The sequence below is a fragment of the Streptomyces sp. NPDC045470 genome (assembly GCF_040646595.1).
GTDB lineage: Bacteria > Actinomycetota > Actinomycetes > Streptomycetales > Streptomycetaceae > Streptomyces.
On record NZ_JBEZAN010000004.1, the window covers coordinates 522,307 to 579,347 of the forward strand.

Consider the following 57,041-nt stretch of genomic DNA (forward strand, 5'->3'; position numbering starts at 1 on the left):
GCCCGCGACGAATTCCTGTCCCAATACCGGGACCTGCTCCGCAAGTCCTACCCGCCCGGCCCGCACGGCACGGTCTTCCCGTTCCGCCGGATCTTCGTCGTGGCCCACAAGGAACACTGACCCCGGATGAGGTGAACCCGTGATCACCGGCCTCGACCACGTCCAGCTCGCCGCACCACCCGGCAGCGAAACCGTCCTGCGCGCGTTCTACGGCGGCATCCTGGGCCTCCGGGAAATCCCCAAGCCGCCGTCGCTCGCCGCGCGCGGAGGCTGCTGGTTCGAGGCCGGCCCCACCACCCAGCTCCACCTGGGCATCGACCCCGACTTCAGGCCCGCCCGCAAAGCCCACCCGGCCCTCCGCGTCACCGGCATCCGCGCCCACGCGACCCGCCTCACCCACCACGACATCACAGTGACCTGGGACGACACCCTCCCGGGCCATCACCGCTTCTACGCACACGACCCCGTGGGCAACCGGCTGGAATTCCTGGAATGAGGCAGGGGCCTACGGAATCGGATCCTTGTGGCCGAGCGTCCCCGGGAAATGCTTCATGAATTCCCCATCCCCCGGAACGAACAGAGTTCCCCACGACCCGTCGGAAAACCCGAACTGCATCTCGTTCTTCGGCTCGTGCCGCCGGGTCCACACCAGAGCGTCGTGCGGAAAAGAGGCCCCCAGCTCGACAGCCTCACCCAGTCCACCTAGGACGCGCCGGTACTGTACGTAGACAAAACGCATACACACATCGGTGACGGCCACGACGGCAGCCACCCCGGTCTTGGACTGCGGCTGGCCGGCGATCAGGAACTGCCCGGCCAGACTGTCCCAGCCACCGAAGAACGAGTCCTTGTTCTTCTGGCGCTCGCCCCGCAGCGAAGGCCCCTCGACGGAGACGCCGCGCTGCTGAGCAGGCACATCAGTGGTGAACACGCGAAAAACCCGGGAAATGAAGCGAGTCCAGCCGTCCCCGTCCTTCTCCTGCCCTACCAGCACCTTGGGCCGCCGCGAGTCCGGAGCGCTGCTGCTCCCGCCCCGACCGCGGCTGAACGCCAACGAACGCGAGACCTCGAAGCCCGTCAGCAGCTTCTCGCCCGGCGGCAGAGCGGAAAAAACCTTCTGTTCGAGCTCGGGTGTCATGACGGGCAACTCCTCATACGATCTGTCCAGCGGTCTTCCGGAAGAAGACGAGGGTTCATGGGATGGGCACGAGGTGGCTGAGAGTCCCGGGAAAAACCTGGAGGAAATCTTCTTCCGGCGCGGCCATGACCGTGCCCCAGGACCCGTCGGTGAACCCGAACTGCATGTCCAAGTGCGTGTTCCTGCGGCGCGTCCACGTCAGGGAGTCAGGCGAGAAGGACGCCCCCAGCTCGACCGTGTCGCCGAGGCGGCCGGTCAGACGCCGACGGGGTATGTACTCGAAGCGCAGCCGCTTGTCGGTGAGGACCACGGTAGTGACCAGCCCCGCACGGGAGCGAGGCTGTGCCGCCGCCAGCCACTGCCCGGCCAGACTGTCCCGGCCACCGAAGAACGAGGCGTTCTTCCGCTGCCGCTTCGGACGTTTGGCGGGATCCTCGGTGCCCTCCCGGGCCGACGGCGACCCCACATCGTTGATGACCCCCTTGAAGGAGGCCGAGATGCCGGCAACCCACAGAGCGCCCTCCCCGGCCAGCGCCCGCGGCCGACGCTCGGCCGGCGCGTCGGAACTCACCGAGTCCTGGCCGGTGGTCGCCCGCATGACGCTGAACCCGCCCACGAACCGCTCGTCCTGAGGCAGAGCCGCAACGATCTTTTGCTCCAAGTCTGGCCGCATGGGTCAGTTCTCCTTACGGGGCAGCGCATGCGTACCACCGGAGCGATAGGGAGTTCGTCAAGGAATGGGAAGTTCTTTTCGGTGAGCGTACCGGGGAAGAAACGGCGGAAATATTCTTCGTCCGGACCCGAGGCCACGCCCCACGACCCGTCGGTGAAACCGTACATGTAATCAAGGAACTGCTTGTCGCCCAGACGGGTCCACGCGAGGGCGGAGCGGTCGAAGGACGCACCCAGCTCCATGACACCGGCGCTCCCCGCCCGAGCGCGGAGCCTGCGCGTACACGAACTGGAACGTCCGCTCGGTGAGTGCCGCGTACGTCAGCACTCCCGCCTCGGAACGGGGCTGCGCCGCCGCCAGCCACCGGACCGCCGGACTGTCCCAGCCGCCGAAGGACGTCGCCTTCCGCTTCTGCCGCTCCCGGCGCAGGGCGGGACCGTTGTCGGTGCGGGTGGTGGACGAGGGCGGCAGGTCGTCGAGGCCGGGACGCAGCAGCAGCGACCCGAATTTCCCCCCGGTCTCCGCGGACGGGTGCCGCACCCGACAACACCACGGGCCGTTTCGCCTGCGGCGCATCGCACCCCTCCTTCCCTGACGGACAGTTCATCGACCGGCCGACACGGAGTGTGCCGACACATATCTCCCCGCGGGGAGTGCGGCGGCGAAATTCTGCTCCAGGTCAGGGCGCAAGGTGACGGAACTCCACTTCAGCCGGAAACGGAATCCGATGCTATCGAGGTGTGTTCGCGCGGCGAAGACACCTCGACGGTCGGCCGGATTTCGGCGAATGTTCCGCGGAAGGGGAGACCGGGAGGTTTGGGGAGTGCAGGAGGGTTGTCGCTCTATGGGGTGTTTTGGGGTGCGCGGGCAGGAGGCACCTGCGGGCCGGGGCCGGAGCGGTCCGGGGTCAGGCCCGCCGATGGCCTATCAGGCGGGGCTTCGGTTCCAGGCCGTCCAGGCCGTGCCAGGCGAGGTTCACCAGGTGGGCGGCCACCTCGGACTTCTTCGGTTTGCGGACGTCGAGCCACCACTGGCCGGTCAGGGCGACCATGCCGACCAGGGCCTGGGCGTACAGGGGGGCCAGTTTCGGGTCGAAGCCGCGGGCCTTGAATTCCAGGCCGAGGATGTCTTCCACCTGGGTGGCGATGTCGCTGATCAGGGAGGCGAAGGTGCCGGTGGACTGGGCCACGGGGGAGTCGCGGACCAGGATGCGGAAGCCGTCGGTGTAGGTCTCGATGTAGTCGAGGAGGGCGAAGGCGGCCTGTTCGAGGAGTTCGCGGGGGTGGCCGGCGGTCAGGGCGCCGGTGACCATGTCCAGCAGCTGGCGCATCTCGCGGTCCACCACGACGGCGTACAACCCCTCCTTGCCGCCGAAGTGCTCGTAGACGACCGGCTTGGAGACGCCGGCCTTCGCCGCGATCTCCTCGACCGAGGTGCCCTCGAAGCCGCGTTCGGCGAAGAGGGCGCGACCGATGTCGAGCAGCTGCTCACGGCGTTGGGCGCCCGTCATCCGCACCCTGCGGGTGCGCCGGGTCCCCGCGCCGGAGGGGGCCTTGCCCTGGTTGTCGTTCACGCTGCTGCCGTCGATCGCCACCCGTCAATCATGCCTTCCCCGGCTGTCACCGCCCGGTACCCCCGGGCGCGGCGGCGTCCGCGCGCTTCGCGTCGAGGCGGGAGGCGTTCGGCCAGCGCACGTCGTACGCCCAGCCGGCCTTCTCGAACCAGCGGATGAGGCGGGCGCTGGAGTCGAGCTGCCCCTTCATGACGCCGTGCCGGGCGCACGTCGGGTCGGCGTGGTGCAGGTTGTGCCAGGACTCGCCGCAGGAGAGCACCGCCAGCCACCAGACGTTGCCGGAGCGGTCGCGGGACTTGAACGGGCGCTTGCCGACCGCGTGGCAGATCGAGTTGATCGACCAGGTGACGTGGTGGAGCAGACCGACGCGGACCAGGGAGCCCCAGAAGAACGCGGTGGCCGCGCCCTGCCAGGACATCGTGACCAGGCCGCCGACCAGGGGCGGGACGAGGAGGGAGACGACGGTCCACAGGACGAACTGGCGGGAGATCCGGCGGATCGCGGGGTCCTTGATCAGGTCCGGCGCGTACTTGTGCTGCGGCGTCTGCTCCTCGTCGAACATCCAGCCGATGTGGGCCCACCACAGGCCCTTCATGAGCGCCGGCACCGTCTCGCCGAACCGCCAGGGGGAGTGCGGGTCGCCCTCCGCGTCGGAGAACTTGTGATGCTTGCGGTGGTCGGCCACCCAGCGCACCAGCGGCCCCTCGACCGCCAGCGACCCCATGACCGCCAGGGCGATCCGCAGCGGGCGTTTGGCCTTGAAGGCGCCGTGCGTGAAGTAGCGGTGGAAGCCGATGGTGATGCCGTGGCAGCCGATGAAGTACATCGCCGCCAGCAGCGCCAGGTCGAGCCAGGTCACACCCCAGCCCCAGGCCAGCGGCACCGCGGCCACCAGCGCCACGAAGGGCAGGGTGATGAACAGCAGCAGGGTGATCTGTTCGACCGAGCGCTTGCTGTCGTCGCCGAGTGTCGCGGACGGCAGCGGCGTTTCGGCGGGTTTCGGTGACTCTTCGATGACTTCGGGGCCAGCGGTCATGTGGTGTCCCTCGTAGGGGGCTCGGGGGCACGGTTACGGCTACGGGACCGTAACCTACGGTTTCGTAAGTATGGCAGTGCCCTCGGTACGGGCAAGGGTCCGACAGGTCGGTAACGGGTGACCGAATTGCGGCAAAAACATCAGGCAATCAGGTGAGAGAACCGTGCAAGTTCCGTCACATATGAACAACGTCCAGGTGTGAGCGCCACCCCGAACAGGTAGGTGCCCACAGAACGGACAGGGTGATCCGCCGACGCCGCGGAGACCTATCCTGGGGAACGTCGGACAGCGCGGTCCGCGAACCGCCCCCAGCACCGCCGGGCCCACCCCCGGCAGCCGCTGGGGAGCACCCCTGCCAGCGCCCGGACGTGCTCAGATCACGAAGATCACTGCAAGGAGCCGCACCTGTGAGCAGTGCCGACCCCACCCCCGCCGCGAACGACGAGCGCACCGGCGCCACCGACACCCCGGCCGCCGCCGACGCCGCACGCGACAACGGGCCCCTGCGCGCCGACATCCGCCGCCTCGGCGACCTCCTCGGCGAGACCCTCGTCCGCCAGGAAGGCCAGGACCTCCTCGACCTCGTCGAACAGGTCCGCGCCCTGACCCGCACCGACGGCGAGGCCGCCGCCCGGCTCCTCGGCGAGACCGACCTGGCCACCGCCGCCAAGCTCGTCCGCGCCTTCTCCACCTACTTTCACCTCGCCAACGTCACCGAGCAGGTCCACCGCGGCCGCGAACTGCGCGCCCGGCGCGCCGCCGAAGGCGGCATCCTCGCCCGCACCGCCGACATGCTCAAGGACGCCGACCCCGAGCACCTGCGCGCCACCGCCGCCAACCTCGGCGTACGGCCCGTCTTCACCGCCCACCCCACCGAAGCCGCCCGCCGCTCGGTCCTCACCAAGCTCCGCAAGGTCGCCGAACTCCTCGACCGTACGGACACCACCGAACGCCGCCGCGCCGACCTGCGCCTCGCCGAGAACATCGACCTCATCTGGCAGACCGACGAGCTGCGCGTCGCCCGCCCCGAGCCGACCGACGAGGCCCGCAACGCCATCTACTACCTCGACGAGCTGGGCCGCGGCGCCGTCGGCGACGTCCTCGAAGACCTCGCCGCCGAACTGGAACGGGCCGGCGCCCAGCTCCCGCCCGGCACCCGCCCCCTCACCTTCGGCACCTGGATCGGCGGCGACCGCGACGGCAACCCCAACGTCACCCCCCAGGTCACCTGGGACGTCCTGATCCTCCAGCACGAACACGGCATCACCGACGCCCTCGAACACATCGACGAGCTGCGCGGCGCCCTGTCCAACTCCATCCGCAACTGCGGCGCCACCGACGAACTCCTCGCCTCCCTCCAGCAGGACCTCGACGCCCTCCCCGAGATCAGCCCCCGCTACAAGCGGCTGAACGCCGAGGAGCCCTACCGCCTCAAGGCCACCTGCATCCGCCAGAAGCTCGTCAACACCCGCGAACGCCTCGCCAACGACACCCCCCACGTCCCCGGCCGCGACTACCTCGGCACCACCGGCCTCATCGAGGACCTCACCCTCATCCAGACCTCCCTGCGCGAGCACCGCGGCGGCCTCGTCGCCGACGGCCGCCTGGAACGCACGATCCGTACGATCGCGGCCTTCGGCCTCCAGCTCGCCACCATGGACGTCCGCGAACACGCCGACGCCCACCACCACGCCCTCGGCCAGCTCTTCGACCGCCTCGGCGAGGAATCCTGGCGCTACACCGACATGCCGCGCGACTACCGCCGCAAGCTCCTCGCCAAGGAACTGCGCTCGCGCCGCCCCCTCGCCCCCAGCCCCGCCCCCCTCGACGAGGCCGGCGCCAAGACCCTCGGCGTCTTCCGCACCGTCCTCAAGGCCAAGGAGACCTTCGGCCCCGAGGTCGTCGAGTCCTACATCATCTCCATGTGCCAGGGCTCCGACGACGTCTTCGCCGCCACCGTCCTGGCCCGCGAGGCCGGCCTCATCGACCTGCACGCCGGCTGGGCCAAGATCGGCATCGTGCCGCTCCTGGAGACCACCGACGAACTGAAGATCGCCGACCAGCTCCTCGACGAGATGCTCGCCGACCCCTCCTACCGGCGCCTGGTCGCCCTGCGCGGCGACGTCCAGGAGGTCATGCTCGGCTACTCCGACTCCTCCAAGTTCGGCGGCATCACCACCAGCCAGTGGGAGATCCACCGCGCCCAGCGCCTGCTGCGCGACGTCGCCCACCGGCACGGCGTACGCCTGCGCCTCTTCCACGGCCGCGGCGGCACCGTCGGCCGCGGCGGCGGCCCCTCCCACGACGCGATCCTCGCCCAGCCCTACGGCACTCTCGAAGGCGAGATCAAGGTCACCGAACAGGGCGAGGTCATCTCCGACAAGTACCTGGTCCCCTCCCTCGCCCGGGAGAACCTGGAACTGACCGTCGCCGCCACCCTCCAGGCCTCCGCGCTGCACACCGCGCCCCGCCAGTCCGACGAGGCGCTGGCCCGCTGGGACGCCGCCATGGAGACCGTCTCCGACGCCGCCCACGGCGCGTACCGGCGGCTCGTCGAGGACCCCGACCTGCCCGCGTACTTCTTCGCGTCCACCCCCGTCGACCAGCTCGCCGAACTGCACCTCGGCTCCCGGCCCTCCCGCCGGCCCGACTCCGGCGCCGGACTCGACGGCCTGCGCGCCATCCCCTGGGTCTTCGGCTGGACCCAGTCCCGGCAGATCGTCCCCGGCTGGTTCGGCGTCGGTACGGGCCTCAAGGCCGCCCGCGAAGCCGGACTCGACGTCGTCCTCGACGAGATGCACGAGCACTGGCACTTCTTCCGCAACTTCCTGTCCAACGTCGAGATGACCCTGGCCAAGACCGACCTGCGGATCGCCCGGCACTACGTCGACACCCTCGTCCCCGACGAGCTCAAGCACGTCTTCGACACGATCAAGGCCGAACACGAACTGACCGTGCAGGAAGTCCTGCGCGTCACGGGCGAGAGCGAACTGCTCGAATCCAACCCGGTGCTCAAGCAGACGTTCCACATCCGGGACGCCTACCTGGACCCGATCTCCTACCTCCAGGTCACCCTGCTGCACCGCCAGCGGGCCGCCGCGGAACGCGGCGAGGAAGCCGACCCGGTACTGGCGCGGGCGCTCCTGCTCACCGTCAACGGGGTGGCGGCGGGACTTCGCAACACCGGATGAGCCGGACGGCCGACCGGTAGGACACACACCGTTGGCCGGGGCCCGTGCCCCGGCCAACAGTCGTGCGCGGATACGAACCCCCGCCTACAACGCCGCGAACGTCGCCCCCAGCAACACCGTCCCCATCAGCCCCATCACCCAGGCCGTACGCCGCAGCTTCATGCCGCCCGCCACCACCAGAGCCGCCAGCAGCAGCGACCCCGCGAACGGCACCCACGCATGCAGAACGCCGCCCGCCCCGATGCGCACAGCCCGGTCCGTACCCGGCTTCACCGTCACCTCGACCTGCTCACCCCGGTCCGGAGCGGCCGCGGCGGCCATCGACACCTGCGTCCGGCGCCGACTGCCCTCCAAAGGCAGATACGGGCCCGTGCACCGGTCCTCATGGCAGGCCGTCACCGTCATCGTCCCCCGCTCCCGCGCCTCCACGAGCATCGCGTACCGCGCCGTGTTCCACGACGTCCAGACACCCGCCACCAGCAGCAACAGCGCCAGCGCGCCCATCAGCCCCATACGGGCGACGAGCAGCAGCCCATAGGCACTCTCCCCCATCCGGCGGGTACGGCTGCGTTTGACGGGGCGGCTGCGCTTCTTGCTGCTCGGGCGGCTCTTGGGCATGGCGGCGATCCTTGGCCATATGACTGCGCGCGGTCAACCTGGGACGCCGGCCCGTTCAGGAGTTGTACGTACTCTGCGCCCGCTCCAGACCGTCCAGCACCAGCCCCTCCACCGCGTCCGCGGCCCGGTCCACGAAGTAGTCCAGCTCCTTGCGCTCGGCACCGGAGAAGTCCTTCAGCACAAAATCCGCCACCTGCATACGCCCCGGAGGACGGCCGATACCGAACCGCACCCGGTGATAATCCGGCCCCAGCGACTTCGTGATCGACTTCAGACCGTTGTGCCCGTTGTCACCACCGCCCAGCTTCAGCCGCAGCGCCCCGAAGTCGATGTCCAGCTCGTCGTGCACCGCGATGATGTTCGCCACCGGAACCTTGTAGAAGTCCCGCAGCGCCGTCACCGGACCACCCGACAGATTCATGTACGTCATCGGCTTGGCCACCACCACCCGCCGGCCACCCGGCCCCGGCGGACCGATCCGGCCCTCCACGACCTGCGCCCGCGCCTTGTGCGCCTTGAAACGCCCCCGCATCCGCTCCGCGAGCAGATCCGCCACCATGAACCCCACGTTGTGGCGATTGGCCGCGTACTCCGGGCCCGGGTTGCCCAGCCCCGCGATCAGCCAAGGGCCCTCGGCGTCCGTCGTCATCCTCATGTCTCCTTGCAGCGACCCACCCTGAAACGGCTCAACCGCCGCCCCGCACCGAGAGGGCGGGGCAGCGGTTGACAGTAACGCGCGTTACGGAAGCGATCAGCCCTCGGCGGACTCGTCGCCCTCGCCCGCCGCCGGCGCCTCGGCCTGCGCCGCGACGACCTGGAGCACCACGGTCTCCTCGTCGATCGCCAGCGTCGAACCGGTCGGCAGGGTGATGTCCTTGGCGTGCACCGAGTCACCGGCGTCCAGACCCGCCACGGAGACGGTCACCGACTCCGGGATGTGGGTGGCCTCGGCCTCCAGCGGCAGCGTGTTCAGCAGGTGCTCCAGCAGGTTCGCACCCGGCGCCAGGTCACCCTCGGTGTGGATCGGGATCTCGACGGTGACCTTCTCGCCCTTGCGCACGGCCAGGAAGTCCACGTGGACCAGGAAGCCACGGATGGCCTCACGCTGCACGGCCTTGGGGATGACCAGCATGTTCTCGCCGTCCATCTCCAGACGGATCAGCGCGTTCGGGGTCTTCAGGGCCATCATCAGCGCGTGGTTGTGGATGGCGATGTGCTTCGGCTCGTCACCGTGGCCGTAGACCACGGCGGGGACCATGTCCGCACGGCGGGAACGGCGGGCGGCACCCTTACCGAAGTCGGTACGGATCTTGGCGTCGAGCTTGACCTCAGCCATGGCGGCACTCCTCGTAGTCGGCGCGGTCGACGGACGACCGGACGGATCTGTGGGGCGTCACCCGGCCCACGACAGACCTGCTACGAAGAGCGCGTCGATAACGGACCGCCGCACCACAGAAAAGTGCGGCCTCCCTCGCCGAGCAACTCCATGAGTCTACCCGGCGGGGAGGCCGCCCCCAAAGTCGATCTCCGCGCGCCCCTACGGGCTACGGAATCCGGCTCACTGCTCCTCGAAGAGGCTGGTCACCGAGCCGTCCTCGAACACCTCACGGATCGCCCGCGCGATCGTCGGCGCCATCGACAGCACCGTGATCTTGTCCAGCTCCAGCTCGGACGGGGTGGGCAGGGTGTTGGTGAAGACGAACTCGCTGACCTTGGAGTTCTTCAGCCGGTCCGCCGCCGGACCGGACAGGATGCCGTGCGTGGCCGTCACGATGACGTCCGCGGCACCGTTGGCGAACAGCGCCTCCGCTGCGGCGCAGATCGTGCCACCGGTGTCGATCATGTCGTCGACCAGGACGCAGACCCGGTCCTTCACGTCACCGACGACCTCGTGGACGGTGACCTGGTTCGCCACGTCCTTGTCCCGGCGCTTGTGCACGATCGCCAGCGGCGCGTCCAGCCGGTCGCACCAGCGGTCCGCGACCCGCACCCGGCCCGCGTCCGGCGAGACCACCGTCAGCTTCTCGCGGTCCACCTTGGCGCCCACGTAGTCCGCGAGGACCGGCAGCGCGAACAGGTGGTCCACCGGGCCGTCGAAGAAGCCCTGGATCTGGTCGGTGTGCAGATCGACCGTGACGATCCGGTCGGCGCCCGCGCACTTCAGCAGATCCGCGATCAGCCGGGCCGAGATCGGCTCGCGGCCACGGTGCTTCTTGTCCTGACGGGCGTACCCGTACGACGGGATGACCACGGTGATGCTCCGGGCCGAGGCCCGCTTCAGCGCATCAATCATGATCAACTGTTCCATGATCCACTTGTTGATGGGAGCCGTGTGGCTCTGCATCAAGAAGCAGTCCGCACCACGCGCCGACTCCTGGTAACGGACGTAGATCTCGCCGTTGGCGAAGTCGAACGCCTTGGTCGGGACCAGCCCGACACCCAGCTGGTGGGCGACCTCCTCAGCCAGCTCGGGGTGGGCGCGGCCGGAGAAGAGCATCAGCTTCTTCTCGCCGGTCGTCTTGATCCCGGTCACAGCAAATCTCCTCGAATCCTGTTTGCGTGCACTAATCACGGTACGCCCCGCACGGCGCACCCGAGCACGATCACTGCTCGCCGTCGGACTCCTGGCCAGCAGCAGACGCAGCCTGCGCGGCGGCGCTTCCGGGACGCTTACGAGCGACCCAACCCTCGATATTCCGCTGCTGGCCACGCGCGACCGCCAGCGAACCCGGGGGCACATCCTTGGTGATGACCGAGCCGGCAGCCGTGTAAGCGCCGTCCCCGACCGTGACAGGAGCCACAAACATGTTGTCCGAACCGGTCCGGCAGTGCGACCCGATCGTCGTGTGGTGCTTCGCCTCACCGTCGTAGTTCACGAACACGCTCGCCGCACCGATGTTGGTGAACTCACCGATCGTCGCGTCACCCACGTACGACAGGTGCGGCACCTTCGTGCCCTCACCCACCGAAGCGTTCTTCATCTCCACGTACGCACCGGCCTTCGACTTCGGCCCCAGATCCGTACCCGGGCGCAGATACGCGTACGGACCCACACTCGCCCCCGGACCGACCTTCGCCCCGTCCGCGACCGTGAACGACACCTTCGCGCCCTCACCCACCGACGTGTCCGTCAGCCGCGCGTCCGGACCCACCTCCGCGTGCGCCGCCACATGCGTACCGCCCAGCAGCTGCGTACCCGGATGCACCGTCGCGTCCGCCTCGAACGTCACCGACACGTCCACCCACGTCGTCGCCGGATCCACCACCGTCACACCCGCCAGCATCGCCCGCGTCAGCAGCCGCTCGTTCAGCAGGCGCCGCGCCTCCGCGAGCTGCACCCGGTTGTTGATGCCCAGGATCTCCCGGTGGTCGTCCGCCACCGCCGCACCGACCCGGTGCCCGGCCTCGCGCAGGATCCCCAGCACGTCCGTGAGGTACTCCTCGCCCTGGCTGTTGTCCGTACGCACCTTGCCCAGCGCGTCCGTCAGCAGCTGCGCGTCGAACGCGAACACTCCGGAGTTGATCTCCCGGATGGCGCGCTGCGCGTCCGTGGCGTCCTTGTGCTCGACGATCTCGGTCACCGCGCCGGTGTTCTCGTCCCGCACGATCCGGCCGTACCCGGTCGAGTCCGGCACCTCCGCCGACAGCACCGTGACGGCGTTGCCGTCCGCCGCGTGCGTGTCACCGAGCTTCTTCAGGGTCTCGCCGGTCAGCAGCGGAGTGTCGCCGCACACGACGATCACCGTGCCGTCGAGGGTGACCCCGCCGTTGCCCAGTTCCTCCAGGCCCATGCGGACGGCGTGACCGGTGCCGTTCTGCTCGTGCTGGACGGCGGTGCGCACATCCGGGTCGATCTCGGCGAGATGCCCGCCGACCTGCTCACGGGCGTGACCCACGACCACCACGAGGTGCTCGGGGTCCAGCTCACGGGAGGCGGCGACGACGTGCCCCACGAGGGAGCGGCCGCAGATCGCGTGCAGAACCTTGGGGGTCGACGACTTCATGCGGGTGCCCTCACCCGCTGCGAGAACGACGACGGCGGCCGGGCGGTTGGCGCTCACGGGGATGCCCTTCGGCTTCTTCGGGTGGTGGACACCCGAAGGATACCGGTGCGGTTTGCGGCCGAAACGCGGGCGGGTCCCGACCGGAGGTCGGGACCCGAACTTGGCTCCCCCGTCAGGACTCGAACCCGAACAGATGGCACCAAAAGCCACAGTGCTGCCAATTACACCACGGGGGATTATTGCGGTCTAAACCGGACATTGCGTCAGGCTGTCGACCGGACTCCCAACACTATGCCGTACCACCAGCCTTCAATGCGACGGTACAGCTCTGTGCCTTGCAGAACACGGACGACCAGACAGCCGTGGTAGTCCTCGCCGACATTCTTGCGGACGGTCTTCGGGTTGTGCTTCTTCAGCGTCGTCTTGCCGAAGGCCGCGACGTCGACTCCCACCAGTTCCGCCCAGTAGCGCTCGGACGCGGCCACGTCGGCGGATTCGTGGATCAGTACCCGGAACCGCAGTCGGTCGGCTCCTACGGCCAGCAGGTTCAGCCAGGCCAGGTAGACCTGGATCATGCCCGGGTCGCTGTTGATGAAAGTGACCGATTCGTCCGTGCGGTGCGGTTTGCTCTTCGAGCCCTCCGCCCAGTACAGGCCGACGCCGACGAGGAAGAGTTCCCGCTCGCTTAGGGGGCCGACGTCGCGGGTCGCCTCCTCCTTCGTCCGCGTGCGCGCTTCGGCCACTGCCCTGCGGTGCGGCTCCCAGCGGGCTTCTCGCATCCGGTGCATGCGTTCCGGTGAAGCCACCGGCTTGGGGAGGTCGCGGACCCAGAGCGAGACGGAGCTCTTGGAGACGCCGAGTTCGGCAACGATCTCGTCATACGTCATCCCCTCCCCCCGCAGCTCCCGCGCCCTGGCCCGCAGACCGTCCTTCGCGTTCGGGCGGCGGGTCCAGTCGGGAGGTGGTTCGCCTTCGAGGAGGCGGTTGAGGATGTCGTTGTTGTGGAGGTGTAAGCGGTCGCGGATCTGGCGGCGGCTCAGGCCGTCGCGGCGGAGGGTGACCGCCTGGTCGCGCAGGGACTCGAAGTCCGCTCGTGTGTGGTGGTGCATGGGCTCAGCTTCAGGCCGGGCGCTGGACAAACGAGTCGAAAATGTGGGCGATTCAACAGTTCGAGGGAAAACAGGAAAGTACTGGTCCGTAACGGTGCACTCGCGTGCAGAGCGCTCGACGGAAATTCGCGTGCGGGCGCCCGTAGGCTGGTCGGTATGACCGCAACGGGGGCAATCGAAGCAACGGGTGCGAGGGACGCGCCCGCCGGACCGTGGTGGTGGCCGCGGCGGCGGAGCGTGGTGCTCGATGTGTCGCTGGCTGCCGTGTCGACCGTCGAGACCGTGCTGGAAGGGCTGGACTTCGCGGGCGACACGGGGCTGCCGACGTGGGCCGGGCTGCTGCTCGGGCTGGTCGTGGGTCCGGTGCTGCTGCTGCGGCGCCGCTGGCCGGTGGCCGTGGTGCTGGTCTCGGTGGCGGTGACGCCGGCGCAGATGGGCGCGCTGCTGGGCATGGTCGGCCTGTATTCGCTGGCGGTCTCGGACGCGCCGCGGCGGGTGATCGGGCTGCTGGCGGGGATGGCGGTGGCGGGGACGCTGGTCTCCGGTTTCTTCACCATCCGGCAGGACGTGGGGGGCGAGCCGGATTTCAATCCGCCGACGTGGTTCGTGCTGGTGATGGCGGCGGCGGTGGCGCTGGTGGTGACGGCTCCGCCGGTGTTGTGGGGGTTGTACGTCGGTGCGCGGCGCCGGCTGGTGGAGAGTCTGCGGGAGCGGGCGGACGGGCTGGAGCGGGAGTTGTCGCTGCTGGCGGACCGGGCCGAGGAGCGGGCGGAGTGGGCGCGTAACGAGGAGCGGACCCGGATCGCGCGGGAGATGCACGACGTGGTGGCGCACCGGGTGAGTCTGATGGTGGTGCATGCGGCGGCGTTGCAGGCGGTGGCGTTGAAGGATCCGGAGAAGGCGTCGCGGAATGCGGCGCTGGTGGGGGACATGGGGCGGCAGGCGTTGACGGAGCTGCGGGAGATGCTGGGGGTGCTGCGGACGGCGGAGGGGGCGTCGGGCCGTCCGTCGGCGCCGGTGTCGAACGAGCCGGAGCGGCTGGTGGCGGTGGCGTCGAAGGCGAAGACGCAGGCGGCGGGGGAGGCCGCTGGTGCTGGTGGGGCCGGTGGCTCGTGGTCGGAGGGGTCGGGCCGGGTGGCGGAGGCCGGGGCGGGGTCCGGTGGTGGTGCGGTGCGCGGTGGTGCGACGGTGGTGACGGCGGAGCCGGAGGGGGAGGGGCCTTCGCTGGCGGAGCTGGGGGATCTGGTGGGGCAGTCGCGGGCTGCCGGGATGGCGGTGGAGCTGTCGGTGGACGGTGCGGCGGGGGAGGCCGGTTATCCGTCGGGGGTGGAGCAGACGGTGTACCGGGTGGTGCAGGAGGCGTTGACGAATGTGCACAAGCACGCTCCGGGTGCGGAGGCCCGGGTGCGGTTGGCGCATCGTGAGGGGGAGGTGGCGGTGCAGGTGGAGAACGGTCCGTCGGAGCGGGGTGCGGCGGGTGTGGGGTTGCCGAGTGGGGGGAACGGCCTGGTCGGTATGCGGGAGCGGGTGACCGGGCTGGGTGGGGTGTTCGTGTCGGGGCCGACGGAGGCGGGTGGTTTCCGGGTGTCGGCGGTGTTGCCGGGGCGGTAGGGGGCGCGAGGGGGCGGTTTCGGGGGGTGCGGGTCTGCGGGGGCCGGCGCAGGGCCCTGTTGAGCAAGGGCCGGGGGCGCGGCCCTGTTCGGCGGGTGTCGGGGTGCGGCCCCGTGAGGCGGGGGGCCGGGGGTGCGGCCCCGTGAGGCGGGGGCGCGGCCCTGTTCGGCGGGGGCCGGGGGTGCGGCCCCGTTCAGCTCTCTCGTGCCGTGGCCTGGCTCAGCCGGGTGGGGCGGATGCCGAGGACGAGGGTGTTGAGGGCCTGGTCGATGTGGGGGCCGAGGTACCAGTCGCCGGTGTGGTCGAGGCTGTAGACGCGGCCTTCGGTGTCGATGGCGAGGACGGCCTGCCCGCCGGCTTCCTGGCCGAGGGGGGCGACATCGGTCTCCAGGGCGCGGCCGAGGTCGCCGAGGGTGCGGGCGAGGTGGAGGCCGTGGAGGGGGTCGAGGGTGAAGGGGGTGGGGGCGATGTGGCGTCCGGGGCCGGTGGGGGTGATGTCGAGACCGCCGAATTCGGCCCACGCCTCGACGGCGGCGGGGAAGACGGTGTGGCGGTGTCCGGCGGGGGAGGTGTGGGCGCGCAGGGCGTCGGCCCAGTGTTCGGCCTGCTGGATGTCCCAGCGTCCGGTGCGCCAGCCGGCGTCCTGGAGGGCGGCGTCGACGGCGACCGGGAAGCGGGTGGCCGAGGTGCGGTCGTAGGAGTCGTAGACCGGGGCGACGGGCGCGGCGGAGGCCGGGGTGGTGGTGTCCGCGGACGGTGCGGTGGGGGGCATGGTGCGGGTCAGCTCCCTGCGTGCGTACCGATGGGCATGACGCCGAAGAAGGCGAGGAGGGCGTCGCAGGAGCGACAGGGGGGAGCGTAACTGCCGTGCAGGGGGTCGCCGTCCTCGCGGATGTGCCGGGCGGTGATTTTGGAGTGTTTCAGGGAGCGGCGGGCCTCGCCGTTGGTGAGGGGTTTGCGGGAGGCGCGTTTGCCGCGGTTGGCCTCGACGGCGGTGAGGTGGCGGCTGAGCAGGACGGCTTCGGGGCAGCGGCCGGTGAAGCGTTCGCGCTGGGCGGTGGCGAGGGTGTCGAGGAAGTCCTGGACGAGGTGGTGGAGCACGGGGGGTTGTTCGGCTTTGCTCGCGGTGCAGGTGAGGGTGCGTCCGCGGACGGAGAGGGCGGCGCCGACGGTGGGGAGGATGCCGTCGCGGCGGTGGCGGAGGGCAGGCGGACGGTCGTCGTCGGCGGTGCCGCTCCAGCCGACGCGGGGGTCTCCCGCGGTGGCGGTGTTGTGGTGTGCCGTGGTGCGCATGGTCAGTGCTTTTCCCTCCCCGAATCCCCGGGACGCCGGAGGCCCCCCGCAAGGGTAGGGGGAGGGTCAGCCTGCCAAATGTGGTGGGTGTTGGGGAAGTCGGGTGTGCTGTCGGTGATGTCACGGTTGTGTCCCGGGGCGGGGCCGGGTTCCGGGGTGTTCCGGTGGTGTTCCGGCCGGGGGCGGCGGGTGGTTGCGCGGTGGGGGCGTGCGGTGAAGTGGCGGTGTGCCGCCGTTGGTTGGGACGGGGGTGGGGGAGGCCGGTCGACGTGCGCGGGAGGGTGGGTTGCGGTACGGCATAGGCTGTGCCCAGTAGCCGGATTCAGCCAGGGAGCACCGCCATGACGTCAGGTCGGCACGGGCTGGGGGCACCTCCCGGCCCTCAGGCCGCGGGCCACGCCGCGCCACCGAACACGGCCTACGCCGGGCAGGTCGTGCATTTCCCGGATCCGGTGCGTGCGGCGCGGTATCCGCGGGGGGTGCCGGTGGACGGTGCCGGGTTCCCGGATTTCTCGTCGTACGCGCGGGCGGCCGCGGAGATCGCGGAGCCGCCGGAGGGTTTCGGCGTGGACGAGTTGCGGCTGACGGACTATGTGTCGGCGAACGTGGCGTTGCATGCGCGGGGGCACGAGCTGTGGGAGGACGTGCCGCCGGTGGCGACGCCGCACGGCTGGACGTGGCATCACGTGGCGGGGACGCGGCGGATGGAGCTGGTGCCGGTCGAGGTGAAGGCGCTGTTGCGGCATCACGGCGGGCTGGCGACGGCGGCGGTGGACCACGGGAAGCGGGGGACGCGGCCGTTGCAGGACACGCGGCCGGTGCATTTCGGGCTGCCGCACCGGGAGCTGTCGGTGACGGAGGAGCAGGTGCGGCAGGCGGAGGAGGCGCTGGGGTACCGGCTGCCGGGTGCCTATCGTGCGTTCCTGAAGGCGGCGGGCGGGTGTGCGCCGGTGGGTGTGGGGCTGTACGCGGATCTGGGGCTGCTGGTGGACCAGCCGTTCTTCACGGTGCGGGACGAGGCCGCGATGAACGACCTGGTGTACGTCAACAAGTGTCTGCGCGATCACTTCACCAAGGACTACCTGGGTGTGGGGTTCGTGCAGGGCGGGGTGATAGCGGTGCAGGTGCGGGGTGCGGCGCCGGGTTCGGTGTGGTTCTGCGCGTACGACGACGCGCGGGACCGGGACGGGTGGCCGGTGCAGGAGCGGGTGGAGCAGCTTCTGCTGCCGTGCGGGGCGGATTTCGACGATTTCCTGCAGGAGCTGGCGGGGAGTCCGCCGGAGCTGGAGACGGTGGCGGGTCTGATGGTGGACGGCGGCTTCGCGCGTGTCGTCCCGGTGGAGGGGTGAGGCGCGGTGGTGACGTTCGCGCAGGCGCAGGAGCGTGCGGAGCGCTGGGTCAACGAGGACGTGTCGGGTCCGTTCCAGCGTGAGGTGCGGGTACGGGAGTTCGATCTGGGGTTCGTGGCCTGGGCGGAGGACCGTGCGGGCGGTCCGACGACGGAGGGTGGCCGGGCCCGGCTGGTGATCGCGCGGGACAGCGGGGAGACGACGCTGTGGCCGGGGCTGCCGGTGGGTGAGGTGATCCGGCGGTACGAGGAGGAGTACGGCGCGGTGGCGGACGCCGCGGTGGTGGAGGCGCCGCCGCAGCGGATCGATCTGGAGGCGACGTCGTTCCTGCTGACGCCGCCGGAGTGGTTGCAGGAGGCGGCGGACCGGCGGACGTCGGGTGCGGGGCTGGTGCTGCCCGTGGACGGGCCGGCGGCGCCGGAGCCGGTGCGGGACGCGGTGCCTGTGGCGGATGCGGGCGGGGGTGCGGGTGCGCGGTCGGCGGGGGCCGGGGCGCCGCCCGTACCGGCGGACGCACCTTCCGTACCGGATCAGGCTGCTTCCGTACCGGTGCCGGGCCAGGCCGTTTCCGTACGGGACGAGCCGGCCGTCGTGACGCCGTGGGCGGGGACGGACGTCCGGGCGGACGAGGACACCGACGACCGTTCGGTGGGGCTGCCCGCGACGGTCTTCGCGCCGCCGCTCGCCGGTTTCGACGACGAGGACACGCCGCCGGCGGGCGCGGGGGCCGAGGCCAGGACGGAACTGATCGCGGGCGGCAGCCAGTTGCCGCGGACGATGATGGCGCCGGCGGTCGAGGAGGCGGGGGCCGGCGGGCCGGTGGCGCCGCCGATGCCGTCGTCGCCTCCGCCGGGGCCGCCCGCCGGGGCCGTGCCGTACGGCGGTCCGGTGCCGCCCGCGGACACGGATGCGGCGGGGCCGGACGGGACCGGGCCGGACGCGGCGGGGCTGGCGGAGTTGCCGCCGCCGTCCGGGCCGCCGATCGCCGATGTGCCGCCGCCCCCTGCGTACGCGGGCTCCGGTGCCGCCGAAGGGCCGGGGGCGCCGCCCGCGCCGCCCGGTGCGGGTGTGCACGCGGCCGCGATGACGCCGGCGGACGGTTCTGCGCTGCCGGGGAACGCGGGCGGTCCGCCGCCTCCCGGTGTGCCGGGTGCGGGCGGTGCGGACCGTACGGGTCCGGGCGCGCCGGACGGTGGCGCGGACGGGTCGGCGCCGTCCGCTGCCGCTCCGGCGGGCGGGTACGTCCCGACGCAGCTCGTGTCGCAGCTCGACGCCGATCAGGTGGATCTGAGTGCGGTGGACGGTCCGGAGGCGGCCGGGCCGGAAGGGGAGCAGGGGCCGCCCGCTCCGCCGTCGGCCGGTGCCGGTGCCGGTGCCGGTGCCGGTGGTGGGGTGCACGCGGCCGCGACGATGCTGGCCGGTGGCGCCGCGCTGCCGTCCGGCGCGGCCGGGCCGGGTGGTCCGGGCGGCGTCGGTGGCCCCGCCGGTCCCGGTGTGCCACCGCCCCCGGCGCCTCCTGGCGTGCCGCCGGGTCCGCCCGGTGGCCCGAAAGCTTCCGGTGCGCCCGGTACATCCGGTACGTCCGGTGCATCCGGTGACCAGGCTGCGTCCGGTGCCGCGGGCGGCCCGCCTCCGCCGCCGTCCGCGCCGCCCTCGGCCGTTCCCGGCGGTTCGGCCGGTGCCGGCGGCGGTGTGCACGCCGCGGCGACGATGCTGGCCGACGGCGCGGGTGGCCCGGGTGGCCCGGGGATGCCGCCGCCCGGCGTTCCGGGCCCGCCGGCGCCCGCTCCCGCCGCCCCCCACCCGGTGGCATCCGCCCCGGCCGCGCCGACGCCCGGTATGCCGCCGTCCGCCGCACCGCAGTCCGCCGCGCCGCCCGCTTCCGGCTCGTACGGTTATCCGCAGGCGCCGCCGTCCGGGCAGCCGACCGTCGGCCCCGGCTACATGGCCGTCCTGAGCTACCGCGCTCCGGACGGTTCTGAGCAGAAGATCGTGCGGCGTTCCGCGCCGGGCACCCCGCATCCGGAGTGGCAGCTGCTGCACGAGCTGCGGGGCATGAACGTCCCCCCGCAGCAGGTGCTGGAACTGCACACGGAGCTGGAGTCGTGCGACGTGCCGGGCGGGTACTGCGCGCGGATGGTGCGGGAGACCTGGCCGCAGGTGCGGATCAGCCACACCGCGGCGTACGGGACGGAGCACGCCTCGCGGCAGCAGGGGGTGCGCCACCTCGTGGAGCACCAGGGCGAGTTGCACCAGGTGGCGGACGGTCCGGCGCGGCCCGCGCCGGTGCGGGCGCCGTTGCCGCACCCGTCCCAGGTGCAGGTGGTGCCGCCGGTGCCGCCGCAGGTGTTCGGGCAGGAGCTGGAGCAGTCGTTCGGTCCGCAGGGGATCTTCCGTTTCGATCAGCGGGCGGTGTCCCGGCACGGGGTGCCGGAGGTGGTGGCACAGACGCTGGTGTGGGCCGGACTGCCGGTGGACTTCGGGCCGTTCTTCTGGGCGCAGGCGCAGCCGGGCCGTCCGGTGCCGACGCTGGCGGAGCTGGCGGCGGAGCGCGGGGTGCGGCCGGCGGCCGACGCGGGGTCGTACCTGGTCATGGGGAACGACTTCGGCCGTCAGCTGTGTGTGCAGTACGGGACGGCGCACATCGTGGCGGTGCCGCTGGACGGTGGTGCGCAGGGGCCGGGCGGGCAGCCGGCGGTGCCGCAGTTCGTGAACAGCGGGCTGCCGGAGTTCGTGCGCTGCCTGGCGATGCTGGGCCGGATGTGGCGGCTGCGGTACGGGCTGACGCCGGAACAGGCGGGGCGCTGGACGGTGGACTTCCAGGCGCAGCTGGTGGCGCTGGACGCGCCGGCGCTGGGGTCACCGGAGACGTGGTGGTCGGTGCTGCTCGAACAGATGTGGGACGGGCTGCTGTAGGGCGCGGCTGCGTGGGGCGGGTGACACGCCGGTTGCCGGTGGGCCGCCCGTGCCGCCTCCGGCGGCGCTCGACCTGCGGGACGCGCGGCTCACCATGATCCTTCGTATATGGGTCAGCCGTCGTGGTCGCCGCAGCCTCCGTCGCCGGAGGGTACGTCGACGCTGTACCGGTCCGGGCGCGGGGGCCGCTGGGGCCGCCGTCCGGGCGGGCGGCGGCGGATGTCCTGGCCGAAGCGGATCGCGCTGGTGCTGCTGGTTCTGGTGGTGCTGGCGGTGGCGGGCGGGGTGGCGCTGTACGTCTGGGCGGGTGACCAGGTGCGCCGTACCGACGCCGTCGCCGACTACTCCGGCAGGCCGTCGCCGGGCAAGGGCACGAACTGGCTGCTGGTCGGTTCGGACAGTCGCGATAGCCTGACGCCCGAGCAGCGCGAGCGGCTGCACGTCGGCAACGACCAGGGGCTGAACACCGACACGATCATGGTGCTGCACCACGGGGACAGTGGCCCCTATCTGGTGAGCCTGCCGCGGGACAGCTATGTGGCGGTGCCGGGGCACGGCCGGAACAAGGTGAACGTGGCGTTCGCCGAGGGCGGGCCGAAGCTGCTGACGCGCACCGTGGAGCAGGCGACGGGGCTGCGGATCGAACGCTACGCCGAGGTGGATTTCCTCGGCTTCGTGAAGGTGGTGGACGCGCTCGGCGGGGTACGGATGTGCCTGGACAAACCGCTCAAGGATGAGAAGTCGGGTGCCGACTTCCGGGCGGGTTGCCAGGAAATGGACGGAGTGCGGGCACTTGCGTACGTACGGGCGCGGTATACGGATCCGGAAGGCGACCTGGGCCGGGTCAGGCGGCAGCGGCAGCTGATCGGCGCGCTCGGCGACAAGATGCTCGGTGCCGGGGTGCTGCTCAACCCGTTCGCGCTGGTCCCGGCACTGGACGCGACGCTGTCGGCACTGACGGTGGACCGGGCGGCGGGCGTACCGGACCTGGCGCGCCTGGGCTGGTCGATGAAGAAGATCGCGGACGGGGCGGATGCGGCGACCACCGTTCCGGTGGCGAACCCCGGGGTGAACCTGGGCGGTCTCGGTGATGTGGTGGAGTGGGACGAGCAGGGAGCGCGGCGGCTCTTCCAGGCTCTCCGCGAAGATGTCCCGATTCCGACTTCTGGCAACAATTGACGCATCCTTGGACGATGGAAAGGGGCGGAGTGTCGCGTAACGGTCGCTTCGAATCGATCCAGAAAGATGTGCGCGCGAGTGCGCCGCACGTCGGAGAGGGGCTTGAGGGATGAGTGCATCGGTTTCGCCTCACGGGTTCGAGATCGTACGAGGACGTGGCTACCGTCCCGAGGATGTCGACCGCCGGGTGGAAGGGCTCTCGGTCGACCGTGATTCCTGCTGGGAGCGCGCGGCACGGCTGACGGTCCTCGCCAACGAGATGACGGCCGAGCTGGCGGAGCTGCAGGAGTACGTCCGGCAGCTGCCGCCGCAGACGTACGAGTCGCTGGGCGACCAGGCGCGGCTGATCCTGACGACGGCGGAGTCCGAGGCGGCGCGGCTGCGCAAGGACGCCGAGGAGGCGGCCGAGCGGGCGCGCGAGGAGGCCGAGGCGTACGCGCGGCAGATCCAGGAGGCCGCGGACCGGGCCGCGCAGCAGCTGCGGGACGAGACCGAGGACCAGGCGCGCCGCACGGTCGAGGCGGCGTGGGCCGAGGCGGACGGCATCGAGGCCGCGGCCGTCAAGGACGCCGGGCAGTGGCGGACCGCCGCCCAGGACGCGCTGCACGAGATGGAGCAGCGCACCACCGGGATGCTGCGCGAGCAGGAGCAGGAGCAGACCGAGGAGTGGGAGGCGGCCGGCCGCGACCTGGCCGCGCAGGAGGCCGACCTCGAACTGCGGGTGGCGGAGCTGGAGGAGCTGGGCCGGGCCAAGGTCGCCGAGGCGGAGCGCCTCCTCGCGGAGGCCGAGGAGGCGGCGCGGCACCGCGACGAGGACGCCGAGGCGCGCGCCGCCGACCTGCTGGCGCAGGCCAGGGTCGAGGTCGAGCGGATCGAGCGGGCCACCGACCGGATACTGCGGGAGCACACGGAGCGGCGCGAGAAGGTGCGTGAGCACATGACGCACGTCCGCAACACGCTGGCCGCCCTGACGGGCAAGGCTCCCGAGGAGGACGAGCCGGCGGGCGGCACGGGGGCCGAGGGCGCCGGGGACGTCGCGGACGCGGGGGCCACGACGAACACGCGGGGCGGCACGGTGCTGCTGGAGAAGGCCGGTGGCGCGGGGGAGGCCGAGGACGCTGGAGTGTCCGAGGGGATCGAAAGCACCGGTGAGGCTGACGGGTCCGACGGGGCCGGTCGGGTACGGGAGGCCACGGTGTCCGGTACCGGTGCGACCGCGGCCGGGGAGCCCGCCGACACGCGGGCGCCGGTGGACCCCGACAACGAGGACACCCTGGAGACGAAGCTGCCGCGGCTGCCGGAAGGGCACCAGTGATACGGGCCGTGAACCCTGCGGGGAGGACGGCAGGCGCCGAGGGGCGCACGCCGCTTCCCCGCCGGGCGCCGTAGCGCTGTCAGTCAGCCGCTGGCGGAGTCGGCGACCGGCTGCTTGAGGGGCGGCTGCTCTATGGCCGTACCGGGTGTGCCATCCGTCCCGCCTGTACTGCCTGCCCCGGGTGTACCGCCCGCCCCGGCAGTCCCACCCGTACCGCCTGTAGTGGCCCCGCCCCCGACGCCGCTCCCGGGCTCGTCCTCGGACGTGTCCTCCGGCCCGCCGCCCGCCTCTCCGTGGACCGGGAAGCGGCGTGGCGCGAGGAACAGCAGGATCAGGAAGGCGAGAGCGGCGGCGGCCGCGGCACCGAGGTAGACGTGCTCGACGGTGGCGTCCACGGCGCGCCGCAGGTAGTCGGCGGCCCGGTCGGTGAGGGCGCCGGCGCTGGCCAGTGCGTGCGAGACGGAGTCCAGGTCGTCCGGCAGTCCCGGCCGGATGTCCGTGGGCGCGGTGGCCAGCCGGCCGTTGAGGGTGGCGTTGGCGACGGCGCCGAAGAGGGCGGCGCCGACGCACTGGCCGACCTGGCGGCAGAAGAGGATCGAGGCGGTCGCGGTACCGCGCTCCTCGAAGCCGACCGAGGACTGCACCCCGATGATCAGCGGCAACTGGAAGATCCCGAGGACGGCGCCGAGCGCGAACATCAGCAGCGCGGGCTGCCAGGCGGCGCCGGGGTAGGGGAGCAGCGGGAAGGTGAGCAGTACGAGGGTGGCGGCACCGATGCCGATCATGGAGCAGGTGCGGATGCCGACGCGGTTGTAGACGTGGCTGCTCAGGGCGGCGGACACCGGCCAGCTCAGGGTCATGGTGGAGAGCACGAAACCGGCCGCGATCGGGCCCAGGCCCAGTACGGCCTGGGCGTAGGTGGGCAGGAAGACGGTCGGCGCGACCATGAGCAGGCCGACCGCGCCGAGCGCGAGGTTGACGGCCGAGATCGTCCGGCGGCGCCAGACCCAGCCCGGGATGATCGGTTCGGCGGCGCGGCGTTCGATGAGGACGGTGGCGGCGCCGCAGAGCGCGCTGCCCGCGAAGAACAGCAGCGAGGGGGCGGAGAGCCAGGGCCAGGCGACACCGCCCTGGACGAGGGCGGTCAGCAGCAGGCCGCCGCAGGCGAAGATCGCGAGTGCGCCGGGCCAGTCGATACGGGGGCGCCCGGTACGGTCCCGTGCGGGCAGCGATTCACGGAAGTGCCGTACGACGAGCCAGAGCGCGAGGACCCCCACCGGCAGGTTGACCAGGAAGATCCAGCGCCAGTCGGCGTACGCGGCGAGCAGGCCGCCGAGGGCGGGGCCGGCGACCGAGGAGGTCGCCCAGACGGTGGACAGCTTGGCCTGGATCTTGGGCCGTTCCTTCATCGGGTAGAGGTCGGCGGCGACGGTCTGGACGGTGCCCTGGAGGGCACCGCCGCCGAGCCCTTGGAGGACGCGGAAGGCGATGAGGGAGGCCATGTTCCAGGCGGCCGCGCACAGCAGCGACCCGACGAGGAAGACGATCACGCCGGTGATCAGGATGGGCTTGCGGCCGAAGGTGTCGGAGAGCTTGCCGTAGACGGGCAGGGTGACGGTGACGGCGAGCAGGTATCCGGAGAAGAGCCAGGAGAACACGGCGAAGCCGCCGAGGTCGCCGACGATCTGCGGGACGGCGGTCGCGATGATCGTCGAGTCGAGCGCGGCGAGCGCCATGCAGAGCATCAGGGCGGCCACGACCCGGCCGCGCCCCGCGGGGGTGCCGGGTATCGGAGGTACGGGGGCCTCCGCCCCGGCCCCCGCGCCTCTCCGGGCCCCTGCGCCCCCGCCGGCCTCCGCCCCGGCCCCCGCGCCTCTCCGGGCCCCTGCGCCCCCGCCGGCCTCCGCGCCCCGGCCGGTGCTGCTCCCTGCCCCCGCCGCCCCTGCTCCCGCCGTCCCTTCCGCTGCCGTCCGGCCGCTCGTGCGGTGACCGCTCCCGCTGTGCTGGCTCACATGCCCCCCTCGGCTTTTGCGTGTACGTGACACCCTTCCATGGAGACGCCGCGACCGGAACGGGACTTCGCGCCCGGGTGGGGCGGGTCGCCGGGGCGAGTGGAACGCGGGTGTCAGCAGGGAGTCGTACTCTTGGGGAAACCCGGCCCGTCGCACGTGCCGGGCTGCTCGCGTTGTTCGCCTCACCGGGACGGAAAAGCCATTCTCATGAGCCTGACTGGTCTGCTCGACGCCGTCGCCCAGGACCCGGCGCTCGCCGAAGCCGTGCGGGCCGCGGCGGACGGCAACCGTCCCCAGGTGGACCTGGTCGGCCCGCCCGCCGCCCGCCCGTTCTCCATCGCCGCCCTCGCGCGCCGCAGCTCCCGTACGGTCCTCGCGGTGACCGCCACCGGCCGGGAGGCCGAGGACCTGGCCGCCGCGCTGCGCTCGCTGATGCCGGCCGGCGAGGAGAACGCGGTGGTGGAGTACCCGTCCTGGGAGACGCTGCCGCACGAACGGCTCTCGCCGCGCTCGGACACCGTCGGCCGGCGCCTCGCGGTGCTGCGCCGCCTCGCCCACCCCAGCCAGGACGACCCCACCGCGGGCCCGGTCCAGGTGGTCGTCGCGCCCGTACGCTCCGTGCTCCAGCCGCAGGTCAAGGGCCTGGGCGACCTGGAGCCCGTGGCGCTGCGGACGGGGCAGACGGCGGACCTGGAAGAGGTCGTGGACGGGCTGGCGGCCGCCGCGTACGCGCGGGTCGAACTGGTCGAGAAGCGCGGCGAGTTCGCGGTGCGCGGCGGCATCCTGGACGTGTTCCCGCCGACCGAGGAACACCCGCTGCGGATCGAGTTCTGGGGCGACGACGTCGAGGAGATCCGCTACTTCAAGGTCGCCGACCAGCGGTCCCTGGAGGTGGCGGAGCACGGCCTGTGGGCGCCGCCGTGCCGTGAGCTGCTGCTGACCGCCCAGGTGCGGGCGCGCGCGGCGGACCTTGCCGAGCAGCACCCGGAGCTGGGCGAGCTGCTGGGCAAGATCGCCGAGGGGATCGCCGTCGAGGGCATGGAGTCGCTGGCCCCGGTGCTGGTGGACGACATGGAGCTGCTGCTGGACGTGCTGCCCGAGGGCAGCATGACGGTGGTGTGCGACCCGGAGCGGGTGCGGACGCGCGCGGCCGACCTGGTGGCCACCTCCCAGGAGTTCCTCCAGGCGTCGTGGGCGGCCAGTGCGGGAGGCGGCGAGGCGCCGATCGACGTGGGCGCGGCCTCCCTCTGGGGCATCGCGGACGTCCGGGACCGGGCCCGCGAGCTGGGCATGATGTGGTGGACGGTCAGCCCGTTCGCCGCCGACGAGGAGCTGGACGAGGACACCCTCAAGCTGGGGATGCACGCCCCGGAGACGTACCGCGGCGACACCCAGCGGGCGCTGGCCGACACCAAGCGCTGGATCGCGGACGGCTGGCGGTCGGTGTTCATCACCGAGGGGCACGGCCCGGCCGCCCGTACGGTCGAGGTGCTGGGCGACGAGAACATCGCGGCCCGTCTCGACCCGGAGCTGGGCGAGCTGTCCCCGTCGGTCGTGCACGTCTCGTGCGGCTGCCTCGACAACGGCTTCATCGACCCGGGCCTGAAGCTGGCGGTGCTGACCGAGACGGACCTGACCGGCCAGAAGTCGGCGAGCAAGGAGCTGGGCCGGATGCCGGCCCGCCGCCGTAAGACCATCGACCCGCTGACCCTCCAGGCGGGCGACTTCATCGTCCACGAGCAGCACGGCGTCGGCCGCTACATCGAGATGGTGCAGCGCACGGTCCAGGGCGCCACTCGCGAGTACCTGCTGGTGGAGTACGCGCCGGCCAAGCGCGGCCAGCCCGGCGACCGCCTGTACATCCCCACCGATCAGCTTGAGCAGGTCACCAAGTACGTGGGCGGTGAGGCGCCGACGCTGCACCGCCTCGGCGGCGCCGACTGGACGAAGACCAAGGCGCGCGCCAAGAAGGCCGTCAAGGAGATCGCCGCCGACCTGATCAAGCTGTACTCCGCGCGGATGGCGGCGCCCGGCCACACCTTCGGCCCGGACACGCCCTGGCAGCGGGAGCTGGAGGACGCGTTCCCGTACGCGGAGACGCCCGACCAGCTCACGACGATCGCCGAGGTCAAGGAGGACATGCAGAAGTCCGTCCCGATGGACCGGCTGATCTGCGGCGACGTCGGGTACGGCAAGACCGAGATCGCGGTGCGGGCGGCGTTCAAGGCCATCCAGGACGGCAAGCAGGTCGCGGTCCTGGTGCCGACGACGCTGCTGGTGCAGCAGCACTTCGGTACGTTCACCGAGCGGTACGGCCAGTTCCCGGTCGTCGTGCGGGCGCTGAGCCGCTTCCAGAGCGACACCGAGGCCAAGGCCACCCTCGAAGGGCTCAAGGACGGTTCGGTCGACCTGGTCATCGGCACCCACCGGCTGTTCTCCTCCGAGACCACATTCAAGGACCTGGGCCTGGTCATCGTGGACGAGGAGCAGCGGTTCGGCGTCGAGCACAAGGAGCAGTTGAAGAAGCTGCGCGCCAACGTGGACGTGCTGACGATGTCCGCCACGCCCATTCCCCGTACGCTCGAAATGGCGGTGACCGGCATCCGCGAGATGTCCACGATCACCACCCCGCCGGAGGAGCGGCACCCGGTCCTGACGTTCGTCGGGCCGTACGAGGACCGGCAGATCGGCGCGGCCATCCGGCGTGAACTGCTGCGCGAGGGCCAGGTCTTCTACATCCACAACCGCGTCGAGTCCATCGACCGGGCCGCGGCCCGGCTCCGCGAGATCGTGCCCGAGGCCCGCATCCAGACCGCGCACGGACAGATGGGCGAGGCCCAGCTCGAACAGGTCGTGGTCGACTTCTGGGAGAAGAAGTTCGACGTGCTGGTGTCCACGACGATCGTCGAGTCCGGCATCGACATCTCCAACGCCAACACCCTGATCGTGGAACGCGGCGACAACTTCGGCCTGTCCCAGCTGCACCAGCTCCGCGGGCGCGTCGGCCGTGGCCGGGAGCGCGGTTACGCGTACTTCCTCTACCCGCCCGAGAAGCCCCTGACGGAGACCGCGCACGAACGCCTGGCCACCATCGCCCAGCACACGGAGATGGGCGCCGGCATGTACGTCGCCATGAAGGACCTGGAGATCCGCGGCGCGGGCAACCTCCTCGGCGGCGAGCAGTCCGGGCACATCGCGGGCGTCGGCTTCGACCTGTACGTACGGATGGTCGGCGAGGCCGTCGCCGACTACCGGGCGTCCCTGGAGGGCGGCGTGGAGGAGGAGCCGCCGCTGGAGGTCAAGATCGAGCTGCCGGTGGACGCGCACGTCCCGCACGACTACGCGCCCGGCGAGCGGCTGCGCCTCCAGGCGTACCGGGCGATCGCCGCCGCGTCCTCGGAGGAGGACATCGCGGCCGTCCGCGAGGAGCTGACCGACCGCTACGGCAAGCTGCCCGAGCCGGTCGAGAACCTCCTCCTGGTCGCCGGCCTGCGGATGCTCGCCCGTTCCTGCGGGGTCACGGACATCACGCTCCAGGGCTCCAACGTGCGCTTCGGCCCGGTCGAACTGCGCGAGTCCCAGGAACTGCGCCTCAAGCGCCTCTACCCGCGTACGGTCCTCAAGCCCGCCACCCGCCAGGCACTGGTGCCACGCCCGTCCACCGGCAAGATCGGCGGAAAGCCGCTGGTCGGGCGGGACCTGCTGGCATGGGTCGGAGAGTTCCTGACGTCGATCCTGGGGTCCTGACGGCTCTGCCCGGCCGGGCGGGGTGACCGGCCGGGGTGCCCGGCCGGGCGCGCACTGCCGTCTTCCGGAGGAGCCGGAGCGGAACTGCCCGGGGCGGTTCCGCTGTCACGGTGATTGATTACGATGCCGTGGCAGACCGCACGAGACACGGGGGAGAGCGTTGGGCAGCAAGTTCCAGGTCGAGACGCATGAGCTCGACCAGCTTCTACGGCAGTTGAGCACCGGGCGTGAGGACATGGAGAAGGCGCTCAACGCCCTGGAGCACGTGGGGCCGAAAAGCACGGGCAGTGTGGCTCTCGACCACGCCTGCGACGAATTCCACGACAGCTGGGACGACGCGATCAAGAAGATCGCGAAGGGCACCCAGCAGATCGAGGAGAAGCTGAAGGCCACCAAGAACAACTACGAGGAGACGGAAAAGGCCATCCGGGACGCCATGACCAAGGGCGCGGCCCCGCCGATGCCGGGCCGGCCGGCACCGCCCAATGTGGGCGGGTACCCGGCCGGCCCGCGGCCGTCGGCACCGTCCCCGTCCCCGTCGGCCGCCCCCGGGGCGGGTGCCCGATGAGCGACGACAAGGAATTCCCCGGCCTCGGCTTCAACCCGGCCCCGGGCAAGGTCGAGAGCGTCGAGGACCTCAGCAACAAGATCAACCGTGCGTCCGGCGGCCTGGAGAGCGCCCACAAGACGCTGATGGGCATCGCCAAGGGCGGCAAGACGTGGGAGGGCCTGGCGGCGAACGCCTTCACCCAGCACGTCGGCGACCTGCCGAAATCCCTCTCCGACAGCGTCGACGCGCTGAAGCAGGCGTCCACCCAGCTCGGCGGCTGGCGCGGCAAGCTGTCCGGCTACCAGAACACGGCCCGCCAGTACGAGGCGCAGGCCAAGGCGGCCAAGGAACGCATCAAGACGCAGGAGGCGGCCCACGACCGGGCGACCAACGACTACAACCAGGCCGCCTCGGCCCCGGCCTTCCGGCTCGCCGGCCAGTACTACACCGACCAGGCGGCGCTCAACGAGGCACAGAGCAAGCTGGACGCCGCCCAGGCCCGCCTGAAGACCGCCGGCCAGGAGCTCGACAGCGTCGGCAAGCGCCTCGACGCGGCCAAGGACGAGCTCGACGACATCATCAAGAAGGCCAAGGAACTCCTCGAACACCACCAGTCCGACGCGCGGGACGTCGCCGACCGGCTGCGCAAGGCCAACAAGAACGCCCCGGACATCAGCCTCTTCGAGCGCCTCGGCGACGCCTTCAAGCGCATGGGCCACGCCATCAAGGAATGGTGCGTCAAACACGCCGACCTGCTGAAGACGATCGGCGACTGGCTCGGCAACATCGCCGGCGTCCTGGGCGTCCTCTCCCTCCTCACCATGTGGTGCCCGCCCCTGTCCGGCGCCCTCGCCCTGGCGGGCGGCGCGCTGTCCCTGGGCTCACTGGCGGCCCACGCCGGGGCCAAGCTGGGCGGGGCCAAGGTGAGTTGGACGGATCTGGGCATGGACGCGCTCGGGGTGGTGCCGTTCGGCAAGTTCGCCAAGGTGGGGGCGATGGGGAAGGTCAAGGTGCGGGTGGGGACCAACTCGGTGACCGACGCGGCAACGGGACTGTCCCGAGAGGTGCAGAGTGTGGACAAGGTGGCCCAGGTGAACCACTTGGAGGGTCTGGTCCAGCGGGGCGTGGCCTCCAGCGACGACCTTGCGGCGGGGCGGCGCATCGGCCGCTACCAACCGCCGTCAGGGCGGGTTTTCGAGGCCAACGGGTTCGGCAACCGTATGAAGCTGGCCTGGGAGAGTCACGTCAGCAGCACCATGGGGGCAGGCATCAAGGAACAGGGCTGGGCGAGGACGCTGGAGAAGATCCCCGGTGTCAAGGACCTCGATTCCTTCAAGGCGGCGGTCCGGGCGGACGGCACACTCGACCCCATGTCCTGGTGGTCCAAAGGCCCGCTCGTCGGGCAGGGTGCCGTCGGCGCCGGGGTGGGTATGTACCAGACCGCGAACGAAGGATGAGCGTGAACCACCGACAGGAAACCGGCGGCGGGCCCGCCTATCTGTCCCGGACCTGGCTCCTCGTCTGGTTCGTGCTGCAGTGGCCGGTGCTGCCCTGCGCTCTGGCGCTCCTGGTGGCCTGGTACGTCTGCTTGTTCCTCGCGAACGCGGTCGTCGAGACCGAGCCCCGTCTCAGTTACATCGTCCCGCTCTACCTCGGCCCCCGGCGGCTCGCCCGCGAATGGAACCGGAACCCGGGCCGTTGGGAAGACCACTTCCGGGCGCTCCTGCCCGAGCTGCGCAAGGAAGTGCCGAAAATCAAGACACCGCTGGGCCGGCGGGTCGAGTATCCGTTTTCGGGCAGCTTGAAGTACCAGATCAGACACATTCCTGCGGAGCACGGTGAGCACGCCGACATCGCGTTCACGGTCCCCCCGCACCACTACCGCGGATGCGGTCCGGAGGCCGCCCGGCGCATCGCGCGGGCGGACGGCTGGCGGATCCTCGCGCCCGGGACCTCTACGGGGAACGGCCTGGCCCCGGAAGAGCGCCACGGCCTCGTCCTGGCCATCCCGGCCCCGCGCATCGACCCGGCCCCACCCCCCACCACCCCCTCCGGAAAGCCATGAAGAACTCCACCCAGCTCCAGATCGAGATACCGGACGGGTTCCACACCCTCGGCCTCGAAGGCGACGACGCCTACCGTGCGGACTGCATCCGGGAGATGGCGGACCTCGTCTGGTCCGAGGGGACCGATCTCCAGCGCGACACCATGGCGGCCGTGTACGACGAGATGGCCGAGTCCTTCGCCGACGACGGGGCGTTCTACGCCGGTGTCTGCTTCGTGGGCATGGACGACGACCGCGTCAGTACGGCGTCGGTGGTCGCCCGGCTCGACGACGCGGACGCGACCGACGCCGACCTCGTCGCCACCGGTCTGGCGGAGGCGCTGTCCCACACCACGACGGAAGTCAGTGTGACGCGGGTGCCCGCCGGGCCGTGCGTGGTGTCCTTCCACGGCTCGGAATGGGTGCCGGCCGAGGGCGCTGAGCCGCTCGGCATCGCCCGCGTGGACGCGCAGATCCCCGTACCGAGCCGCGCCCAGTTGCTGACGCTCTCCCTCAGCACCCCGTCGCTGACCGATCTGCCGGTGTACGTCAACATGCTGCGTCTCATCGCGGAGACCGTGACGGTCGTGGACGCCGAGTCCCCGTCCGACGGGTCCGGCTCCGGCGCCGAGGTGGTCACCGGACAGCACAACGTCGCGGACGAGATGCGCTCCACCTTCGGCTGAGGCGCGGCGCGACCGTCTGACGCCATGGCGGGCCTGCCGGTCTTTGTGCCGTCTTCCGCCCGATTCAGGCACCTTGACGGTGACCGGTAGGAGATATCGCTCTATGGTCGGGCTGCCCCGCGCGTCGCACGGGGCCACCCGACCGCAGAGAACTGGATGTTCCCACCGTGATAAGACCCCGCCGCGCTGCCCTGTCCGCCGCCTCCCTGATCACCGCGGCCCTGATCGCCCTCTCCGGATGCACACCGGACGGCGGAGCGGACAAGGACGGCGCGGCGAGCCCGTCCGCGACAGCCTCCGCCTCGGCGTCCGCCACGCCTTCGCCGTCCGCGTCGCCGACCGAGAGCCCGAGCCCCAGCGCCACGCCGTCGGCCGCCGCGCCCACGCCCACACCCGAGGCGGCCGAACCGCCCGCGCCGGCGCGCAAGACGCACCGGACCGGCGGAGGTTCGGACTCCGGTTCCGGTGGGACCGGCTCCGGCTCCGGCGGTTCGTCCTCCGGCGGCTCCGGATCGGGTTCCGGCTCCGGTTCCGGCGGTTCCGGGAGCGACGCGTCCGGCGACGTGATCCTCGCGCCGTCCGGCAACCACTACCGCCGCGGCCAGTTCTGCAAGAAGGCCCACCTCGGCCTGACGACGAAGGACGCCCACGGCGCGACGCTGAGCTGCGAGATGCAGAGCGGTCGCCCGCACTGGCAGTGAGCGGTGCCGGCCGGGCGCCCGCACCGACGGTGAGCCCCCGCCGCCCGGCCGCCCTCACACCACGTACGCGGCTATCCGCCGTGCGCACGTAAGGGCATCGGTGACGCCGGTGTCCACTTCGACGTCGTAGCTGACGCCCCGGTGGACCAGTTCGGCCTGCGACGCCGCCATGCCGGTGATCCGGTCGCCGCGCGCGGCCTCGCGGGCGGCGGCCGTCTCCGGGGCGCAGCGCACGCCGACCCACAGCACCGACAGGCCCTTCAGCGTGCGGCGCCAGCGTTCCTGGCCTTCGGCGCCGCCGAGGAAGACCTCGTCCAGGAGGACGCCGGTTCCCGTGCGGGCGACGGCGGCGACGCCTTCCTGCCAGTCGTTCTGGAGGGCGCGGAAGACCGGGCCGACGGTGATGCTGCCGTCGGGGGCGAGGCCGAGGCCCGGTGCGCTGTCGGACGCCTCCGGTACGACGAGCGAGGGTGGCAGGGCCTCGATGAAGGAGTCGACGCCGAACGTCAGCCAGGGCCGGGGCAGGACCTCCTGGAGCTGCCGGATCAGGGTGGACGTGCCGGAGCTGGAGCCGCCGTTCAGGACGACGACGTCGGTGCGGGTGCGGGACGGGCCGGTGGTCATCGGGCCACCGTACGGAGTCAGAGCCGGCCTGTCCGCTGGATTACCGTGACGTCACCGGCCACCCCGAGGATGCCGTACACGGCCTTGGGGTGGCGCTTGCGGGCGTCCTCCAGGGCCTGTTCGGGCTTGCGGCCGTCATTCAGCTCCACGGCGACGTAGTCGGGGTCGATGCCGCGGGTGTCCCCTATCCAGAAGACCCGGGTGCGGTCGGTCAGGCGGGAGATGGGCCGTATGTCGGCCTCGACGGTGGCGCCGTCGGGGATACGTTCCAGCAGGTGCTCGGCGGCCGTCACGGACGGCGGTTTGCGGTAGGTGCCGGCCTCGGTGAGGCGGGCGAGGGGGAGGGTGGTGGTCAGGGCCAGCGCGGCGGCCAGTGCGGCGGCCGGCAGGTGGTGGGCGTAGGCGCGGAGCCAGGGGCGCGCGGAGGCCAGCGTGCGCGGCAGGGCGTCGGCCAGGGCGAGGAAGACCACCGGCATCAGGACGGCGTTGTAGTGCCAGTCGATGCCCCAGTAGTGCGGTTCGTGGGAGAGGAACCGCCAGCCGAGGGTGGGCAGCGCGGCCAGCAGCAGGGGGGAGCGCAGGGCGAGCAGGCCGGTGGTGGGCAGGAGGAGCCAGAGCAGGGTGCGTACGGCGGTGTCCGCCGGGATGCGGGGGGCCGGGCCGCCGGCGCCGCTGAGCTTGGTCCAGTAGTCGTACGAGCCGGACCCGTTGAAGCCGGGGATGATCACGCCGAGGGTGACGGCGGTGGCCGCGAGGCCGAAGGCGACGAGTCCGACGGCGAGCGGCACGGCGCGCCGCGCGCGGACGAGGATCAGCGCGCCGATGACGGCGGCGGTCACCCCCAGGTCCTCCTTGACCAGGACGAGCGGTGCCGCCCAGCACACCGCCGCGGTCCAGCGGCCGCGCAGCACCGCTTCCAGCGCGAAGGCGATCAGCGGTACGGCGAAGGCGACCTCGTGGAAGTCGAAGTCGGCGGCCTTCTGCAGGCCCCAGGACAGTCCGTACGCGACGCCGACGGCCAGGCCGCGGCCCTGCCCCAGGACGCGGACGGCGATCCGGGTCACCGGCACGGCCGAGAGCGCGAAGAGGAACGCCTGCGCGAACAGCAGTGTCTGGGGGCCGGGGAAGAGCCGGTAGAGCGGGGCGAGCAGGGCCAGGACGGGGCTGAAGTGGTCGCCGAGGATGTTGGTGCCGGAGCCCTTGAGGTCGGCGACGGGGGCCCGCAGGTGCGCGTAGGCCCGTACGGCCTGCTCGAATATGCCGAGGTCCCAGGAGGATGTCGCCATCGAGCGGAAGCGCAGGACGGAGACCGTGGCGAACAGGACGAAGAAGGCCGCGGCGGTCCAGTAGGGGAGCAGGCGCGGGCCGAGCAGGGTGGCGGTCCGGGCGCGGAGGCGGCCGGGGGCCGGTGCGCGGCCGCTTCCGGTGACGGGCACGGGCGTCGTCCTGCCGCTGGTCGCGGTTGCTGCGGCCGTGTCCATGGGCGTCCTTACTCTCAACTTCCGAAAAGATATCCGAGGCCGCTGAACCGGCCGGTATTTGTCGCCTGTTTTGAGATGGGATGTCCCTCTTGCACCGGATACGGACCGCATCGTCGCTCCGCACCAGGACCCTGCCCGGCACCCGCCGCGGCGGCGCCGTCGCCGCGGCCGGACTGGCCGCGCTGCTCGCCCTCACCGGCTGCACACCCGGCGGCGGCAAAGGGGGCGGTACGGGAGAAGACGGCGGCCCGGCGTCGTCCGTTCCCGCCGCGGGCGGCACCGCGCTGCACGCCGTCGGCACGCTCACCGTCAAGGGCCGCGCCCCCAAGACCGGTTACGCCCGCGCCCGCTTCGGCACCGCCTGGGCCGACACGGACGGCAACCACTGCGGGACCCGCGACGACATCCTCAAGCGGGACCTGACGGAGGTGCGGTTCACCGACGGGCACTGCAAGGTCGCCTCCGGGACGCTGAAGAAGGACCCGTACACCGGCCGGGCGGTCCAGTACGAGCGCGGGCGCAGCAAGGTGGACATAGACCACCTCGTGGCGCTGTCGGACGCGTGGCAGAAGGGCGCGCAGCAGTGGCCGGGCCGCAAGCGCGTCGCGCTCGCCAACGACCCGCTGAACCTGATCGCCGCCGACTCCTCCGCCAACCGGCAGAAGGGCGACGGGGACGCGGCGACGTGGCTGCCCGCCAACAAGGCGTACCGCTGCGACTACGTGGCGCACCAGGTGGCGGTGAAGAAGAAGTACGGACTGTGGGTGACGCAGGGGGAGAAGGACGCGATGACCCGGGTGCTCGGCGGGTGCCCGAAGCTGAAGCTGCCGGCGGGCGGCGGGCCGACGGAGGCCCCGGAGCGGTTCGCCGCCAAGTAGGGACGGCGTGGGCGGTGTGCGGCAGGCCGCCGGCCCGGTTCCGCGTGCTGCGGTTCCGGGCCGGCGGCCTGTGTGGTGTGCGGGGCCCGCACCCGGGGCGTCGGGTGCGGGCCGAACGGCGCCGGGCCGTCAGAGGGTGAGCTGCCAGTGGGTGGCCTTGTGGTCGAAGCCGGGGCGGACCTCGACGTCCAGGGTCTTCGCGCCGGCCGGCACGTCGAAGGCGTAGTCGGCGGTGGCGGTCTTGCCGGCCGTCAGGGTGCCGCTGAAGCCGGAGTCGGTCTTGCCGTCGTAGATCCGCTCGGCGGTCTTGCCGTCCTTGCCGGCCCGCGCCTCGACGGTCACCAGGTCGCCGGTGACGTCCTTGGTGCCCTTGTTCTCCAGGCGCACGGTGACCTTGTAGGACTTGTTGCCCTGCTTGTGGCCGAGGGCGAACTCGTCGGCGGTGTAGGAGGCCGGCTTGGAGACGGTGACGTTCAGCCCGGTGCCGTAGACGGCGGTGGCGCCGCCCTTGTACTCCTTCGCGGACGCGCCGCCGTCCTTCGGCTTGGCCTCCGAGCCGTCGAGCGCCTTGTTGACCTCCTTCACCGCCTGGTCGACCGCGGTCACGGTGATCACCAGGCCGGCCACCGACGCGATCAGCGCGAGGACGCCGAAGATCGTGCCGGTCAGGGCCACGCCCTTGTTGGTGGCCTGCCTGCGCTTGACCCTGCCGAGTCCCACCAGGCCGAAGATCAGGGCCAGTACGCCGAGGATGCCGGCCAGCCAGAAGAGCAGCGGGATCAGGCCGCTCAGGGTGCCGATGATGCCGAGGGTGAGGGCGGCAATGCCCAGCCCGTTGCGGGCGGCCTGCTGCGGCGGCATGCCCGTCGGGGCCTGCGGCGCGTGCGGGTGGTGCATCTGGTGCGACATGGAGATACGGCCCCTTCCGGGCGCTGGAGCGGGAGATCGGCGGTTCAGGGCACCGGGGTGCGCCACGAGCCGGAGTGAGCCGGTTCCGCCGTGTGAACCGGTGGTGCGGTGGGTCAATAACAGCACTACCTGTGAACCGAGTCAACACGGTTAACGAGGTGGGGTCAATTCACGCCGTGAAGAGGGTGGGGTCGTATTCGTGGGTATGCTCGGCGTCACAGGCAGGTCAGGCGCGAGCGGACGGGAGCCGGCAAGGTGGCGGAGACAGCGGCGACGGACAGCGGACCGACCGACGGCGCGCCCCCCGGGCCCGTGACCGAGGTGACCGCCGCCGGCATCGCCCGGCTGGCCGGTGTCGGCCGCGCCGCGGTCAGCAACTGGCGCCGTCGGCACACCGGCTTCCCCCGGCCCGTCGGCGGTACGGAGACCAGCCCCACCTTCGCCCTCGCCGACGTCGAGCACTGGCTGCGCGCCCAGGGCAAACTCGCCGAGGTGCCGCTGCGCGAACGGGTCTGGCAGCAGCTCGTCTCCCACCCGGCCGGCGCCGCCACCGCCCTGCGGCACGCCGGCGCCGTCCTGCTCTTCGTCCGCGACCGGCCCGCCGCCTGGCGCCGGCTGAACGCGGCCGCCGACGACACCGAGCTGGCCGGCCTGCTGCCCGCCCCCCTCGCCTCGGTCCTCGCCGCCCACCTGGGTCGCCACCACCCCGTGCACGGCCTGACCCGGGACGCCCTCCTGCCGTCCGCCGCCCTCGTGCGGGCCACCGCGGAACTCGCCACCGGCGAGGACGGCGCCGTACCCGCCTTCGAGTTCCTGCTGGGCCGTCACCTGGACGCCAACCCCCGGCAGTACACCCTCACCCCGCCCGGCCCCGCCGCCCTGATGGCCGCGCTGGCCGGACCGGCCCGGACCGTCCTGGACCCGGCGAGCGGCACCGGCAGCCTCCTGGACGCGGCCGCGGACGCCGCCGAGGACACCGCGGAGCTGTACGGGCAGGAGGCCGACCCGGACCTGGCCGCGCTCACCGCGCTGCGCCTGGCGCTGCACGCCCCCGCCGCCCAGGTGCGTGTGCACGCCGCCGACACCCTGCGCGCCGACGCCTTCCCGGAGCTGGCCGCCGACGCCGTCCTCGCCCACCCGCCCTTCAACGAACGCAACTGGGGCCATGACGAACTGGCCTACGACCCACGCTGGGAGTACGGCTTCCCGGCCCGTACGGAGTCCGAACTGGCCTGGGTGCAGCACGCGCTGGCCCGGCTGCGCGAGGGCGGCACCGCCGTCCTGCTGATGCCGCCCGCCGCCGCGTCCCGCCGCTCCGGCCGCCGTATCCGCGCCGACCTGCTGCGCCGCGGCGCCCTGCGCGCCGTGATCGCGCTGCCCGCCGGGGCGGCGCCGCCGTACGGCATCCCGCTGCACCTGTGGGTCCTGCGCAGGCCGGGCGCCGCCGCCCAGCCCTCGCCGCACCTGCTCGTCGTCGACACCGCGGCCCTCACCGCGGGCGGCGCTCCCGGCCGGGACAAGCCCGACTGGCAGGCCGTACGGACCACCGCGCTGGAGGCGTGGGAAGCGTTCGACCGGGACGGCGAGGTCGAGGAACAGCCCGGCGTCCGGCGCTCGCTGGCCGCCATCGACCTGATCGGCGACGACGTGGACCTGGCCCCGGCCCGCCACCTGCCGCCCCCCTCGGCCGCCGGCGGCCTCGCCGAACTGGCCACCGTCCGGCAGCGGCTGGCCGCCACCCTGTCCCGTACGGCCGAACTGACCCCGGAAGCGGCGGGCGGCCCCGAGTCCGCGCCCGCCCGCTGGCCGCTGACCACCGTCGGGGAACTCGCCCGCGCCGGCGCCCTCGTGCTGCGCGCCGGCGGCCCCGGCACCGCGACCGCGGACGCCGCGCCCGCCGTCCTCACCGAGCACGACGTGATCGGCGGCACGGCGCCCAGCGGCGTGCTGCCCGAGGGCGGCGCCGCACCGGCCGAGGAGCCCGTCCTCGTGGCGGCCGGGGACGTCGTGGTGCCCGTCCTGGGCGGCGGTGCCGTCGCCCGTGTCGTCGACGAGGCCACCGCGGGCGCCGCCCTCGGCCGCAACCTCTTCCTCCTGCGGCCCGACCCGGCCGCCCTCGACCCGTGGTTCCTCGCCGGTTTCCTGCGCGGCACCGCCAACACCCGGCAGGCCAGCAGCTACGCGTCCACCGCCACCCGTCTGGACGTCCGCCGCCTCCAGCTCCCCCGGCTGCCGCTGGCCGACCAGCTCCGCTACGGACGGCGCTTTCGCGAACTGGCCGATTTCGAGGAGGCCCTGCGCCTCGCCGCCCGCCTGGGCGAACAGCTCGTCCAGGGGCTCCACGACGGCCTGACGGACGGTTCGGTGACGCCCGGCTGATTCCCTACAACCCCGGCGGCCCCAGCGGAGTCGTATATACGCTCGATCTCACGCATCCGAGCATGTCCCGGCACCGCACACCACCGCCCCACGCCGGGCCTCGATCCGTCAGGAGCAGTCATGCACGGCCCCGTCCCGGCAGCACCGCCGCACCGTCCCGCGTCGCACAGGACGGTCGTCCTGCTGCGGGTGGTCTTCGTGGCGCTGGCCGTGCTCAGCCTCGGCTTCCTGGCCTGGGTGACGCTGCTGCGCGCCGCGCTCGTGCAGCGGCGGCCGCTGGGCTGGTGGGTGTTCGGCGCGGACCTGGCCCTCGTCTTCGCCGCGATCGCGTTGGCCGGCGGCCATGACGAGAACTCCTGGCAGTCGAACGCCGGCGCGGCGCTGATCCTCCTCCAGATGACCGGGGCCGTCGTGTACTACCTCGTCGTCGACGGGCGCGCGCAGCGCGTCACGGCCGACTGGCCGGCGCACGGGGCCCGGGGGACGGCTCCGGCGTACGGCTACCCCGGCTCGGCCCCCGGACCGGCCCCCGCGCCGGGGTACGGCTGTCCCGGTGCGGACGGTGCGGGGTACGGCTACCCCGGGCCGGACGGCGCGGCGTACGGCTACCCCGGACCGCCCCAGGTCCAGGCCCAGGCTCCCGCCCCGGCCCCCATGCCGCCCGCCCCGAACCCGTACACCGGAACGCAGCAGCCGCCCCACCAGCAGCCTCACCCGCACCCCCAGCCCCAGCGCATCGACCGCGTGCGCGCCGAACTGGACGAGCTGAGCGACTACCTCCGCAAGGAGGAGGGCCGTTGAACGGACGTGTCGTCGCCGAGCGCTACGAGCTCTCCGCACTGCTCGGCCAAGGCGGCATGGGCCAGGTCTGGATCGCCTACGACCGCCGCCTCGACCGCCGCGTCGGTGTCAAACTGCTGCGCCCCGACCGGGTGTCCGGCACCCCCGACGCGGAGGAGATGCGCCGCCGCTTCGTCCGCGAGTGCCGCGTCACCGCGCAGGTCGACCACCCCGGCCTGGTCACCGTCCACGACGCGGGCAGCGACGGCGACGACCTCTACCTCGTCATGCAGTACGTCGAGGGCGCCGACCTCGCCGACCACCTGGCCGAGCACGAGCCGTACCCCTGGCCGTGGGCGGTCAGCGTCGCGGCGCAGCTGTGTGCCGTGCTGGCGTCCGTGCACGCCGTGCCGATCATCCACCGCGACCTGAAACCGCGGAACGTGATGGTCAAGCCGGACGGCACGCTGACCGTCCTCGACCTCGGCATCGCCGCCGCCCTGGACACCGACACCACCCGCCTGACCAGCACCGGCTCACCCATCGGCAGCCCCGCCTACATGGCGCCCGAGCAGGCGATGGGCGGCGCGGTCGGTCCGTACACGGATCTGTACGCGCTCGGTGTGCTGCTGCACGAGCTGCTCAGCGGCGAGGTGCCGTTCGCCGGTTCCACGGCGCTGGGCGTGCTGCACCGCCACCTCTACGAGCCGCCCGTGCCGGTGCGCCGCCTCCGGCCGGACGTGCCCGAACAACTGGAGGCGCTGGTCCTGCGGCTGCTCGGCAAGGACCCGCAGGAGCGCCCCGCCGACGCGCAGGAGGTCTACCAGGCACTGGTGCCGCTGCTGCCCACCGCGGCGCAGGGCCGGGCCGGTACGGGCACGGGCGCGCCGATGGATCCGACCCGCCCGTTCCTGCACCCGCACGCGCCGTGGCCCGCCCGCGCGGCGACACCTCCGGCCCCGCAGCCGGTGGTGGCCGCGCCCGCCGTGGCCGCGCCCGCCGTACCGCAGCAGACGGCCGCGGCACCCGCCGCCCACGCCCCGCCGCCCCCGTACCCGCCCGTGGGCGCCGACCCGCGGATGTCCCTGGGAAACGGGGGCTTCCGGGCCCCGGGAACCACCGACCCCCGGACCTCCGGCACCGGCGGCCCCGATGTCGCCGCGGCCGTGGACGAGGTCAAACGCCTCCTGGACCAGGGCCGTATCACCCACGCCGTGGACATCCTCGGTGGCATCCTCCCGGCCGCCGCCGCCCGGCACGGCGCCCACTCGCCGGTCGTACGGACCCTGCGCAAGCAGTACGCGGCCACCCTCATGGACGACGGCCAGTACCGCCGGGCCCTGCCGGAACTGCGCGCACTGGCCGAGGAATTCGGCCGCGACACCGGCCCGGGATCGGCCCGGCAGGCGCTCCAGTTCCACTACGAGGCCGCGCAGTGCCTGGAGCAACTGGGCGAGGTCACCCAGGCACTGGGCGAGTACCGGGCCCTGCTGCCGCACTTCGAGCGCTACCCGGACGACCCCATGAGGCCCCTGGAGATCCGGCGTTCCATCGGCCACCTCCTGCTCGCCCTCGGCGAGCGCGGCGCCGCCCAGGAAACCCTCTCCCGCCTCCTGCACGACGCGGAACGCCTGCACGGCCCGCACGGCGCCTTCCCGGCGGAGGTCCGCCGCACCCTGTACTGGCTGGGCCAGGTACGCGGTTGAATCCCGTACCTTCCCCGTCCCCGAAGAGAAACCGCCTCCCGGGCAACTCGTTGGTCGAATCAGTGGCCCGGACCACGCGGACTCTTTAGCATCGGCATCGATCAACGCCGGTTTTGCCAGGTTGGAAGAGCCGCACGTCGCCGCACCGTTCGCACCCTGCCAGGAGGCTTGATGTTCCGCCGTAGGACCGCGCTTCCCGTTTCCGCCGCTGCCGCCCTGTTGGCCGCCCCGCTGCTCACGGCCTGCGGCACGGAGGCGCACCCCGGCGCCGCGGCCGTGGTGGACGGGCAGCGGATCAGTGTCTCGCAGCTCCAGTCGCGGGTACGGGACGTACGCGCCGCCCAGGAGAAGTCCCCGCAGGCCGCCCAACTGGTGGAGAACACCGGGAAACTGAGCCCGGCCACCCTCAACGGCATGATCTTCGACCGGGTGCTGGAGCGCGGAGCGAAGGACGCCGGGGTCACCGTCTCCCGGCGGGACGTGCAGCAGTGGCGCGCGGCTGCCGAGCGCAGCGCGGGGGGCGCGGACCGGCTCAAGGAGATGTGGCTCCAGCAGGCCATCGCGCCCGGCGAGATCGACGCGGTGGTCCGCAACCAGCTGCTGCTGGACGGCGTCGCCAAGAGCATCGGCGCCGACCGGGGGCAGCCGCGGGGCCAGCAGCGGCTCGCCGAGTCGCTCGCCGAGACGTCCCGGAAGATGCGCATCGACGTCAATCCGCGCTACGGGAAGTGGGACGACAGTCAGGTCGTCCTCGGCGGGACGAAGGAGCCGTGGGTCAAGGACGTGACGGGCGCGGGGCCGCAGCAGACCTGAGAGCCCGGGTCATGACCCGGCCGGGGGCGGAGCGCGTACGAGGTCGTGCGTTACGTTCGTCGGGTGAACGCTGACGCCACCGACGCCCCCGGCACTCCGCAGGCCCCGGCCCCCGGCCGCCTGGTCCTGCTCACGACCAGCCACCGGGTCGCGCCCGGCCTGCTGTCCTGGCCCGCGTGGCAGACGCTGCGCGCCGCCGGCCTCGTGCTGTGCGCCGACGCCGCCCACCCGCAGTTGCCGTATCTGCGCGAGGCGGGCGTCGCGGTCGGTACGGAGGTGCCGGGCGCCCGTGAGCTGGTGGAGTTCTGCCGGGCCGGGAACCGTACGGCGGTCGTGATCACCTCGGCCGACGGTGACTCGGAGCTGACCGACGGCCTGGCCCGGATGGCGGGCTCCGGCCGGGAGACCATGCCGGACCTGGAGCTGCTGCCGGGCTCGTACGACCTGCCGGGCGCCCGCCTGCTCGACCTCGTCCAGGTCATGGACCGGATCCGCCGGGGCTGCCCGTGGAGCGCGGTGCGCACCCACCAGGACCTGGCGAAGTACGGCATCGAGGAGATGTACGAGCTGGTCGAGGCCATCGAGGACGGCGACCGGGAGGCGGTGCGCGAGGAGCTGGGCGATGTGCTCCTCCAGGTCGTCTTCCACGCCCGGATCGCGCAGGACGACCCGGACGAGCCGTTCTCCGTCGACGACGTGGCGGGCACGATCGTGGAGAAGCTGATCCACCGCCATCCGCACATCTTCGGCGAGGACGAGGCGCACACCCCCGAGGACGTCAAGGAGCACTGGACGCGGACGAAGGCGGCCGAGAAGCAGCGCGCCTCGGTCACCGAGGGCATCCCGCTCGGCCAGCCCGCCCTGGCGCTGGCCGGCAAGCTGGCCTCGCGGGCGCGTGCGGCCGGTATCGACGCCCTCCCGGCGGGCGAGGGCATCGGGTACGAGCTGCTCGCTCTCGCCGTACGGGCCGAGGCTGCCGGCACGGACCCCGAGACCGCGCTGCGCGCCGCCGCCCGCGCCTACCGGGACGTGATCCGCTCCGCCGAGGAGGCTGCCTCCGGCGCCGGGGACTGAGCCCTGGACCGGGCGCCCCGGTTCCGCAGCCGATCGGCCGTCCAGACGGCGGCCACGGCCGCGCTCACCGCCGCGCCCACGCCGCACACCCCGGCCCAGCCGGCCGCGCCCCATACCGCCGAGGTGAGCGCCGAGCCGGCCGCGCCGCCGACGAAGTAGCTGGTCATGTAGGCGGAGTTGAGGCGGTTACGGGCCTCCGGGCGCACCGCGTAGACCAGGTTCTGGTTGCTGATGTGCACCGCCTGCACCGCCGCGTCCAGGACGACCACCCCGGCCAGCAGGGCCACCAGCGACCAGGCACCGCCCGCGCCCCCGGCCGCCAGCAGCGCCCAGGAACCGAGCAGCAGGAACGCGCCCGCGCCGGTGACCCGGTGGGCCAGCCCCCGGTCGGCCAGCCGGCCGGCGGCCGAGGCGGACAGCGACCCGGCCGCGCCCACCAGGCCCAGCAGCCCGATCGCCGTCTCCGACCAGCCGTAGGAGGGGCCGGACATCAAGAAGGCCATCGCCGTCCACAGCACACTGAACGCGGCGAAGGACAGCGCGCCGAGCGCGGCCCGCCGGCGCAGCACCGGTTCCTGCCCGAAGAGGGCGAGCGTGGAGCGGATCAGCGCGGGGTAGCGCAGTCCGGCGCCGGTGTGCAGCGCGGGCAGCCGCAGCCGCAGCAGTACGGCCATCAGCAGCATCAGGCCCGCGTTGACCCAGTAGACGGTGCGCCAGCCGCCGAGGTCGGCCAGCAGCCCGCTGGCCGTACGGGCCAGCAGGATGCCCAGCAGCAGCCCGGTCATGACGGTGCCGACCGTACGGCCGCGTTCGGCGGGCGGGGCGAGGGAGGCCGCGTACGGGACGACCACCTGGGCGGCGACGGAGGTCAGACCGGTGAGGGCGGTGCCGACCAACAACAGCGTCCCGTTGGGGGCGCTCGCCGTCACGGTCAGGAAGACCGCGGTGGCCGCGGTCAGGCCCACCGCCAGCCGCCGCCGTTCCAGCAGGTCACCGAGCGGCACGAGGAACAGCAGCCCGAGCCCGTAGCCGACCTGCGCGACGGTCACCACCAGCGCGGCGGTGGCCGCCCCCAGGTGGAGGTCGTGTCCTATGACGTCCAGCAGCGGCTGGGCGAAGTAGTTGCCCGCCACCGACAGGCCGGTCGCCACGGACATCAGCAGCAGCGTGCCGCGCCCCAGCCCGGGATGCCCCTCTACCTGGGAAGCCATCGGGTCCCTTTCTCCATGACGCGTCACCCGTTCGGTGGTGCTCGGACCCTCAGCCTCCGCCGCGCCGGACGATGAGTCCAACACATAGTTTTCATCGCATCCATCGCGAAACACGATGGATGCGCTCCGCCGGCCGTTCCCGGCTGGCTACGCTCCCCGCCATGGAGCTGCAACAGATGCGGTACGTGGTCGCGGTCGCCGAGACCGGCGGCTTCACCCGCGCCGCCGAACGCTGCCACGTCGCGCAGTCCGCGCTCAGCCACCAGATCGCCCGCCTGGAGAAGGAGCTGGGCGCCCGGCTCTTCCACCGGACGAGCCGCAGCGTGCGGCTGACGGCCGCGGGGGAGGCGTTCGTGCCGGCCGCCCGGCAGGCGCTGGAGGCGGCCGAGCGGGCCCGCGCCGAGGTGGAGGCGGCAGTCGGCGAGGTACGCGGCCGGTTGGCAGTGGGGGCGATCTCCACCGTCGCGGCCGTCGACCTGGCCCGCGAGCTGGGCGCCTACCGCGCCCGCTACCCGCAGGTGCGCATCAGCCTGCGCACGGAGATGAGCGAGCAGCTCATCGACCAGGTCCGGCAGGGCTCGCTGGACGTCGCCTTCGTCGGCCTGGTGCCCGGCGCCCGCAGTCCGGGCGTACGGGAGCGGGCCCTGGCCCACGGCGAGCTGGTCGCCGTCGTACCGCCGGACCACCCGCTGGCGGGCCGGGAGTGGACGGACCTGCGGCGGCTGGCCGAGGAGACCTTCGTGGACTTCACGGCCGGGTCGGCGGCGCGCCGCCAGCGGGACGAGGCGTTCCGCGCGGCGGGCCTGACGACCGAGGTGGCCTTCGAGGTGACCACCGTGGAGTTCCTGGCCAAGCTGGTCCGCGCCGGGCTCGGCATCGGCATGGTGCCGCTGGCGTTCGCCGCGGAACTGACCGGGCTGAGCGTGGTGCGCGTCCCCGACGCGCCCGCCCGGGTCGAACGCGTCGTCTGGAGCGCCCGCGGGCCCTCCCCGGCGGCCGCGGCCTTCCTCGACGCGCTGGGCGTGGACCCTTCCGAGCCGGACCCGGGCCCTGCCGTACGCGGGCCGGACCCGGACCCCGTCGTACGCCGGCCGGACCCGGGATCGGCCGTACGGGGGACATGAGCCCGTACCCCGAGCCGGTGACCAGGGCGTTCGCACGGGTGGCGGCCTCCGGGGCGGGCGCCGTGGCCGCCCGCGCATCGTCCCCGCCCACCCGGGTACCCGGGTCCAATGGCAGCAACGATCGCTTCGACCACACCGGCCCAGGACGTGACCTCCGTCCAGCAGGCCGTGGACTTCACGCGGGACATGGTCGTCGGCACCGGTCCGCTGATCGCCGGGATCGTCATCGTCGCGGGGCTGATCCTCGCCGTGGTCTACGGCAGGCGCCGCCGGGACCGTGAGCCCGACCCGCCCGAGCCGGAGACCCAGCCGACACCGCCCAAGAACCCGACCGGGTACGAGAGCGAGCTGCGCGACCCGAACGAGGTGCCGCGCGACGGCGACCACCGGCTGACCCCGCACGAACTGCCGGACTACGGCAACGCCCCCACCCGGCACGGCGACGACCAGGACCGGGAGCGCAAGCGCTGGCAGGACGGGCACAGCGGGTCCTTCGGCGGGGGTTAACGTCGAGGGGTGCGCCCGCAGACCCCTCTCCCCGCCGAATCTCCCGCCGACCCCGCTGCCGGTCTCCCCGCCGGCGAGCGGCCCGCCGACCCCTCCGGGGCCGGGCCCGCCTGCCCCGTGACCGGCCCCGCGGCCGCCCCCGCCTGCCCGGAACTGTTCACCTGGGAGTTCGCCTCCGACCCGTACCCGGCGTACGCCTGGCTGCGCGAGCACGCGCCCGTACACCGGACACGGCTGCCCAGCGGCGTCGAGGCCTGGCTGGTGACCCGGTACACGGACGCGCGGCAGGCGCTCGCCGACACCCGGCTGTCGAAGAACCCGGTGCACCACAGCGAGGCCGCGCACGGCAAGGGCAAGGTCGGCATCCCCGGCGAACGCGGCGCGAACCTGATGACCCATCTGCTCAACATCGACCCGCCGGACCACACCCGGCTGCGCCGGCTGGTCTCCAAGGCGTTCACCCCGCGCCGCATCGCCCGGTTCGCGCCGCGCGTACAGGAACTGACCGACGCGTTCATCGACTCCTTCGCGGAGCGCGGCGAGGCCGACCTCATCCACGAGTTCGCCTTCCCGCTGCCCATCTACGCCATCTGCGACCTGCTCGGCGTCCCGCGCGAGGACCAGGACGACTTCCGCGACTGGGCCGGGATGATGATCCGGCACGGCGGCGGGCCGCGCGGCGGCGTCGCCCGGTCGGTGAAGAAGATGCGCGGCTACCTCGCCGAGCTGATCCACCGCAAGCGCGAGTCGCTGGGCGACGAAGGCGCCGACGACCTGATCTCCGGCCTGATCCGCGCCTCCGACCACGGCGAGCACCTGACCGAGAACGAGGCCGCCGCGATGGCCTTCATCCTCCTGTTCGCCGGCTTCGAGACCACCGTCAACCTCATCGGCAACGGCGTGTACCAGTTGCTGCGCCACCCCGAGCAGCGGCAGTTGCTCCAGAAGGCCGCCGCCGAGGGCGACGAGGAGCTGCTCGCCACCGGCGTCGAGGAGCTGCTGCGCTACGACGGCCCGGTCGAGCTGGCCACCTGGCGCTTCGCCACCCGGGACCTCACCCTCGGCGGGCAGCGGATCGCCGAGGGCGACCCGGTCCTGGTCGTCCTGGCCGCCGCCGACCGCGACCCCGGGCGTTTCCCGGGGCCGGACGTCCTGGACCTGTCCCGCCGCGACAACCAGCACCTCGGATACGGCCACGGCATCCACTACTGCCTGGGCGCGCCGCTGGCCCGCCTCGAAGGGCAGACCGCGATAGCCACCCTGCTGAACCGGCTGCCGGACCTCCGGCTCGGCGCCGACCCGGACGAACTGCGCTGGCGCGGCGGACTGATCATGCGCGGGCTGCGGGCCCTGCCGGTGGAGTTCACCCCCGTACAGAGATGACGCGGTACCCGTACACGCGGTTCCGCGCACCCGCTGTACATGACATCCCGTCAGGCCGTGACCTGCGCGTGATCTCCGCTACACCGGCTTGTGACGGACGGGCCGTCCCGCTACTTTCAACCGTTTGAAAGGCCGGGGCGGGCGGCGCGGCAGCGCACGGGCCACGCAGCCGACGGTGCCGGCCTCTCGACGACAACTCAACCGCCGCTCGAAAGGCAACCGCATGCGCTCCGGGAACGGCCGTCACCGACGCCCCCGCCAGGCTCCGGCCATCTTCGTCACGGCGGGAGTCGCCGGCGGCGCCCTCGCCATGCCCCTGCTCGCCGCGAGCAGCGCCAACGCCGCCGACGCGGCCACCTGGGACCGCGTCGCGCAGTGCGAGAGCAGCGGGGTGTGGAGCGCCAACGCCGGCAACGGGTTCTACGGCGGGCTCCAGCTCACCCAGGAGATGTGGGACCGCTACGGCGGCCCGTCGTACGCCTCGCGCCCCGACCTGGCCAGCCGGTCGCAGCAGATAGCCGTCGCCGAGTCGATCCTCGCCGCGCGCGGCCCCGACACCTGGCCGAGCTGCGCGGTGAACGCGGGGCTCAAGCAGGGGGGCAGCGGGCCGGACGTCGACCCGGGCGGTACGGCGACGCCGTCCCCGGAGCCCTCCTCGCCGTCCCCGTCCACCCCGCCGCCCTCGTCCGAGCCGTCCAAGCCGTCCAAGCCGTCCGGGACGCCGGGATCCGGCGGTACGCGCACCCCGGAGCCGAAGCCGTCGCCCACCGGTCCGGCCGGCACCCCGGACCCGTCCCGTACGCCGGATCCGTCCGGCACGGGCCGTACGCAGGACCCGTCGCGGCCCACCGGCCCGGCCACCCCGGACGACGGCGCCTCCACGAGCCCCACCGCGCCCCCGTCGCAGGGCAAGCACCGCGGCCGGCCCGCCGAGCAGCCCGGCACGGGTGCGGGTACGGGCGCGGACACGGGTGCCGGCGGGGGCACGGGCTCCGGCGACGCGGGCCGGTCCGGCGGGGGGCACCCCTCGCGGGGCGGCGACGCGCACCGTACGGACCCGGGCGCGCCGGGCGACTACACCGTGCGGCCCGGTGACAACCTGTCAGTCATCGCGGCGGACCGCGGGGTCACCGGGGGCTGGCCGGCGCTCTACGCGGCCAACAAAGGCGTCATCGGGGGCGATCCGGACCTTATCCACCCTGGTCAGCGCCTTGAGCTCGGAGACCAGCAGGGATAGTTCGCAGGTATTTGCCCGCTTTGGTGAAAGTGAGACATGGATCTCGTTCGGGACCGCGGTGACCGTCCCGTCCGTTGTTTCCAAACCTGCGGCGACCTGCGGAAATGTGATGATCCTGTGATGTCTGGGGGTCAACTGGCCTCAGATGTAGGGGTTTGAACCCGCGGGGTGTTCCTGTTTACCGTCTTCATCGCTCGCCAAAGCGGGCCCTTCGATCGCACGCCGAATCCTGCCGGTGGTCGGAGGTCACTCGACGCGAGAGCGCCGAAGGCAGGAGCGGGGGACCCAAGGTAAGCGCCGGCCCCGCCCGCGGAAGCGGGTCCAACCGGCTAGGGGTGAAGCCATGTGTGAAGCACACACGGCCGGGCAACTCACATGGCCCGAACCCGACAGCTCACCTCGCAGGCGTCGGTGAGGAACAACCATGCTGAACACCAAGGGCAAGCACCGTCGTCCCTCCAAGGCCGTCCGCGTCGCCACGCTGGCGGGCGTCGCCGGTGCCGCTGTGGCCGTCCCGCTGATGGGCGCCACCTCTGCCTCCGCCGCGGGCAACAACTGGGACGCCGTCGCCCAGTGCGAGTCCGGTGGCAACTGGTCGATCAACACCGGTAACGGCTACTACGGTGGCCTGCAGTTCTCGAACTCCAGCTGGGCCGCCGCCGGCGGTACCCAGTACGCCCCGCGCGCCGACCAGGCCAGCAAGAGCCAGCAGATCGCCGCGGCCGAGCGCCTGCTCGCCATCCAGGGCCCGGGTGCCTGGACCTGCGCCGGCGGCCACCTCGGCCAGGGCAACGCGAACGCCAAGGCCGACGGCGGCTCGTCGCAGGGCAGCAGCTCGCACAAGTCGTACAAGTCGAAGCGCTCCTACTCCGCCCCGCAGAACACCTCGCGCTCCGAGGCCCGCAAGCAGGGCGAGGAGCTGGCCCGCAAGACCCCGGCCCCGGCCCAGAAGTCCACGCCGAAGTCGAACCCCGAGGGCAACTACACCGTGAAGTCCGGTGACACCCTCGCCAAGATCGCCGCTTCCCACGGCAAGAACTGGAAGTCGGTCTACGCGAACAACAAGTCCGTCATCGGCGGCAACCCCAACCTGATCTTCCCGGGCCAGAAGCTGGCCGTCTGAGCCGGCTCCGGTCCTGAGAGATCCCGGGTGACCGTGGCACTCCGTACGTACGGCGGTACGTACGGGCGGCCCGGCTCCCCGGAAGCCGCTCACCCCGGGAATCCGCTCTTCCCGTGAGACTGCCCCGTCACGGCGCCTGTCCCCCGCAGGCGCCGCGGCGGGGCTTCTCCCGTTCCCCGGCCCCCCGGGCCACGAGCCCCGGCCGGGCCCGTCCAGGACCCGCCCAGGGCCCTGGAGGCCACCGTCCCGGCCGCTCCGCCGGACCCGCCCCGCCCCCGTCCGCCGACTTCTCCCTTCAGCGAACATTGCACCCATACGTCCCGTGAACAGGGCCTTTGTGGGTGTATTCGGCCCGAGGGCCGGGCTGGCGGCGAGCGGAACCCCCGGAGGCCGTTAGGCTCGTGCTGCAGAACTCCAGACACCCATGAAGGAGACAACGTGCCGTCCATCGACGTCGTCGTAGCTCGCGAGATCCTCGACTCGCGAGGCAACCCCACGGTCGAGGTCGAGGTCGGCCTCGACGACGGCAGCACCGGCCGTGCCGCCGTCCCGTCCGGCGCCTCGACCGGCGCCTTCGAGGCCATCGAGCTGCGCGACGGTGACCCGGCCCGCTACCAGGGCAAGGGCGTGGAGAAGGCCGTCCTCGCGGTCATCGAGCAGATCGGCCCGGAGCTCGTCGGCTACGACGCCACCGAGCAGCGCCTGATCGACCAGGCCATGTTCGACCTGGACGCCACCGACAACAAGGGCTCGCTCGGCGCCAACGCCATCCTCGGCGTCTCCCTGGCCGTCGCGCACGCCGCCTCCGAGGCCAGCGACCTGCCGCTGTTCCGCTACCTCGGCGGCCCGAACGCCCACGTGCTGCCGGTCCCGATGATGAACATCCTGAACGGCGGCTCGCACGCCGACTCCAACGTGGACATCCAGGAATTCATGATCGCCCCGATCGGCGCGGAGTCCTTCTCCGAGGCGCTGCGCTGGGGCACCGAGGTCTACCACACCCTCAAGAAGGTCCTGAAGGGCAAGGGCCTGGCCACCGGCCTGGGCGACGAGGGCGGCTTCGCCCCGAACCTGGGCTCCAACCGCGAGGCCCTGGACCTGATCCTCGAAGCGATCAAGGAAGCCGGCTACACCCCCGGCCAGGACATCGCGCTGGCGCTCGACGTCGCCGCCTCCGAGTTCTACAAGGACGGCGTCTACGAGTTCGAGGGCGAGCAGCGCACCGCCGAGCAGATGACCTCGTACTACGAGGAGCTCGTCGCCGCCTACCCGCTGGTCTCCATCGAGGACCCGCTGTTCGAGGACGACTGGGCCGGCTGGAACGTCATCACCGAGCGCCTGGGCTCCAAGGTGCAGCTGGTCGGCGACGACCTGTTCGTCACCAACCCGGAGCGCCTGGCCCGCGGCATCGAGGAGAACTCGGCCAACGCCCTGCTGGTCAAGGTCAACCAGATCGGTTCGCTGACCGAGACCCTGGACGCCGTCGAGCTGGCCCAGCGCAACGGCTTCAAGTGCATGATGTCGCACCGCTCCGGCGAGACCGAGGACGTCACCATCGCCGACCTGGCCGTCGCCACCAACTGCGGCCAGATCAAGACCGGCGCCCCGGCCCGCTCCGAGCGCGTCGCCAAGTACAACCAGCTCCTGCGCATCGAGGAGATCCTCGACGACGCGGCGGTCTACGCCGGCCGCTCCGCCTTCCCGCGGTTCCGCGTCGCGGACTGACCGGCACGAGCGGGGGCTGAAGCCCCGCGGGCCGCGAACGGCCCCGGAAGCCGTGAATACGTACGTCCCCGGCAGCGGTCCCGTACCGTTGCCGGGGACGTACGTGCTGCGGGCCGGGCCGTCCCGGGCCCGGTGATCCAGGGGAGGCGACGTGTCCGCGGAACGGTTCTCCACCGCGACCCGGCTCAAGGCGCTCGGCGAGCAGGCCGCCGCCCGCGTCCAGAGCGCCGGCCGGCCCCGCCGGGGCCGCCTGACCGGCCGTGCGGCGCTGCTCGCGCTGGTGCTGTGCTCCCTGGTCGTCGCCCTCGCGTACCCCACCCGGCAGTACATCTCGCAGCGCGCCGAGATCGCCGACCAGCGCCGCCAGGCCGCCGAGGCCCAGTTGCGCGCCGACGAGCTGCGCGACGAGAAGGCCCGCTGGCAGGACCCGGAGTACGTACGGCAGCAGGCGCGGCTGCACCTGCACTACGTCCGGCCCGGCGAGACCGGCTTCATCGTCCAGGACGGGTCCGGCACGGGAAAGCGGCGCACCGGCCGGGCCGCCACCGAAGATCCCTGGTACGACAACATCTGGAACGGCCTGGACGCCGCCGACAAGTAGCCTGTCCCGTGCGCGCGCCCGGCCCGGCCCGCCGTACGGCGCCGCCGTCCTCCACCACCGCCACGACCGAAAGCACCCACGTCCGTGTCTGAACACCTCATGCCCCCGCCGCAGACCGAGCGCACCGAGCCCACCGACGCGGACATCGCGGCCTTCAAGGAACAGCTCGGCCGCCCGCCGCGCGGCCTGCGCGCCATCGCGCACCGCTGCCCCTGCGGCCAGCCGGACGTCGTCGAGACGGCCCCGCGCCTGGAGGACGGCACCCCCTTCCCCACGCTCTACTACCTCACCTGCCCGCGCGCGGCCTCCGCGATCGGCACGCTGGAGGCCAACGGCGTGATGAAGGAGATGACCGAGCGGCTGGCCACGGACCCGGAGCTGGCCGACCGGTACCGGGCCGCCCACGAGGACTACATCCGCCGCCGGGACGCCATCGAGGAGCTCAAGAACTTCCCGAGCGCGGGCGGCATGCCCGACCGGGTCAAGTGCCTGCACGTCCTGGTCGGCCACTCGCTCGCCGCCGGCCCCGGCGTCAACCCGCTCGGCGACGAGGCGCTGGCGATGCTGCCGGCGTGGTGGCGCAAGGGCCCCTGCGTGACCCCCTGCACGGACACCACCGAGGACGAAGGAGACCCGACCGCATGAAGCGCGTAGCGGCCGTCGACTGCGGCACCAACTCCATCCGCCTGCTCGTCGCCGACCTCGACCCGGCGACCGGCGAGCTGAAGGACCTGGACCGCCGGATGACGATCGTGCGGCTGGGCCAGGGCGTGGACCGTACCGGCCGGCTCGCTCCCGAGGCCCTGGAGCGCACCTTCGCGGCCTGCCGCGAGTACGCCGCGGTCATCGAGGAGCTGGGCGCCGAGACCGTCCGCTTCGTCGCCACCTCCGCCTCCCGCGACGCCGAGAACCGCGACGACTTCGTGCGCGGTGTGGTGGACATCCTGGGCGTCGAGCCCGAGGTGATCACCGGCGACCAGGAGGCGGAGTTCTCCTTCACCGGCGCCACCAAGGAGCTGACCGGCCGCACCGGCCTCGACACCCCGTACCTGGTGGTGGACATCGGCGGCGGCTCCACCGAGTTCGTCCTCGGCTCCGGCGCGGTGGACGCCGCCCGCTCCGTGGACATCGGCTGCGTCCGGATGACCGAACGGCACCTCGTACGGGACGGCGAGATCGTCGACCCGCCCGGCGACGAGCAGATCAGCGCCATGAGGTCGGACATCGCCCGCGCCCTGGACGAGGCGGCACAGTCCGTCCCCCTGGACCGGGCCGCCACCCTCGTCGGCCTGGCCGGCTCGGTGACCACGGTCGCCGCCATCGCCCTGGACCTGCCCGGTTACGACTCCGAGGCCATCCACCACGCGCGCATCCCGCTGACCAGGGTCCGCGAGATCACCCACCACCTCCTGACCGCCACCCACGCGGACCGCGCCGCCATCCCCTCCCTGCACCCGGGCCGCGTCGACGTCATCGGCGCGGGCGCCCTCGTCCTCCTGTCGATCATGGAACGGGTGGGCGCGGACGAGGTCGTCGTCTCGGAACACGACATCCTGGACGGGATCGCCTGGTCCTTGGCCTGAGTCCCTACAGGTTGCGGTAGACGTCCCGCCGGTCGCCCACCTTGACGACGAGGACGACGAGTTCACCCTCGTTGATCTGGTAGGCGACCCGGTAGCTTCCGACCCGGAGCCGGTAGAGCCCTGACGGGCCGGTGAGCTTCTTGACGTCGGCGTCCTGGCGGTACGGGTCGTCACCGAGTGCGGTCAGCGCGGTCAGGATGCGCATGGCGTCGGGTCGGCTGATGGTCCGGAGTTTCCGCTGCGCCGCTGTGGTGAACCGGAAGGCGTACTTCACGCCGTCTCGCCGTCCTGCTCGGTGAACAGGTCCGCGAGCAGTTCCGCCATGGTCACGGTGCTGCCTCCCTCGGCCAGCACCGCTTCGGCCTCGCGCGCCAGCATCACGTCGGCCGCTTCCTCCAACGCTTCGAAGTCAGAGATCGGCACCACGGCCGCCACCGGGGCGCCATTGCGCGTAATGACAGTCGGGACACCTCCCTCCGCCCGGTTGATGTGGTCGGCAAGGTGCGCGCGGGCTTCCCTTACGGTCACGGTGTTCTCAGCCATGAGGTCAGTGTACGCAGTCGCGTGTACACGCGGCGTTCGTCGGGAGTTGCGTTGGGAGGCGATGCTCCACGGCATCGCCTGGTGCTGCGCGTGATACTCCCCGCCCGGCCCGAGACCGGGCGGCCCGTCGCGGACGCTACCGCTTACGGCCCCTCGGAGCCCCACGAACCGCACGGACTCCCGTCATGCCCACGAGCACCCGATTACGTCCGCGAGGCTGCTCCCGGAGATGTCGGGGACGGCCGCTTCGATCGCCTCGCGCGCATACGTCCGAGCATTTCGGGCATCTGCGCGTCGCTCAGGAATCCCCGGAGCGGCGCTGTGGACACGGATGCTGGTCCCGGGAAACTGCCGCACGCTAGGAGCTGTTCGCGGCCCCCGCACACGGGAGCGAGCCATGACGTCGATGCGTTCGCCGATCGGCCCGGAAAGGCTGACGGGGGTGCGGGTTCTCCGCAGCCGGTCCGGTCTCGGGGGGCATCACGGGGCACCTCTTCAAGGCCACCCGAGAACGCATTCCCTGCACACAGCATGGCCTGGCCGAGTTGCTGGACGTGGACCTCGCGACCGTCCAGGGCTGGGAGTCCGGCCGCCGGTCGCTGGCGGCCGTGCTGTCCGCTCAGTTCTTGCGGATCCGCCGCCACCTGCTCCGGCACGGTGGACGCGTTCCGCAGCCACCCGCTGTCCGGATGGGTGTGCACACGGACGGCCGTCCACATGATCGCTTGGGTGCTTACCGGGGTAACCCCCAAGGCCCTTCCGCGGCCCCGGCGACCACACCGTGCAGGCGCGGACCGTCTCCCATCTCTCCGGCCCTCTCCTGAGGTCCGACGATTCCTTCATGGCGGACCGCACGCCGGTGTGGGACGCGGGCGCGCTGCTCCGCAGCCTCGCGGATCGCCTCGCCCCCGGTCTCGGCTGCGTGGATCTGAACATCCACTCGGTGTGGGCGCTGATCGTGGCTCGTCCGGGGGCTCCGGCCGCTCATCCCGGACTCGTCGTAGACCTGCGGCACCGGGGCGAGCGCCTGCTCGACAGCGGCACCGGTTCCAGGCAGTCCCGGCGCGAGCTCGACGCCGTGCAATACGGGGACCCGGAGACGATCGCCGAGCACAGTTTCCGTACGGCGGTCATCGGTGCCGTGCTGGCGATGATGGAAGGCGCCGATCCGGCGAAGGTCGCGCTGATGTGCACGTTTCACGACACACAGGAGACGCGGGTCGGCGACATCCCGTGGGTCGGCCGGCGCTATCTGAAGGCGGCGAAGAGCGAGGACGTCACGGCCGATCAGGTCGCCGACGCCCATCCGGCGGTCGCGGCGGGTGTCCGGGCGGTGGTCGAGGACTATGCGAACGGTGACTCCCTGGAGGTCGCGGTCGCGCACGACGCGGACGAGCTGGAGTGCATGATCCAGGGGATCGAGTACCTCGAACAGGGCTACCGCAACGCCCAGGAGTGGGGTGGACAGCACGCGGGCGAAGTTGAAGACCGCTTCGGCGGTCGAGCTTGCGGAAGCCGCGCAGGGGATGAGTTCTGCCGACTGGCAGCGGGTGTTCCTGCGCTGAGGCGACGGGGGGCGGAGGTGGCCCGACGGGATGGTGCCGCGGCCGTCGTGGAGGGGGTGGGCAGCTCCTCGTGCGGGCTCGCGGCAGGGCCTGGCGGGGTCTTCTTCGGGGGTGAACGGCCCCTTCCGCGAGAAAGTTCGTGAAACTCTTCACATGAAAAAGGGCCCAACGGGCGGGAGAAACCGGTCGCCTGGCCCTAGTTCTGGAGCCGTAGGCCCCTGAGGTCGCAAAAATGTGCGGTTTCAGTGGTGTTAAAGAGATCCTTACGCACCGTGTGGTCCACCGGGGCCGGAGGGCGCAATCCCTGATCAAAAGGGGTTTCCAACGCTTCGGAGGGTAGCGTGGTTCCCTCTTGGGGGTATGGCGTCGATCACGGGGGCGCGGAGTGTAGCAGATGACCTTCGGAACCTTGTGAAGGGGCTCACGAGGGGTGCCCCGGGTCGGGGTGGATACTCGATTGCATGAGCACCACGGAGCGTCCCAGGATCCTCGTTGTAGGCGGTGGGTACGTAGGTTTGTACGCGGCACGCCGCATCCTCAAGAAGATGCGGTACGGCGAGGCGACGGTCACGGTCGTCGACCCGCGCTCGTACATGACGTACCAGCCCTTCCTCCCTGAAGCTGCTGCCGGCAGCATCTCTCCCCGCCACGTCGTGGTGCCGCTGCGACGCGTGCTCCCGAAGGCGGAGGTCCTCACCGGCCGCGTCACCACCATCGATCAGGACCGCAAGGTCGCCACGATCTCGCCGCTGGTCGGCGAGGCGTACGAGCTGCCCTTCGACTACCTGGTCATCGCGATGGGCGCGGTCTCCCGTACCTTCCCGATCCCCGGCCTCGCCGAGAACGGCATCGGCATGAAGGGCATCGAGGAGGCCATCGGCCTGCGCAACCACGTCCTGGAGCAGTTGGACAAGGCCGACTCCACGACCGACGAAGAGGTCCGCCGCAAGGCGTTGACCTTCGTCTTCGTCGGCGGTGGCTTCGCCGGCGCGGAGACCGTCGGCGAGGTCGAGGACATGGCCCGCGACGCCGCGAAGTACTACAACAACG

Annotated in this window: 50 protein-coding genes, 1 tRNA gene and 1 riboswitch (2 of these 52 only partly in view); of the genes, 31 read left to right on the top strand and 20 right to left on the bottom strand. The window is 72.1% G+C overall.

The genetic code is table 11. The features are described from left to right. Both AB0A97_RS16685 and AB0A97_RS16690 read left to right on the top strand, forming a co-directional pair. A protein-coding gene (locus AB0A97_RS16685; protein ID WP_361149827.1) for a trans-aconitate 2-methyltransferase crosses the window boundary here: on the top strand, window positions 1–120 show its 3' portion. The gene continues 699 nt to the left of window position 1, outside the view; the window shows 120 of its 819 coding nt (coding positions 700–819); its start codon lies off the left edge, out of view; its stop codon occupies window positions 118–120. 19 nt (window positions 121–139) lie between these two features. Beyond that, window positions 140–496, top strand: coding sequence for a glyoxalase (locus tag AB0A97_RS16690; RefSeq protein WP_361149830.1), 357 nt, complete (start codon window positions 140–142; stop codon window positions 494–496). Between the two features lie 9 nt (window positions 497–505). On the opposite strand, the gene AB0A97_RS16695 is transcribed toward AB0A97_RS16690, so the two are convergent. From AB0A97_RS16695 to AB0A97_RS16710, 4 genes are all read right to left on the bottom strand, one after another. Then, complete coding sequence (locus AB0A97_RS16695) at window positions 506–1,138, bottom strand: hypothetical protein (protein ID WP_361149833.1); 633 nt, start codon at window positions 1,136–1,138, stop codon at window positions 506–508. A gap of 55 nt (window positions 1,139–1,193) precedes the next feature. Further along, entirely contained in the window at window positions 1,194–1,811 is a 618-nt protein-coding gene (locus AB0A97_RS16700; RefSeq protein ID WP_361149835.1) for a hypothetical protein, read from the bottom strand. 907 nt (window positions 1,812–2,718) lie between these two features. Next, entirely contained in the window at window positions 2,719–3,405 is a 687-nt protein-coding gene (locus AB0A97_RS16705; protein ID WP_031006966.1) for a TetR/AcrR family transcriptional regulator, read from the bottom strand. Between the two features lie 25 nt (window positions 3,406–3,430). Then, window positions 3,431–4,420, bottom strand: coding sequence for a fatty acid desaturase (locus AB0A97_RS16710; RefSeq protein ID WP_361149838.1), 990 nt, complete (start codon window positions 4,418–4,420; stop codon window positions 3,431–3,433). A 503-nt stretch (window positions 4,421–4,923) separates the two neighbouring features. Between AB0A97_RS16710 and ppc the strand changes: the two genes are divergently transcribed. Next, complete coding sequence (gene ppc / locus AB0A97_RS16715) at window positions 4,924–7,611, top strand: phosphoenolpyruvate carboxylase (RefSeq protein ID WP_361150203.1); 2,688 nt, start codon at window positions 4,924–4,926, stop codon at window positions 7,609–7,611. Window positions 7,612–7,695: 84 nt separating this feature from the next. On the opposite strand, the gene AB0A97_RS16720 is transcribed toward ppc, so the two are convergent. From AB0A97_RS16720 to AB0A97_RS16750, 7 genes are all read right to left on the bottom strand, one after another. Continuing rightward, a complete protein-coding gene (locus tag AB0A97_RS16720; protein WP_361149841.1) occupies window positions 7,696–8,229 on the bottom strand; it encodes a hypothetical protein in 534 nt (177 codons plus the stop codon). A gap of 55 nt (window positions 8,230–8,284) precedes the next feature. After that, on the bottom strand, window positions 8,285–8,878 hold the full coding sequence (gene pth, locus AB0A97_RS16725) for an aminoacyl-tRNA hydrolase (RefSeq protein ID WP_361150206.1): 594 nt from the start codon (window positions 8,876–8,878) through the stop codon (window positions 8,285–8,287). 102 nt (window positions 8,879–8,980) lie between these two features. Continuing rightward, window positions 8,981–9,565 carry a 50S ribosomal protein L25/general stress protein Ctc gene (locus AB0A97_RS16730; protein WP_361149844.1) on the bottom strand — a complete coding sequence of 195 codons (585 nt, stop codon included), beginning with the start codon at window positions 9,563–9,565 and terminating at the stop codon, window positions 8,981–8,983. Window positions 9,566–9,787: 222 nt separating this feature from the next. Then, entirely contained in the window at window positions 9,788–10,762 is a 975-nt protein-coding gene (locus AB0A97_RS16735) for a ribose-phosphate diphosphokinase (protein ID WP_030374403.1), read from the bottom strand. 70 nt (window positions 10,763–10,832) lie between these two features. Beyond that, the gene (glmU, locus tag AB0A97_RS16740; protein ID WP_361149846.1) at window positions 10,833–12,290 is read right to left on the bottom strand and encodes a bifunctional UDP-N-acetylglucosamine diphosphorylase/glucosamine-1-phosphate N-acetyltransferase GlmU; all 1,458 of its coding nucleotides are present in this window, start codon (window positions 12,288–12,290) and stop codon (window positions 10,833–10,835) included. A gap of 104 nt (window positions 12,291–12,394) precedes the next feature. Beyond that, window positions 12,395–12,469, bottom strand: a tRNA-Gln gene (locus AB0A97_RS16745). A gap of 27 nt (window positions 12,470–12,496) precedes the next feature. Beyond that, window positions 12,497–13,342, bottom strand: coding sequence for a hypothetical protein (locus tag AB0A97_RS16750; protein ID WP_361149848.1), 846 nt, complete (start codon window positions 13,340–13,342; stop codon window positions 12,497–12,499). A gap of 156 nt (window positions 13,343–13,498) precedes the next feature. On the opposite strand from AB0A97_RS16750, the gene AB0A97_RS16755 reads away from it, so the two are divergent. Then, a complete protein-coding gene (locus tag AB0A97_RS16755) occupies window positions 13,499–14,953 on the top strand; it encodes a histidine kinase (protein ID WP_361149851.1) in 1,455 nt (484 codons plus the stop codon). Between the two features lie 193 nt (window positions 14,954–15,146). Here AB0A97_RS16755 and AB0A97_RS16760 read toward each other — a convergent pair whose 3' ends face one another. Further along, window positions 15,147–15,725, bottom strand: coding sequence for an SUKH-3 domain-containing protein (locus tag AB0A97_RS16760; RefSeq protein ID WP_361149854.1), 579 nt, complete (start codon window positions 15,723–15,725; stop codon window positions 15,147–15,149). Window positions 15,726–15,733: 8 nt separating this feature from the next. After that, complete coding sequence (locus tag AB0A97_RS16765) at window positions 15,734–16,246, bottom strand: YwqJ-related putative deaminase (protein WP_125055897.1); 513 nt, start codon at window positions 16,244–16,246, stop codon at window positions 15,734–15,736. A gap of 341 nt (window positions 16,247–16,587) precedes the next feature. On the opposite strand from AB0A97_RS16765, the gene AB0A97_RS16770 reads away from it, so the two are divergent. From AB0A97_RS16770 to AB0A97_RS16785, 4 genes are all read left to right on the top strand, one after another. After that, the gene (locus AB0A97_RS16770) at window positions 16,588–17,595 is read left to right on the top strand and encodes an SMI1/KNR4 family protein (protein WP_361149858.1); all 1,008 of its coding nucleotides are present in this window, start codon (window positions 16,588–16,590) and stop codon (window positions 17,593–17,595) included. Window positions 17,596–17,601: 6 nt separating this feature from the next. Further along, window positions 17,602–20,511, top strand: a complete 2,910-nt coding sequence (locus tag AB0A97_RS16775) for an SUKH-4 family immunity protein (protein WP_361149861.1) — start codon at window positions 17,602–17,604, stop codon at window positions 20,509–20,511. A 219-nt stretch (window positions 20,512–20,730) separates the two neighbouring features. Continuing rightward, window positions 20,731–21,690, top strand: coding sequence for an LCP family protein (locus tag AB0A97_RS16780; protein WP_361149864.1), 960 nt, complete (start codon window positions 20,731–20,733; stop codon window positions 21,688–21,690). A gap of 109 nt (window positions 21,691–21,799) precedes the next feature. Beyond that, window positions 21,800–23,005, top strand: coding sequence for a cellulose-binding protein (locus tag AB0A97_RS16785; RefSeq protein WP_361149867.1), 1,206 nt, complete (start codon window positions 21,800–21,802; stop codon window positions 23,003–23,005). An 83-nt stretch (window positions 23,006–23,088) separates the two neighbouring features. Here AB0A97_RS16785 and AB0A97_RS16790 read toward each other — a convergent pair whose 3' ends face one another. Then, window positions 23,089–24,795, bottom strand: a complete 1,707-nt coding sequence (locus AB0A97_RS16790; RefSeq protein WP_361150209.1) for an MFS transporter — start codon at window positions 24,793–24,795, stop codon at window positions 23,089–23,091. 429 nt (window positions 24,796–25,224) lie between these two features. On the opposite strand from AB0A97_RS16790, the gene mfd reads away from it, so the two are divergent. From mfd to AB0A97_RS16820, 6 genes are all read left to right on the top strand, one after another. Further along, entirely contained in the window at window positions 25,225–28,764 is a 3,540-nt protein-coding gene (gene mfd / locus AB0A97_RS16795) for a transcription-repair coupling factor (RefSeq protein ID WP_361149870.1), read from the top strand. Between the two features lie 160 nt (window positions 28,765–28,924). After that, window positions 28,925–29,332 carry a hypothetical protein gene (locus AB0A97_RS16800; protein WP_361149873.1) on the top strand — a complete coding sequence of 136 codons (408 nt, stop codon included), beginning with the start codon at window positions 28,925–28,927 and terminating at the stop codon, window positions 29,330–29,332. Beyond that, complete coding sequence (locus AB0A97_RS16805; RefSeq protein WP_361149875.1) at window positions 29,329–30,771, top strand: putative T7SS-secreted protein; 1,443 nt, start codon at window positions 29,329–29,331, stop codon at window positions 30,769–30,771. Before AB0A97_RS16800 ends, AB0A97_RS16805 begins: the two co-directional genes overlap by 4 nt. Window positions 30,772–30,773: 2 nt before the next feature. Next, window positions 30,774–31,379 carry a hypothetical protein gene (locus AB0A97_RS16810; RefSeq protein ID WP_361149878.1) on the top strand — a complete coding sequence of 202 codons (606 nt, stop codon included), beginning with the start codon at window positions 30,774–30,776 and terminating at the stop codon, window positions 31,377–31,379. Beyond that, entirely contained in the window at window positions 31,376–32,044 is a 669-nt protein-coding gene (locus tag AB0A97_RS16815; protein ID WP_361149880.1) for a hypothetical protein, read from the top strand. The genes AB0A97_RS16810 and AB0A97_RS16815 overlap by 4 nt, the downstream gene beginning before the upstream one ends. Before the next feature lie 167 nt (window positions 32,045–32,211). Beyond that, on the top strand, window positions 32,212–32,745 hold the full coding sequence (locus tag AB0A97_RS16820) for a hypothetical protein (RefSeq protein ID WP_361149883.1): 534 nt from the start codon (window positions 32,212–32,214) through the stop codon (window positions 32,743–32,745). 54 nt (window positions 32,746–32,799) lie between these two features. Here the strand turns inward: AB0A97_RS16820 and cpt are convergent, their stop codons facing one another. Continuing rightward, the gene (cpt, locus tag AB0A97_RS16825) at window positions 32,800–33,369 is read right to left on the bottom strand and encodes a chloramphenicol phosphotransferase CPT (protein ID WP_361149885.1); all 570 of its coding nucleotides are present in this window, start codon (window positions 33,367–33,369) and stop codon (window positions 32,800–32,802) included. A 17-nt stretch (window positions 33,370–33,386) separates the two neighbouring features. Next, window positions 33,387–34,850 (bottom strand): DUF2079 domain-containing protein, encoded by a 1,464-nt coding sequence (locus AB0A97_RS16830; protein WP_361149887.1) that lies wholly within the window; start codon window positions 34,848–34,850, stop codon window positions 33,387–33,389. Window positions 34,851–34,930: 80 nt separating this feature from the next. Here AB0A97_RS16830 and AB0A97_RS16835 point away from each other — a divergent pair, with 80 nt between their 5' ends. Beyond that, window positions 34,931–35,728 carry an HNH endonuclease family protein gene (locus AB0A97_RS16835; RefSeq protein ID WP_361149889.1) on the top strand — a complete coding sequence of 266 codons (798 nt, stop codon included), beginning with the start codon at window positions 34,931–34,933 and terminating at the stop codon, window positions 35,726–35,728. Window positions 35,729–35,857: 129 nt separating this feature from the next. On the opposite strand, the gene AB0A97_RS16840 is transcribed toward AB0A97_RS16835, so the two are convergent. After that, window positions 35,858–36,637: a DUF4190 domain-containing protein gene (locus AB0A97_RS16840; RefSeq protein WP_361149891.1), complete on the bottom strand. Its 780-nt coding sequence runs from the start codon at window positions 36,635–36,637 to the stop codon at window positions 35,858–35,860. Between the two features lie 321 nt (window positions 36,638–36,958). Here AB0A97_RS16840 and AB0A97_RS16845 point away from each other — a divergent pair, with 321 nt between their 5' ends. The 5 genes from AB0A97_RS16845 (at window position 36,959) to AB0A97_RS16865 (ending at window position 43,389) form a co-directional block, all read left to right on the top strand. After that, entirely contained in the window at window positions 36,959–39,016 is a 2,058-nt protein-coding gene (locus AB0A97_RS16845; protein WP_361150211.1) for an N-6 DNA methylase, read from the top strand. A gap of 120 nt (window positions 39,017–39,136) precedes the next feature. Then, complete coding sequence (locus AB0A97_RS16850; protein ID WP_361149893.1) at window positions 39,137–39,817, top strand: hypothetical protein; 681 nt, start codon at window positions 39,137–39,139, stop codon at window positions 39,815–39,817. Then, a complete protein-coding gene (locus AB0A97_RS16855) occupies window positions 39,814–41,502 on the top strand; it encodes a serine/threonine-protein kinase (RefSeq protein WP_361149895.1) in 1,689 nt (562 codons plus the stop codon). The genes AB0A97_RS16850 and AB0A97_RS16855 overlap by 4 nt, the downstream gene beginning before the upstream one ends. Window positions 41,503–41,673: 171 nt before the next feature. After that, complete coding sequence (locus AB0A97_RS16860; RefSeq protein WP_361149897.1) at window positions 41,674–42,315, top strand: SurA N-terminal domain-containing protein; 642 nt, start codon at window positions 41,674–41,676, stop codon at window positions 42,313–42,315. 63 nt (window positions 42,316–42,378) lie between these two features. After that, on the top strand, window positions 42,379–43,389 hold the full coding sequence (locus AB0A97_RS16865) for a nucleoside triphosphate pyrophosphohydrolase (protein ID WP_361149899.1): 1,011 nt from the start codon (window positions 42,379–42,381) through the stop codon (window positions 43,387–43,389). Here the strand turns inward: AB0A97_RS16865 and AB0A97_RS16870 are convergent. Then, window positions 43,335–44,600 (bottom strand): MFS transporter, encoded by a 1,266-nt coding sequence (locus AB0A97_RS16870; RefSeq protein WP_361149901.1) that lies wholly within the window; start codon window positions 44,598–44,600, stop codon window positions 43,335–43,337. The genes AB0A97_RS16865 and AB0A97_RS16870 overlap by 55 nt on opposite strands. Before the next feature lie 161 nt (window positions 44,601–44,761). Here AB0A97_RS16870 and AB0A97_RS16875 point away from each other — a divergent pair, with 161 nt between their 5' ends. The 9 genes from AB0A97_RS16875 (at window position 44,762) to AB0A97_RS16915 (ending at window position 53,883) form a co-directional block, all read left to right on the top strand. After that, window positions 44,762–45,724 carry a LysR family transcriptional regulator gene (locus AB0A97_RS16875; RefSeq protein ID WP_361149904.1) on the top strand — a complete coding sequence of 321 codons (963 nt, stop codon included), beginning with the start codon at window positions 44,762–44,764 and terminating at the stop codon, window positions 45,722–45,724. Between the two features lie 108 nt (window positions 45,725–45,832). Then, on the top strand, window positions 45,833–46,231 hold the full coding sequence (locus tag AB0A97_RS16880; protein ID WP_361149906.1) for a DUF6479 family protein: 399 nt from the start codon (window positions 45,833–45,835) through the stop codon (window positions 46,229–46,231). Between the two features lie 117 nt (window positions 46,232–46,348). Then, window positions 46,349–47,614, top strand: a complete 1,266-nt coding sequence (locus AB0A97_RS16885; RefSeq protein WP_361150213.1) for a cytochrome P450 — start codon at window positions 46,349–46,351, stop codon at window positions 47,612–47,614. A 223-nt stretch (window positions 47,615–47,837) separates the two neighbouring features. Continuing rightward, window positions 47,838–48,851 carry a transglycosylase family protein gene (locus AB0A97_RS16890; RefSeq protein ID WP_361149909.1) on the top strand — a complete coding sequence of 338 codons (1,014 nt, stop codon included), beginning with the start codon at window positions 47,838–47,840 and terminating at the stop codon, window positions 48,849–48,851. Window positions 48,852–49,061: 210 nt separating this feature from the next. Beyond that, window positions 49,062–49,274: riboswitch (cyclic di-AMP (ydaO/yuaA leader) on the top strand. 1 nt (window position 49,275) lies between these two features. Next, window positions 49,276–49,974, top strand: coding sequence for a transglycosylase family protein (locus tag AB0A97_RS16895; protein ID WP_361149912.1), 699 nt, complete (start codon window positions 49,276–49,278; stop codon window positions 49,972–49,974). Between the two features lie 438 nt (window positions 49,975–50,412). Then, window positions 50,413–51,699 carry a phosphopyruvate hydratase gene (gene eno, locus AB0A97_RS16900; protein ID WP_030021607.1) on the top strand — a complete coding sequence of 429 codons (1,287 nt, stop codon included), beginning with the start codon at window positions 50,413–50,415 and terminating at the stop codon, window positions 51,697–51,699. A gap of 151 nt (window positions 51,700–51,850) precedes the next feature. Continuing rightward, window positions 51,851–52,300 (top strand): septum formation initiator family protein, encoded by a 450-nt coding sequence (locus AB0A97_RS16905; protein WP_361149916.1) that lies wholly within the window; start codon window positions 51,851–51,853, stop codon window positions 52,298–52,300. A gap of 99 nt (window positions 52,301–52,399) precedes the next feature. Then, on the top strand, window positions 52,400–52,945 hold the full coding sequence (locus tag AB0A97_RS16910) for a DUF501 domain-containing protein (protein ID WP_361150215.1): 546 nt from the start codon (window positions 52,400–52,402) through the stop codon (window positions 52,943–52,945). After that, on the top strand, window positions 52,942–53,883 hold the full coding sequence (locus tag AB0A97_RS16915; protein ID WP_361149918.1) for a Ppx/GppA phosphatase family protein: 942 nt from the start codon (window positions 52,942–52,944) through the stop codon (window positions 53,881–53,883). Before AB0A97_RS16910 ends, AB0A97_RS16915 begins: the two co-directional genes overlap by 4 nt. Window positions 53,884–53,887: 4 nt before the next feature. Here AB0A97_RS16915 and AB0A97_RS16920 read toward each other — a convergent pair whose 3' ends face one another. Both AB0A97_RS16920 and AB0A97_RS16925 read right to left on the bottom strand, forming a co-directional pair. Then, on the bottom strand, window positions 53,888–54,157 hold the full coding sequence (locus tag AB0A97_RS16920) for a type II toxin-antitoxin system RelE/ParE family toxin (RefSeq protein WP_361149921.1): 270 nt from the start codon (window positions 54,155–54,157) through the stop codon (window positions 53,888–53,890). Beyond that, the gene (locus AB0A97_RS16925) at window positions 54,154–54,426 is read right to left on the bottom strand and encodes a type II toxin-antitoxin system Phd/YefM family antitoxin (RefSeq protein WP_361149923.1); all 273 of its coding nucleotides are present in this window, start codon (window positions 54,424–54,426) and stop codon (window positions 54,154–54,156) included. The genes AB0A97_RS16920 and AB0A97_RS16925 overlap by 4 nt, the downstream gene beginning before the upstream one ends. An 841-nt stretch (window positions 54,427–55,267) precedes the next feature. Here AB0A97_RS16925 and AB0A97_RS16930 point away from each other — a divergent pair. Next, on the top strand, window positions 55,268–56,134 hold the full coding sequence (locus tag AB0A97_RS16930; RefSeq protein WP_361149926.1) for an HD domain-containing protein: 867 nt from the start codon (window positions 55,268–55,270) through the stop codon (window positions 56,132–56,134). 318 nt (window positions 56,135–56,452) lie between these two features. Beyond that, window positions 56,453–57,041, top strand: the 5' portion of a protein-coding gene (locus AB0A97_RS16935; protein WP_030021613.1) for an NAD(P)/FAD-dependent oxidoreductase. Its footprint extends 815 nt past the window's final position; the window shows 589 of its 1,404 coding nt (coding positions 1–589); its start codon is at window positions 56,453–56,455; its stop codon lies beyond the right edge, outside the window.

Bases quoted from the DNA above. Each gene is read 5' to 3' on its own strand.
- AB0A97_RS16695 (WP_361149833.1), bottom strand. From the start codon at position 1,138: ATGACACCCGAGCTCGAACAGAAGGTTTTTTCCGCTCTGCCGCCGGGC.
- AB0A97_RS16700 (WP_361149835.1), bottom strand. From the start codon at position 1,811: ATGCGGCCAGACTTGGAGCAAAAGATCGTTGCGGCTCTGCCTCAGGAC.
- AB0A97_RS16710 (WP_361149838.1), bottom strand. From the start codon at position 4,420: ATGACCGCTGGCCCCGAAGTCATCGAAGAGTCACCGAAACCCGCCGAA.
- AB0A97_RS16720 (WP_361149841.1), bottom strand. From the start codon at position 8,229: ATGCCCAAGAGCCGCCCGAGCAGCAAGAAGCGCAGCCGCCCCGTCAAA.
- pth (WP_361150206.1), bottom strand. From the start codon at position 8,878: ATGACGACGGACGCCGAGGGCCCTTGGCTGATCGCGGGGCTGGGCAAC.
- AB0A97_RS16730 (WP_361149844.1), bottom strand. From the start codon at position 9,565: ATGGCTGAGGTCAAGCTCGACGCCAAGATCCGTACCGACTTCGGTAAG.
- AB0A97_RS16750 (WP_361149848.1), bottom strand. From the start codon at position 13,342: ATGCACCACCACACACGAGCGGACTTCGAGTCCCTGCGCGACCAGGCG.
- AB0A97_RS16755 (WP_361149851.1), top strand. From the start codon at position 13,499: ATGACCGCAACGGGGGCAATCGAAGCAACGGGTGCGAGGGACGCGCCC.
- AB0A97_RS16760 (WP_361149854.1), bottom strand. From the start codon at position 15,725: ATGCCCCCCACCGCACCGTCCGCGGACACCACCACCCCGGCCTCCGCC.
- AB0A97_RS16765 (WP_125055897.1), bottom strand. From the start codon at position 16,246: ATGCGCACCACGGCACACCACAACACCGCCACCGCGGGAGACCCCCGC.
- AB0A97_RS16770 (WP_361149858.1), top strand. From the start codon at position 16,588: ATGACGTCAGGTCGGCACGGGCTGGGGGCACCTCCCGGCCCTCAGGCC.
- AB0A97_RS16780 (WP_361149864.1), top strand. From the start codon at position 20,731: ATGTCCTGGCCGAAGCGGATCGCGCTGGTGCTGCTGGTTCTGGTGGTG.
- AB0A97_RS16785 (WP_361149867.1), top strand. From the start codon at position 21,800: ATGAGTGCATCGGTTTCGCCTCACGGGTTCGAGATCGTACGAGGACGT.
- mfd (WP_361149870.1), top strand. From the start codon at position 25,225: ATGAGCCTGACTGGTCTGCTCGACGCCGTCGCCCAGGACCCGGCGCTC.
- AB0A97_RS16805 (WP_361149875.1), top strand. From the start codon at position 29,329: ATGAGCGACGACAAGGAATTCCCCGGCCTCGGCTTCAACCCGGCCCCG.
- AB0A97_RS16815 (WP_361149880.1), top strand. From the start codon at position 31,376: ATGAAGAACTCCACCCAGCTCCAGATCGAGATACCGGACGGGTTCCAC.
- cpt (WP_361149885.1), bottom strand. From the start codon at position 33,369: ATGACCACCGGCCCGTCCCGCACCCGCACCGACGTCGTCGTCCTGAAC.
- AB0A97_RS16830 (WP_361149887.1), bottom strand. From the start codon at position 34,850: ATGGACACGGCCGCAGCAACCGCGACCAGCGGCAGGACGACGCCCGTG.
- AB0A97_RS16835 (WP_361149889.1), top strand. From the start codon at position 34,931: ATGTCCCTCTTGCACCGGATACGGACCGCATCGTCGCTCCGCACCAGG.
- AB0A97_RS16840 (WP_361149891.1), bottom strand. From the start codon at position 36,637: ATGTCGCACCAGATGCACCACCCGCACGCGCCGCAGGCCCCGACGGGC.
- AB0A97_RS16850 (WP_361149893.1), top strand. From the start codon at position 39,137: ATGCACGGCCCCGTCCCGGCAGCACCGCCGCACCGTCCCGCGTCGCAC.
- AB0A97_RS16860 (WP_361149897.1), top strand. From the start codon at position 41,674: ATGTTCCGCCGTAGGACCGCGCTTCCCGTTTCCGCCGCTGCCGCCCTG.
- AB0A97_RS16870 (WP_361149901.1), bottom strand. From the start codon at position 44,600: ATGGCTTCCCAGGTAGAGGGGCATCCCGGGCTGGGGCGCGGCACGCTG.
- AB0A97_RS16875 (WP_361149904.1), top strand. From the start codon at position 44,762: ATGGAGCTGCAACAGATGCGGTACGTGGTCGCGGTCGCCGAGACCGGC.
- AB0A97_RS16880 (WP_361149906.1), top strand. From the start codon at position 45,833: ATGGCAGCAACGATCGCTTCGACCACACCGGCCCAGGACGTGACCTCC.
- AB0A97_RS16890 (WP_361149909.1), top strand. From the start codon at position 47,838: ATGCGCTCCGGGAACGGCCGTCACCGACGCCCCCGCCAGGCTCCGGCC.
- AB0A97_RS16895 (WP_361149912.1), top strand. From the start codon at position 49,276: ATGCTGAACACCAAGGGCAAGCACCGTCGTCCCTCCAAGGCCGTCCGC.
- AB0A97_RS16910 (WP_361150215.1), top strand. From the start codon at position 52,400: ATGCCCCCGCCGCAGACCGAGCGCACCGAGCCCACCGACGCGGACATC.
- AB0A97_RS16915 (WP_361149918.1), top strand. From the start codon at position 52,942: ATGAAGCGCGTAGCGGCCGTCGACTGCGGCACCAACTCCATCCGCCTG.
- AB0A97_RS16925 (WP_361149923.1), bottom strand. From the start codon at position 54,426: ATGGCTGAGAACACCGTGACCGTAAGGGAAGCCCGCGCGCACCTTGCC.
- AB0A97_RS16930 (WP_361149926.1), top strand. From the start codon at position 55,268: ATGGCGGACCGCACGCCGGTGTGGGACGCGGGCGCGCTGCTCCGCAGC.